The following is a 56762-nucleotide window of genomic DNA, read 5'->3' on the forward strand; positions in this document are numbered from 1 at the left end:
CTTCCGCCGCTTGCCGGCCGCCCTCCTGGCCGCCCTCTCCCTGATCGCCGGCCCGGCCCTGGCCCAGGTGAGGATCGGCGTCATCGCCTCCTCCACCGGCGTCACCGCCCAGGTGGGCATTCCCCAGAAGAACAGCGTGGCCCTGCTGCCGGCGGAAATCGGTGGACAGAAGGTGGAATACATCGTCCTCGACGACGCCTCCGACCCCACCAATGCGGTCACCGCGGTGAAGAAGCTGATCGGCGAGCACAAGGTGGATGCCCTGATCGGCCCCACCACCAGCCCCGCCGCCCTGGCCATGCTCGATTTCGTCGCCGAGGCCAAGACGCCCCTGGTCACCACCGTGGGTTCCTCGGCCATCGTCCAGCCCATGGACGAGAAGAAGAAGTGGGTGTTCAAGACCACCCAGAACGACGACCTCATCGCCGAGGCGGTGATCGCCCACATGCAGGCCGGCGGCGTCAGGAGCGTGGGCTTCATCGGCTTCAACGACCCCTACGGTGAGAACTGGCACAAGGTCTTTGCCGCCCTGGCGGAGAAGGCGGGCATCCGCCTGGTGGCCAGCGAGCGCTTCGTGCGCACCGACCAGTCGGTGATCGGCCAGGCCTTGAAGCTCATCAGCGCCAAACCCGACGCCATTTTCATCGCCGCCACCGGCGGCCCCGCCGTGCTGCCCCAGGCCACCCTGCTGGAGAAGGGCTACAAGGGCCGTCTCTACCAGACCCACGGCGTCGCCACCAACGACTTCATCAAGCTGGGCGGCAAGGCCGTGGAAGGCACCCTGATGGCCGGCGGACCCCTGCTGGTGGCCGACGGCCTCAAGGACGGCAACCCGATCAAGGCCGTCGCCCAGGGCTACATCCGGGCCTACGAGGGCCGCTACGGCGCCGGCACCATGTCCACCTTCGGCGCCAATACCTACGATGCGGGCCTGCTGTTGCAGAAGGCCATTCCCCTGGCCCTGAAGAAGGGGCATCCGGGCACGGCGGAGTTCCGCACCGCCCTGCGCGACGCCCTGGAACAGTCGAAGGAAGTGGTGGGCGCCCAGGGGGTCTTCAACATGACCCCGGCCAACCATAACGGCATGGATCAGCGGGCCCGGCTAATGATGACGGTGAAGAACGGCCGCTGGATGCCCCTCCCCTGAAGATGCCGGGGGATTCCCGGGGCGCCGGGCTAAATGGGCCTACATGTGACGAAAGTCATATATTGCCCGGATAATCGGCGCTATAAACCCAGCATCGGGCCTGATCGGGCCAGCAACAGGGTGGAAGGGGCAATTCATGGCGAAAGCGAAGACTGGCGCGGCGTTTGGCGCCTCCTTTCGCCGTCTGGGAGCGGGCGGCTACGCCCTGCTGGCCACGGTGCTGCTGGTGGGCAGCATCCTGGCCCTGCTCCTCGGCCAGCTGGAGGTGGACCGCCGCACCAGCGAGGCCCGCACCCAGGCCACCGCCGAACTGGCCGCCGTGCGGGCCCGGCTGGAGGGCCAGATCATGGCCACCTTCAGCATCACCGAAGGCATCGTGCACCTGCTGCGCCACGACGGCAGCATCTCCCCCGAGCGCTTCGCCGGCATGGCCTCCCAGGCCATCGCCGCCGTACCCCACATCCGCAACATCGCCCTGGCACCGGATGACGTCATCCGCCAGGTCTATCCCCTGGCCGGCAACGAGCGGGCCCTGGGCTTCGCCTACAGCACCCGGCCGGAGCAGTTCGCCACGGTGCGCCGTGCCCGGGAACTGGGCGGCCCCCTCCTGGCCGGCCCGGTGGATCTGGTCCAGGGCGGCCGCGCCCTGATCCACCGGCGGCCGGTGTTCATCACCGACAAGGCCGGCGGCAGCCGCTATTGGGGCGTGGCCTCCATAGTGGCCGACGTGGATCGCCTGCTCAACGTCGGCGGCATCGGGCGGGAAGGCCCCCTCAACCTGGCCCTGCGCGGCCGGGACGGGGACGGCGCCGACGGCGGCATGATCTGGGGCGACAGTACGGTATTCGGCCAGCAGCCGGTGCTGATGAACGTCAGCGTGCCGGGCGGCACCTGGCAGCTGGCGGGCCTGCCCAAGGCGGGCTGGCCCAGCACCAATCTGCTGCACTCACCCCTGTTCCTGGTGGCCCTGACCAACACCCTGCTGCTGCTCTATTTCGTCGCCCAGCTGATGGGGCGCAACAGCTTCATCCGCGAGCGCAATGCGGAACTGTCCCGGGAAATCGCCGAGCGCAAGGAAATCCAGGCCTCCCTGGCCCAGAGCGAGGGGCGCTTCCGCACCCTCTTCGAACATTCCCCCGACCCCACCTGGATCGTCCGCCAGGGCTGCTTCTCCGAGGCCAATGCGGCGGCCCTGGAGATGTTCGGCTTCAAGGACTTTTCCCAGTTCCGGGGCATTTCCCCCATCGACCTGTCTCCGGCCCGGCAGCCCGACGGCCAGACCTCGGCGGAGAAGGCCAAGGCCATGATGGAAATCGCCGTGGCCCGGGGCCTGCACCGCTTCGAATGGACCCACCAGCGCTGCGACGGCAGCCTGTTCCCGGCGGAAGTGACCCTCAGCGCCATGCAGCTCAACGAGCTGCCGGTGCTCCATGCCGTGGTGCGCGACATTTCCGAGCGCAAGCAGGCCGAGGCGGAACTGGAGCGGCAGCGCAGCCTGCTCGGCGCCATCGTGGACCATGCCCCCTCCCTGATCTACATGTTCGACACGGAGGGCCGCCTGCGCCTGGGCAACCGCCTCTTCGAAAAGGTGGTCGGCCGCCCCCGCGCCTCCATGGAAGGGCTACTGCGGGAAAGCTTCATGTCCCCCGCCCTGGCTTTGCAGCACCGGCACAACGACGAACTGGTGATGCAGGCGGGCAAACCCATGCGCTTCGAGGAACAGGCCCTGGACGGCGGCGTGGCGCGCACCTACCTCACCACCAAATGCCCGCTGCCGGCACCGGACGGCAGCCTGCGCGGCGTCCTCGGCATTTCCACCGACATCACGGAAATCAAGCAGACCACGGAACAGCTGCGCCTGGCCGGAGTGGTCATGGAGAACACCGCCGACGGGGTCATGATCACCGACGCCCGGGGCGTCATCCTCTCGGTGAACAAAGCCTTCACCGACATCACCGGCTACACCGCCGCCGAAGCCCTGGGCCAGCTGCCCAGCCTGCTGCGTTCGGACCGCCAGGAACCGGAGTTCTACCGCCTGATGTGGGAGACCCTGGCCAGCACCGGCATCTGGCGCGGCGAGATCTGGAACCGGCGCAAGAACGGCGCCCTCTTCCCCGAGTGGCTGACCATCAATGCCGTGCTCGACCAGGAGGGCAAGCCGGTCAATTACGTCGGCGTCTTCTCCGACATTTCCGCCATCAAGCATTCCCAGGACGAACTGGAGCGGCTGGCCCATTTCGACCCCCTCACCGGCCTGCCCAACCGCACCCTCTTCCACGACCGCCTGCAGCACGCCCTGGAGCGGGCACAGCGCTACGGCCAGGAACTGGCGGTGCTGCTGCTGGACCTGGACGGCTTCAAGACGGTGAACGACAGCCTGGGCCACCCCACCGGCGACCTGCTGCTGCAGCAGGCGGCCCACCGCTTCAAGGAATGCGTGCGGGTGGAGGACACGGTGTCCCGCCTGGGAGGCGACGAGTTCGCCATCATCCTCAACAACCTGGCCCAGGGCACCGACGCCATCAGTGTGGTGAAGAAGCTGCTGCAGGCCCTGCAGGAACCCTTCGACCTGGACGGTACCGCCGCCCTGGTCACCACCAGCATCGGCATCGCCATCGCCCCCCTCGACGGCGACACGCCCGAAGCCCTGGTGCGCAATGCCGACACCGCCATGTACGGGGCCAAGGAAGGGGGCCGCAACAGCTACCGCTTCTACCAAGCCGACATGACCCGCCGCGCCCAGGAACGGCTGACCCAGGAACGCTCCCTGCGCCGGGCCCTGGAAGAGGGCGAGTTCGAGGTCTGGTACCAGCCCAAGCTGGAACTGGCCGACGGCAGCCTGTGCGGCGCCGAGGCCCTGCTGCGCTGGCGCGACCCGGCCCGGGGCCTGGTGTCGCCGGCCGAGTTCATCCCCCTGGCCGAACGCACCGGACTGATCGTGCCCATCGGCGAACTGGTGCTCGACCAGGTCTGCCGCCAGGCCCGCCAGTGGGCGGACCGGGGCCTGCTGGCCGGGCGCATCGCCGTCAATGTGGCGGCCCTGCAGATCGAGCGCAGCGACTATGCGGCGACCCTGCGCCAAGCCCTGGAAAAGCACGGTCTGCCGGCCACGGCCCTGGAGGTGGAAGTGACCGAAAGCCTGATCATGGAAAGCCCGAACCATGCCCGGCAGGTGCTGTGCGACATCCAGACCCTGGGGGTGACCACGGCGGTGGACGACTTCGGCACCGGCTATTCCTCCCTGGCCTATCTCAAGGTGCTGCCCATCAACCACCTGAAGATCGACCGGGCCTTCGTCGCCGACCTGCCCCACAACCTCAACGACGTGGCCATCGCCCGCGCCATCATCGCCCTCGGCCACTCCCTGGGATTCCACATCACCGCCGAAGGCATCGAGACCCAGGAGCAGTTGGAATTCCTGCGCGGCGCCGGCTGCGACCAGGGCCAGGGCTACCTCTTCGGCCGGCCCATGCCGGCGGCGGACTTCACCGCCTGGATGCAGCAACGCCGCGCCTGAAGGGGATTAGCGCACCAGGACGAAGCGCCCCTGCTGGATCTCGGTGAAAAAGGCCTGCCGCGTGGTATCGCCGAAGGCGTCGAAACTGATCTGCTGCTGCAGGCCCTGGTAGGGGCCGTACTTGAGCACCGCCGCCTTGACGCTGTCGCCCCGCTGGCGCCGGCTGAGGGCGGTGAACAGCACCGTCGCCGCATCGTAGGCCGCCACCGCGCTGTAGCCCGGCAGGCGCTGGAAGCGCTGGGTAAAGGCGTCGCGGAAGGCCACGTAGCGGGGGGATTCGTCATAGCGGTTGTAGTTCTGCAGGATCAGCAGCCCTTCCACCAGGGAGCCCCCCAGTTCGGTCAGCTGTTCCGACGCCGCCCATTCCGAGGCGGCAATGGGCAGCCGGGGCGCCTGCCGGCGCGACTGCTGGGCCAGGCGGGCCACATCGATGGCGCCGGCGATATAGAGCAGGCCGTCCGGGTCGTTCCTGAGCAGGCGCCGCACCACCTGGGCGAAATCCGTATCGGGCTGGGAGTCGTAGGCCGCTTCGGCGACGATGGCGCCGCCACCGCTAGTGAAGGCGCGGCGGAACTCCTCCAGCCAGGATTCGGAAAAGACCCGGTTGCGGGTGTCGTAGGCCACGGCGACGCGGCGCTGGCCCCGCTGGTAAAGCATGCGGGCGTAGTCGCCGGCATTGTCCCGGGTGCTGCGGTTGATGCGCACCAGGTTGTCGTCCTTGGCGTAAAAGGCCATGGCGCTGAGGGTCGGGCTGATCAGCAGGGTGTCGCTGCGGGCCAGCACCGGCACGGCCGCCGCCGCCATGGCCGAGGTGAAGGGGCCGATCACCGCCTCCACCCGCGCCTGGCCCAGCTCCGCCGCCGCCCGGGCAGCGGTCTCGGCCTTCTGGGCATCGTCCCGGGCGATCAGCTCGATGGGGCGGCCCTGGATGCCGCCTTCCCGGTTCCACTGCTCGACCGCCAGGATGACGCCGTTGCGCCCGGCATCCCCCACATCCGTGTTGCGGTCGGAAAGACCACCGAGAAAGCCGATGCGCACCGGCTCCGGTTCGCCGCAAGCGGCCAGCAGCAGGGTACCGAGGAGGATCAGGGCAGCCAGGGGCTTGCGCATGGGAAAGCTCCGCTTTGGTGGTTGGGACCATGCACTAATTCCACGCATGGTCGCCGAAAGATTCTGATAATACTAAGATAATAGACGGCAGATCATTCACCTAACCCCGGCGGCCGCCCGGCCGTCGCCCCGGTGCCCAACATGGCCTTGCACCCACACATCCTTTCCCGCTGGCAGCGGGCCTGGCGCCGCTCCCTGCACATCCGCCTGGTGGTGCTGGGCCTGGTGCCCATGCTCGTCACCCTGCCGGTGATCATGGCCGTGCTGGTGGTGGGTGGCCAGCGTTTCGACGAACTGCTGGAGGCCAATGCCCACGCCCATCTGATCAGTACCCGCAACTATCTGGAGCAGATCCGCAACCGCTCCGGCCAGCAGGTGCTGCAGCAGGCACTCTCCGAACGCCTGCCCCAGTTGCTCAAGGCCCACCGCGGCAACGACCCGACCCTGGGCAAGGTGCTCGACGTGTGGGCCGAATCGGCGGGCCTGGACTATCTCATCGTCGCCACCGAGGACGGCCAGATCATCGCCGCCAGCACCGACGCCGTGCCCGGCACCCGCCTGCCCCGCTCCTTTGTCGTGCGCCAGGTGCTGACCGGACTGCCGGTATCGGCCTACGAGCGCTTCGATGCGGAACAGCTGGCCCGCCTCGGCTCCCGCTTTCCCGCCCGGGCCCGGGTAGAGGTGGCGGGGGCGCCGAAGGGCGAGGCGGAGACCCGGGGCCTGCTCATCAACGCCGCCGCCCACCTGCCCCTCAGCGGCGATTACGGAGATGCCATCCTCTTCGGCGGCATCCTGCTCAACAACAACCTGGCCCTGATCGACAACATCCGGGAGGTGGTTTTCCCGGTGGGCACCCTGCCGGGCGGCGACAGCGGCACCGCCACCCTGTTCCTCGACGACATCCGCGTCGCCACCAACGTGCAGCTGGCCAACGGCCAGCGGGCCCTGGGCACCCGGGCCAGTGCCGAGGTCAATCAGGCGGTGCTGGAAGAAGGCGGCACCTGGGTGCGGCGGGCCCGGGTGGTGGACAGCTGGCAGATCGCCGGCTACCAGGCCCTGCTCGACGGCGAGGGGCGGCGCATCGGCATGATCTACTCCGGTTTTCCGGAAACCTACTACCAGAACGAGAAGCACCTGCTCCTGGGCGGCATTTCGCTGGTGCTGGGCCTGAGCATGCTGCTGCTCACCTATGTCTTCCTGAAGAAATCCCGCCGCCTCACCGACCGCCTGCAGCGCATCCGCGACGCCATGACCGACTTCGGCCAGGGCCGCACCCTGGCCCGGGTCGGGCGCATGGAGGAAGAGGACGAGATCGGCCAGCTGGCCGGCCATTTCGACGCCCTGCTCGATGCCCTGGATGCCAAGGAGAAGGCCCGGGCCCATACCGAATGGGTGCTGCGCAAACGCATGCAGGAACTGGCCTGCCTCTACGAAATATCCCGGGTCACGGAAGACCCGGCCCTGGGCCTGGGGGAAATCCTGGAACGGGTGGTGGGCCTCATTCCGCCGGGCTGGCGCTGGCCCCGGCAGACCTTCGCCTGCATCGAGTTCGGCGGTGTCCGTTACGCCACCCCGGGCCACCCGGCCGCAACGGGCGGCCACCGGGTCACCTTCCGCACCCCGGGAGGCGACCAGGGCACCCTGACGGTGCTGTGCCAGCCCGACGGCGAGCACGACACGGCCCTGCTGCCGGAGGAGCGGACCCTGCAGGAAAGCATCGCCCAGCGCCTCGGCGACGCCATCAGCCGCCTGCAGACCCGCAGCGCCCTGCGCGAGCGGGAGGACATCTTCAGCGCCATCGCCGCCCAGGCGCCGGAGAGCATCTGCCTGATCGACGCCGAGAGCGGCCGCTTCATCGAATTCAACGACATGACCTGCGCCAGCCTGGGCTACACCCGGGAGGAACTGGCCGGACTCTCCATCGCCGACCTGGAGGCGGAAATGGACCCGCAGCAGGTCCGCCAGGCCCTGGCCGCCGTCATCCGGGACGGCCAGCACAGCACGGAAACCCGCCTGCGGCGCAAGGACGGCCAGGTGCGGGACTTCTGGGTCAGCAACCGGCGGGTGGAAATGGACGGGCGCCTCGGCTGCGCCTCCGTCTGGCGCGACATCACCGAACGCAAGGAGCAGGCCCGGGCCATGGCCAGCGAGGTTTCCATGCGCCGGGCCCTGTTCGAGCACAGCCGGGACGGCCTGGTGCTGCTCACCGAGGACGGCGCCGTGGCCGAAGCCAATCCGGCCATGGCGGCCATGCTCGGCTACACGCCGGAGGAAATGGAACGGCTCCACGTGTGGGACTGGGACGCGGCGATTCCCCGGGAACAGATCACCGCCATGCTGCGGGCCCTGAGCAAGGGCGGCGAGTTCTTCCAGACCGTGCACCGCCACAAGGACGGCCGCACCTTCAACGTGGAAGTGAGCGCCAGCCGTGTCGAGTGGGAAGGCCAGGCCTATGTGCTGTGCCTGCACCGGGACATCACCTTCCGCCTGCGCCTGGAACAGGAACTGGAACAGCACCGCCACCACCTGGAGGAGCTGGTGCACGCCCGCACCATGGAGCTGGCCGAAGCCCGGGACGAGGCGGAGAGCGCCAGCCGGGCCAAGAGCGCCTTCCTGGCCAACATGAGCCACGAGATCCGCACCCCCATGAACGCCATCCTCGGCCTCTCCCACCTGCTGGGGCGGGAGGTGGGCGACGCCCGGGCCCGGGAGCGGGTGGACAAGATCCACGGTGCCGCCACCCATCTGCTCAACATCATCAACGACATCCTGGACCTGTCCAAGATCGAGGCCGAAAAGCTGCATCTGGACGTGCAGGACTTCCCCCTGGCGCGCCTCTTCGACAATGCGGAAAACCTGCTGCGGCCCCAGCTGGAAGCCAAGGGCCTGCGCCTGGAGCGGCACCTCGACCCGGCCCTGCCCCCCGTCCTGCGGGGCGACGCCATGCGCCTGCAGCAGATCCTGGTGAACTTCCTCAGCAATGCGGTGAAGTTCTCCGACCAGGGCCACATCACCCTGGGCGCCCGCCTGCTCAGCCGCAGCCAGAGCCAGGTGGAGCTGCGCCTGGAGGTGGCGGACCAGGGCATCGGCATCGCCCCTGAGCAGCAGGCCGCCCTGTTCCAGGCCTTCGAGCAGGCCGACAACTCCACCACCCGCAAGTACGGCGGCACGGGCCTGGGCCTGGCCATCAGCAAGCGCCTCATCCGGCTCATGGGCGGTGACATCGGGGTGGACAGCAAGCCGGGCCAGGGCAGCGTCTTCTGGATCAGCCTGCGCCTGGAGGTGGCGGACACCGCGGCCGGCACCACCGCCGCAACTGCGGAGCAGGAACTGCCGGCCCGCCTGCGCGCCCGCCACGGCGGCTGCCGCATACTCCTGGCGGAAGACAACGCCCTCAACCAGGAGGTGGCCCAGGACCTGCTGCACGATGCCGGCCTGGCCGTCAGCGTGGCCGAGGACGGGCACCAGGCGGTGAGCCTGGCCCAGTCCGGCGGCTTCGACCTGGTGCTGATGGATGTGAACATGCCCCACCTGGACGGCCTGCAGGCCACCCGGGCCATCCGGGAGCTGCCCGGCTGCGCCGACCTGCCCATCCTGGCCATGACTGCCGGCGCCTTCGCCGAAGACCGGGCGCGTTGCCTGGAAGCCGGCATGAACGACTTCGTGGCCAAGCCGGTGGTCCCCGAGGTGCTCTACCAGGCCCTGCTGCGCTGGCTGCCGGCCCGCACCCCGGCAATAGTGCCGACGCCCGGCAACGGCGCCAACGGGGAACAGGCCCAGCTGCTCAACCGGCTGCACACGCTGCTGGCCGGCGACGACATGCAGGCCAGCCTGCTCTGGCAGCAGTCCGCACACCTGCTGCTGCCCCTGCTCGGCGCCTGGGGCCCCCAGATCGACCAGGCCATCGAGTACTTCGATTTCGACCGGGCCCTGAGCCTGCTCGAGGCGGCCACCCGGGAGGCGGTCCAGCCGGCCGGCGCAGGCTAGGCGGCCCCGGCGCCAAAACATGTAAAGGAAGTTGTCGCAACGCCCCGAAACGGCCCGGATGATCTAAGATTCTGCCTTCGGCAACCGTTTCAGCAACCGTCTTTCCCGGCACCAGAACCCCATGCGTTTTTCTTTCCGCCCCCTTGTCTTACTCACCCTGAGCGGATTGCTGCTGGCGGGCTGCGCCTCCCGCCCCACGCCGGCCTACAAGCACGAGTCCTTCGACAGCAATTCCCCCTTCGAATACTGGAGTACCCGGGTTCCCGCCAACGCCTGCGAACTGGGGCGCCGGGCCCTGCTCAGCCAGGGCTACCAGGTGGAGGAAACCAAGCCGGAGAGCATCCGCGGCGAAAAGCTGTTCCAGCCCGAGGCCGATTACGGCATGCGCCTTTCCATCAGCCTGGTGTGCCTGCCCAGCAACGTCGGCACCGTCATCTACGCCAACGCCCGCCAGACCCGCTTCGCCCTCAAGGCCGGCAGCAGCAGCGCCGGCCTCAGCGTCACCGGCATCGGCTCCATCTCCCTGCCCTGGGTGGCGGACAAGGATTCCCTGGTCAAGGTGGGCGAGGAAACCATCGCCGACCCGGACTTCTACAAGCGCCTCTTCGCCCTCATCGACAGCCTGGACGGCGGCAGCAACAACAACTGAACGCGCCGCGCCAAAAACAAAGGCCAGCCTCCCGGGCTGGCCTTTTTGCTTTGCGGCGGCGCCTCAGGCCGGCTGGGCCGCGGGCTGCACCGGCTTTTCCCGGATCGGCAGGTTCACCAGGGCGGCGGCCGCCGCCAGGGCGATGTCGGCGTACCACATCCAGCCGTAATCGCCGAAGCGGGTCAGGGTCAGGCCCCCCAGGTAGGCGCCGAGAAAGCCGCCGATCTGGTGCGAGAGCAGGGTCAGGCCGAACAGGGTGCCCAGGTAGCGCACGCCGAAAAGCTTGCCGACGATGGCCGCCGTCGGCGGCACCGTGGCCAGCCAGGTGAAGCCGAGGCCGGCGGCAAACAGGTAGTAGGTCCATTCCGTGCGCGGCATCATCAGATACCAGATGATGAGCAGGGCGCGGGAGGCGTACATGGCCGCCAGGATGTACTTGCTGCGGTAGCGGGCCACACAGGAGCCGGCGTAGAGGCTGCCGAAGATGTTGGCCAGGCCGATGATGGCCAGGGACCAGCTGGCCACCGAGGGCGGCAGTCCGCACAGGTTCACCTCACCGGGCAGGTGGGTGACGAGGAAGGCGATGTGGAAGCCGCAGGTGAAAAAGCCGGCATGCAGCAGCAGGTAGCTGCGGTCGCCCATGGCCTCCTTCACCGCCTGGCCAAGACCGCCGCCAGTGGCCGCTGTCGGGGCATGGGCCGGCGGAGCCCCCGCCAGACGGCCCACCAGGGGCAGGGCCGCCAGGGTGGCAATGGCCATGGCCCACAGGGCGCCCATCCAGCCGATGCTCTGGATCAGGCGCTGCAGGATGGGGGCGAAGACGAACTGTCCGAAGGAGCCGCCGGCGTTGATGACCCCGGAAGCAGCGCCCCGGGCCTCCACCGGCAGGCGCTGGGCGGCGGCGCCGATGAGCACGGAAAAGCTGCCGGCACCGGCCCCCATGGCCGACAGCAGGCCGATGGAAAAGATCAGGCCCAGGCCCGAATCCATGAAGGGCGTCAGGGCGCTGCCGACCGCGAGCACCAGCAGGCCGCCGATGAGCACCGCCCGGGCGCCGTAGCGGTCGGCCACGGCCCCCGCCACGGGCTGGATGGCGCCCCAGGTGAACTGGCCCACCGCCATGGCCAGGCTGATGCTGGCGATGCCCAGGCCGGTGTGGGTATTGAGGGGTGCGACGAAGAGGCCGAGGGACTGCCGGGCACCCATGGTCACCATGAGAATACCGGCCGCCGCCAGGGTGGTCACCAGCACTTCCGGCCGGCTCAGGGTACGAAACATGGCAATCCTTCCCGGCCCGTACGGACCAAATCAATCGGATTCCACTCTAGTCAGCAAATCGGCGACGAAACAGCCCATAATCCCCGCATCAACGTCAACGGATCATTGACATCATGGCCTGGCTTCCCAGTTGGCACAGTTTCCTCAAGGTCGTCGAAAGCGGCAGCATGGCCGCCGCCGCCCGGCAGCTGGACTGCACCCGCGCCCAGGTCAGCAAGCAGATCGGCGACCTGGAACGATCCCTCGGCCAGCGCCTGTTCGAACGGGCCACCCGCCGCCTCAGCCTGACCCCCGCCGGCGAAGTCTTCCTCCAGCACGCCCGCCGCGCCCTGGAAGCGGTGGACAGCGCCGAACTGGCCCTGCGCCACCTGGGCGAAACGCCCCAGGGCGTGCTGCGCATCAGCGCCACCCTGGCCTTCGGCCGCCGCTACATCGCCCCCCTGCTGCCATCCATGGTCGAGAAATACCCGGGCCTGGAATGTGAGCTGGTACTCACCGACCAGCTGGTGGACCTGGTGGCCGACCGCATCGACCTCGCCCTGCGCCTGACCAAGGCCCCGCCCGAAGACGCCGTGGCCCGCCCCCTGCTGCAACTGGAACGCCACCTCTGCGCCGCCCCCGCCTACCTGGCCGCCCACGGCACGCCCCAGACGCCCCAGGACCTGCCCCTGCACCGCTGCTTCAGCTACCTGTTCACCGACGACGGCCACTGGCGCCTGACCGACCGGGAAGGAGCCGAGATCCGGGTGCCCATCCACAGCCCCCTGCGCTACAACAATCTGGAATGCCTGGAAGACGCCATCCTCGCCGGCCAGGGCATCGGCATCCTGCCCGACTTCCTGTGCGCCCCGGCCCTGGCCGACGGCCGTCTGATCCGGGTCCTGCCCAACCACGAACCCCAGGTCCGCTTCGGCCGCCACCTCTACGCCTGCTACACCCCCAGCCGCATCCGCCTGCCCAAGGTCAAGGTCTTCCTGGCAGAACTGGAAGCAGCCCTGACGCCAGTGCCGCCGTGGCGGCAGGGGCGGAAATGAAAAAGGCCAGTCGCGGAGGACTGGCCTTTTGAGTATCCGGTGGAGCGGGCGATGGGAATCGAACCCACGGCTCTAGCTTGGGAAGCTAGGGTATTACCATTATACGACGCCCGCTCGGGCTGATTTGGCGGCTCCGGGAGCGGAACCGAGGTGGCATTCTACGCCGCCGCCTGCCGCAGGGGCAACCGGCGGGGTACGAAACTCAGTCGGCCAGGCGGCGGTAGCGGCCGCCCTGGAAGACGAGGGGGGGCTGGGCCGGGTCCTGGGTGAAGCGTTCGACCTGGCCGATGAAGATGAGGTGGTCGCCGCCGGCATGGCGGACGACGTTGGCGCATTCGAAGCTGGCGCAGGTGCCGGCCAGCACCGGGGCGCCGCCCAGGCCGGGCTGCCAGGCAACGCCGTCGAACTTGTCTTCGAGGCGGGAGGCGAAGCGGTTGGAGACTTCTTCCTGGTTCGCTGCCAGCACGTTCACGGCAAAGTGGGAGGCGCTCTCGAAAATGCCCAGGCTGGGGGAGTTGGCGGAGAGGCTCCACAGCACCAGGGGCGGCTCCAGGGAGACGGAATTGAAGGAGCTGACGGTGAGGCCCACCGGGGTGCCGTCGGCGGCCATGGCGGTGACCACGGTGACGCCGGTGGCGAAGCCGCCCAGGGCGTTGCGGAAGGCGCGGCAGTCGAAGGGGGCCGGGGTGGCGGCGGCGTCGCTGTCGCAGGTGTTGCAGGGCAGGTCGAGGGCGGAGTTTTGGCTGGAAGTCATGAAGTCGTCGGAGGCGGGCTGCGTGCTAACATGCGCGGACTTTTTGCCGTCCGGGGTGGCGCCGCTGTGGCGGTCTGCCCCTGCAATGCCCTTATTTTCAAGGAAGTGATGCTATGAGAATCGGAACGCCCCTCTCCCCTTCGGCCACCAAGGTGATGCTGCTGGGGGCGGGAGAACTGGGCAAGGAGGTGATTATCGCCTTGCAGCGCCTGGGTGTCGAGGTCATCGCCGTGGACCGCTACGCCGATGCGCCGGGCATGCAGGTGGCCCACCGTTCCCACGTCATTTCCATGACCGACGGGGCCGCCCTGCGCCGCCTCATCGAGCTGGAGAAGCCCCATCTGGTGGTGCCGGAGATCGAGGCCATCGCCACCGACACCCTGGTGGAGATCGAGGCCGAGGGCCTGGCCCAGGTCATTCCCACGGCCCGGGCCGCCAAGCTGACCATGAACCGGGAAGGCATCCGCCGCCTGGCCGCCGAGGAACTGGGCCTGCCCACCTCGCCCTACCGCTTCGCCGATTCCCTGGCCGAGCTGCAGGCCGCCATCGACGGCACGGGGGAGGAGAAGGGCATCGGCTACCCCTGTGTGGTCAAGCCGGTGATGTCCTCCTCCGGCAAGGGCCAGTCCCTGCTGAAGGGCCCCGCCGACGTGGAGAAGGCCTGGAACCATGCCCAGGCCGGCGGCCGGGTGCAGCAGTCCCGGGTCATCGTCGAGGGCTTCGTCAAGTTCGACTACGAGATCACCCAGCTTACCGTGCGCGCCGTGGGCAGCTCGGGCCAGGTGGAAACCTTCTTCTGCGAACCCATCGGCCACATCCAGGTGGACGGCGACTACGTGGAATCCTGGCAGCCCCAGCCCATGAGCGAGGCGGCCCGGGAGAAGTCCCGGGAGATCGCCGAAAAGGTCACCAGCAACCTGGGCGGCCGCGGCATCTTCGGCGTCGAGCTGTTCATCAAGGGCGACCAGGTGTGGTTCTCCGAAGTCAGCCCGCGCCCCCACGACACGGGCCTGGTGACCCTGACCAGCCAGCGCCTCTCCGAATTCGAACTGCACGCCCGGGCCATCCTGGGCCTGCCGGTGGATGCCAGCCTGCGCACTCCCGGCGCCTCCGCCGTCATCTACGGCGGCCTGGAGGAACAGGGCGTGGCCTACGAAGGCGTGGCCGAGGCACTGCAGGTGCCCACCGCCGACCTGCGCCTCTTCGGCAAGCCCGAGAGCTTCAAGAAGCGCCGCATGGGCGTGGCCCTGGCCACCGGCGGCAGCATCGAACAGGCCCGGCAGCGGGCCAGCCTGGCCGCCAGCCGGGTGACGCCGGTTTCCGGCAAGCCCGCCACCAAAAAATAAGCGGGCCGCAACCCAATGGATACGGGCCAGTGGCTGCTCCCTGCCCTGGGGGCCGCACTGGCCCTTCTTCTTGGCCGTGCCGGCCTGCACTGGGCCATCCGGCGCGGTCTGCAGGCACCCATGGTCCCGGAGCTAGGCAGTCCGGGCGACCTGGGCCTGCCCTTTCGTGAGTGCGCCATCGCCGGGCCCCGGGGCAAGCGCCTCTTCGCCTGGATGATTCCCGCCGCCACTGCCGCCGCCCCCACGGTGGCGGTGCTGCACGGCTGGGGCGGCAACGCGGAAATGATGCTGCCCCTGGCGGCGCCCCTGCACCGGGCCGGCTACGCCGTGCTGCTGCTCGACGCCCGCAGCCACGGCCGCAGCGAGGCCGACACTTTCGCCTCCCTGCCCCGCTTCGCTGAAGACCTGGAAGCGGCCCTGGACTGGCTGCCCGGCCAGCCGGAGGTGGATGGCCGGCGCCTGGCGGTGCTCGGCCATTCCGTCGGTGCCGGCGCCGCCCTGCTGGTGGCCTCCCGCCGCGACGGCCTGGCCGCCGCCGTCAGCGTCGCCGCCTTCGCCCACCCGGCGGCCATGATGCGGCGCTGGCTGCAGGCCCTGCACATCCCCTATCTGCCCCTGGGCTGGTACATCCTGCGTTATGTGGAGCGGACCATCGGTCACCGCTTCGACGCCATCGCCCCCATGCGCAGCATCGCCCGGGCCCGCTGCCCGGTGCTGCTGGTCCATGGCGACGTCGACGACACCGTGCCCCTGGCCGAAGCCCGGGCCATCCTCGCCGCCCGGGGCGACACCGCAGCCGAGCTGCTGGTGGTGCCCGGCAGCCACGACAGCTACGGCGAGGTGGAGGAGCAGATGCCCCGGCTGCTGGAATTCCTGGCCGCCCATCTCCATCCGGGCGAATCGGGGCCGGCGGCTCCCGGCGCCAGTTAGTCCGTCAGCGCCCGGAAGATGCGCCGGTAGGCCTGGCGCATGGCTGCCAGGGCCTGGGGCCGGGGCTCCCGGCCGCTGTAGCTGACGATGTCGAAATAGCCCGTCAGTACATGCAGGTCCTCGGCCAGATCCGGGTAGCGGCGGTGCAGCTGGCGCCCGTATTCCCGGGGACCCTGGGCGGCGGCCCGGGGTTCGCCGTAGTAGGCGAAGAGCCGTTCGGCGGCATGGAAGTACTGGCGGATGCCGCGCCCCCCTGCCCCGTGGCGCCCGCCCAGGCCCAGGCGCAGATAATCGAGGCGGGTGCGCAGCCAGGCCAGCGGCCCCGTCTCCCGCGCCAGCAGCCAATAGGCCAGCACCAGGGCCAACAGCAGCAGCGCCAGCAGGGTCTGGACCACTTCCTGCAGGTGCTCCTGCATCCATTGCTTGAAGCGCTCCCACCAGTCTTCCACCGCCTCGCAGGCCGGGGCCGTGGCCTGCGTCAGCTGCTCCAGCCAATCCGCCAGATGGTTGATGGCGCTGGCCTGCCACTCGGGCATGCCGGGCCGGCGGGCGGCCAGGCGCATTTCTCCGGGACCGGGCCAGGCGGAACGGAGCGGACCGGCCTCCCCGGCGCCGCCCCCGCCACTGCCGCCGGCTGCCCCATGGCCACCGCTGCTGCCACCGGCGCCGCCGCCGGCCGGACTCTCGCCCAATTGCACCCCGCCGGGCAGACCGTGCTTCCAGGAGAGGTCGGCCCAGGAGACCTGGGGCGTGATGGCATAGAACAGGCCCGCCAGCCCCAGGATCACCAGGGCGGCGGTCACCGCCGCCAGCCCCTGGCCGGCAACGCGGCCGTCACCCAGGGCCAGGGCCAGGGCCTGGACCTGGCGGGAGCGGCGATCCACCTGCTCCGCCACCAGGCTCAGCACCACCGCCAGCACATAGGGCAGCAGATAGAAGAGCATGGTCCAGTCGGCCCGGTAGTGGGCGGCGGCGAACAGCACCAGCACCGCCGACACCAGCAGGCCCATGTAGAAATGGCGGCGGCTGACGCTGATGCAGTTCTGCGCCGCCTGCATGCCGCACAGCAGGTAGAGGCCGCCCCGGGGCATGCCCCAGACGGGCAGGAGAATGAGGAAGAAGAGCACGCCGGCCATGACCAGCACCGCCTTCTGCCAGCCCCGCCCCAGCTCGCTGGCCACGCCCTGCTGGCGCCAGCCGAGGAACAGGGTCAGGCCGAACAGCAGGGCCCACAGCGTCACCTCAAAGCCGAAATGGCCGTACTGGATGTCGAGGAAACAGTTGCACATGACCCCCAGGGTCAGACAGGCGTACAGCCCCAGGTAGGCGGGGCCGTAGGTGAGGGGCGAGGGGGCGGCGGCAGGACGGGTCATGGATTGAACAGGGCCAGCAGATCATCGCCCCGGCGCACCGGCAGCACCCGGGCGCCCAGTTCCATGAGGCCGCCGGTCAGGCCGTCGCTGCCCCAGGCGGTGGCGCCGGTGAAGCTTTCGGGGACGAAGCGCAGGGCCAGCAGATGGGCGCCCCGCTGCCGCAGCTGGGCCAGGGCCCCCAGCGTCGCCTGGCCGCCCCCGGGCACGGCCGGCTCGTTGTGGAAGCTGATCACGGTCTCCCCCGGCGTCAGGGCTGCGGCGGCCTGCTCCAGCACCTGGGCGTAGGGCGTGTCGCCGTCCGCCGCCACCACGGCGAGGGCATCCAGCATTTCCTGGAAGTGCAGTTCGCCGCAGCCGGCGCCGATCTCCAGGGGCTGCCGGCCGGCGCCCAGGAGCCGCACCGGCAGGCCGTTGCCGGTGGCGTAGCGGGCCAGGGAGGCGGCGATGCGCACCGCCACCTCGAAGCTGGAATCCCGGCCCCGGCCCAGTTCCGCGCCGGCCTGGCAATCCAGCACCAGGCACAGGCTGGCGGAGGCCAGGGGCTCAAATTCCCGCACCATCAGTTCGGCATTGCGGGCGCTGCTGGGCCAGTGGATGTGGCGCGGGTTGTCGCCCCGGCGGTATTCCCGCAGGCCGCAGAACTCGCTGCTGCCGGCCCCCTCCGGCAACTGCAGGGCGCCCCGGTGGATCAGGGTGGGTGTGCCGCGCAGGGGCAGGGCGACGATGGGGAAGATCCGGGGATAGATGACCAGGGAGGTGAGCCCGGCGTTGCGCCCCTGGCGGGCCTCGGCCAGCCCCAGGGGAAAGCTGGAGGCCAGGCCCACCGGGCCGAGCTGGTAGAGGCCCCGCTTTTCCGCCTGCAGGGTGACGCTGAACTGGCGCGTGCCGCCCCCCGGCACCCAGGCCACCTGGCCCAGCACCACCTCGGCCAGGGGCGCGCCGGCCGCCGCGCCGACGAAGGGCAGGCGGTCCACCAGCTCCACCATGAAGCGGGGCAGCAGGCCCCGGTTGTGCACCGTCACCGTCAGTTGCAACGGCTCGCCCTCGGCGGCCCGCACCGGGCCGCCGCGCTCCGCCGCCAGACGGCGCACCAGCCAGTGGGGCCAGACCACGCCGGCCGCCAGGGTGGCGAGGAACAGGGCGGCCACCGCCCACAGCAGGGCCTGCACCCGGTTGAGGGCGGCCGTGTAGGCCACCAGGGTGAGACCGGCCAGGATCAGGGCGCGCCGGTGCCGCCCCAGCCAGCCGGCCAGGGGCCGGCCGTCGAACGCCAGGGGCAGGGGCGTCTCCGGCGCCCGGGAGTCGCTCATACGGGGGCCGGCACCTGGTTCAGGATGTCCGCCAGCACCGCTTCCGCATGGCGTCCCTGGGCAGCGGCCTGGGGCCGCAGGATGAGGCGGTGGGCCAGCACCGGCCGGGCCACCGTCTTCACCAGCTCCGGGCTGACATAGTCGCGACCCTGCAACAGGGCCAGACCCTGGGCCGCCCGGCACAGGGCCAGGGTACCCCGGGGACTGGCGCCCAGGCGCAGGTCCGGATGGACCCGGGTGGCCGCCACCAGGCGGGCCACGTAGTCGGCCAGGGAATCTTCCACATGCACCTCGCTCACCGCCTGGCGCGCCGCCAGCAGTTCCGCCTCGCCGAGCACGGCCTGCAGCCGCTCGATGGGATGACCATGGGCCTGGGCGCGCAGGATGCGGGCTTCCTCCGCCGCACTGGGATAGCCGGTGGACAGGCGCATGAAGAAACGGTCCAGCTGGGCCTCGGGCAGCACGTAGGTGCCGGCCATCTCGATGGGGTTCTGGGTGGCCAGGACCATGAAAACCGGCGGCAGGGGGTAGGTGTGGCCGTCCACGCTGACGTGGAATTCCTCCATGCACTCCAGCAGGGCCGACTGGGCCCGGGGCGTGGCCCGGTTGATTTCGTCGGCCAGGAGGATGTTGGTGAACACCGGACCGGGGCGGAACTCGAATTCCGTGGTCTTCTGGTTGAACACCGGCACCCCGGTGACATCGGAGGGCAGCAGGTCCGGCGTGCATTGCAGGCGCTTGCAGTCGAGGGCCACGGACTTGGCCAGGGCCCGGGCCAGCATGGTCTTGCCGGTGCCCGGCACGTCCTCCAGCAGCAGGTGGCCGCGGCAGAGCAGGGCGACCACGGCCAGTTCGATCACCGGGCGCTTGCCGATGATCACTTGTTCCACGTTGTCGATGAGGGTCTGGATGGTCTGCATGGAGGCGGCAGCGTTCATGTCGTTGGAATGGGCCGCAGTGTAGCCCGCCGGCATGGCCCCGGGCAATCCGGCGGCGGGCGGTAGAATGGCGCCCTTGAACGCTTTCCCATCAGTCCCGAGCAGCCCGTGCCCAAGACCGCCCCCGATCCCGTCGCCGAATTCGCCCCCCGCCTGATCGCCTGGCAGAAGCGCCACGGCCGCCACCACCTGCCCTGGCAGCAGACCCGGGACGCCTATCCCATCTGGCTCTCGGAAATCATGCTGCAGCAGACCCAGGTGACCACGGTGATGCCCTACTACGCCCGCTTCCTGGCCGAGTTCCCGACCCTGGCGGACCTGGCGGCGGCGCCCGTGGAGCGGGTGCTGGAGCTGTGGGCCGGCCTGGGCTACTACGCCCGGGCGCGCAACCTGCACGCCTGCGCCGTGCGGGTGATGGCGGAACACGGCGGCCGCTTCCCCCGGGAGCCGGAGCGCATCGCCGAACTGCCGGGCATCGGCCGCTCCACGGCGGCGGCCATCGCCGCCTTCGCCTACGGGGTGCGGGGCGCCATCCTGGACGGCAACGTCAAGCGGGTGCTGTGCCGCTGTTTCGGCGTCAGCGGCTTTCCCGGCACCCCCAAGGTGGAGAAGGGCCTGTGGCAGCTGGCCGAGTCCCTGCTGCCCCACGGCCCGGGCGAGATCGAGATCTACACCCAGGGCATCATGGACCTGGGGGCCAGCCTGTGCAGCCGGGGCAAGCCCACCTGCGCCATCTGCCCCATGCAGGAAATCTGCGTCGCCCGCCGCGAGGGGCGCCAGGAGGAACTGCCGGAGGCCCGGCCGGGCAAGGTCATCCCGGAGCGCCGGGTGACGGCGGTGATCTTCAGCGACGGCCCGCGCCTGCTGCTGCAGCGCCGCCCCCCCAGCGGCATCTGGGGCGGCCTGCTGGCCCTGCCCGAGCTGGCGCCGGGGGAAAGCGCGGCCAGCCTGGCCCTCGGCCTGGGCCTGCAACTGCAGGCGGAGCAGGCCCTGCCGCCGATCCGCCACACCTTCACCCACTTCCGCCTGGAACTGACGCCCCTGCTGTGCCAGGTGGCACCGGTAACCACGGCTGGGGAGCCGGGCTGGGAATGGCTGCCCTGGCAGGACATGGCCACGGCGGCCCTGCCGACGCCCCTGCGCAAGCTGCTGCAAGCACCGCTGTTCTAGTCTGGGCGCCGCTTCCTGGCCAGCTCCCGGTCAGCTTTCGTCAGTTCAATCTATTAACTAGTGCATAACGGCGGGGCCTGGGGGCGTGTTAAAAAGCGCCCGGCTTCGCGGTGCAGGGAGGTGTTCATCCGCGAGGCTTTCCAATAACAAACAAGAAGCATCGCCGAGCCTTTCATGAAAAATTTCCCGTTATCCAGGCAGATCCTGGTGGCAGCCGCCATTGCCGTGGCCGTGATGGTTGCCGTATTGAGCAGCGTCGTCACCTACCTGGCCCGCGAGGCCGCCATCAAGCAGACCGAGCAGTCCCTGCAGGAGCAGACTGCCCTCATCGTCACCACCCTGGAATTCGCCCAGGAGACCCTGAAACTGCGGGCCCTGGACAACCTGCGGGTGTTCGAGCGCTCCCTGGACGGACACATCCGGGCCAGCGGCCGCAGCATCGCCACCGGCAGGGAGCAGCTGCCGGAACTGCTGCTGGGCAATACGCCCATCAACGGCAACACCCCCCTGCTGGAGGCCTACCGCAAGGCCAACCCGGGCCGGGAGCCGTCCTTCGTCATCCGCAGCGGCGAGCGCTACTACCGGGGCGCCACCCTGCTCAAGAACGCGGCCGGCGAATCCCGCAACGGCGAGGCCCTCTCCGACAAGGAGGAATACGTGGCCTACCTCAACCGGGGCGAGCCCTACGCCGGCACCATCCAGCGCAACGGCAAGATGTACGCCCTGGCCGCCATGCCGATCAAGGACGACAGCGGCAAGGTCCTGGGGGGCATCACCCTGCGCCTGGACGCGGAGGACAACATTGCCCTGCTGAAGAAGAAGCTCTTGGGCCTGACGGTGGGCAAGAGCGGCTACCCCTACATCATTTCCCAGCCCTACGGCGACCAGACGGAGAGCGTCTACATCATCCACCCCACCCTGGAAGGCAAGAAGACCGGCGAGGCCGGCCCCATGGCCAAGCACGTCACCGACCTGCTCAACGCCAAGCGCAACGGGGTGGTGGAATACAAGTGGAAGGACAAGGAGGGCCGGGAGCGGGACAAGATCGTGGTGGTCAAGGAACTGCCCGAGCTGCACTGGATCGCCGCCATCGGCTCCTGGACCGACGAATTCACCGAAGACACCCTGGCCCTGCGCAACCAGGTGCTGGCCCTGGCCCTGGTACTCGGCATCGCCCTCATGCTGGCCATCGCCCTCCTCGCCCAGCAGCGCCTGAAGCCGGTCACCGCCGTGGTGGAAGCCGCCAACCGCCTGGGCGACGGCGACCTGTCGGTGCAGCTCCGGGGCGCCGAGGCCAGCCGCAACGAGGTGGATGTGCTGTCCCGCGCCCTGGGCCAGGCGATCACCGCCATCCGTGGCCTGATCGCCAATCTGCAGAGCACCAGCCAGACCCTGAACGGCACCGCCGCCGAAATCTCCGACGCCTCGGGCGAACTCAACGGCGCCACCGCCAGCCAGAGCGAAGCGGCCGCCTCCATGTCGGCTTCCGCCGAGGAGCTTTCCGCCAGCATCCACCTGGTGGCCGAGAGCGCCCAGGCGGCCCTGGCCCTCACCGAAGAGGCACGCCAGGTGGCCGACTCCAGCCTGGGCACGGTCAGCCAGGCGATCAGCGCCATGGGCCAGACCGCCGATGCCGTGCGGTATTCGGCAGAGCAGGTAGGCGAGTTGGGGCGTCGTTCCCAGGAAATCGAGCACGCCCTCTCCGCCATCAAGGGCATCGCCGAACAGACCAACCTGCTGGCCCTCAACGCCGCCATCGAGGCGGCCCGGGCCGGCGAAGCGGGCCGCGGCTTCGCCGTGGTAGCCGACGAGGTGCGCAAGCTGGCGGAGCAGTCCGGCCATACCGCCCAGGAAATCTCCAGCATCCTCTCCCAAGTGGGCGTGGGCGTGAACACGGTGCAGGACACCATCGCCCAGGCCGTGACCCGGGCTGCCGACTCGGTCCAGGCCTCCCGCCAGCTGGAAGAGGCCCTGACCCGGGTTTCCCAGCGCTCGGCCCAGGTCAGCAACGCCATCCAGGACATTGCCGGCGCCACCCGGGAACAGTCCGGTGCAGCCCAAAGCATCGCCCGGGAAATCGAGCAGGTGGCCAGCATGGCCGAAGAGACCGGCTATGCCGCCCAGGCCAATCTGGAGCGGGCCGCCAAGCTGGTGGCGGCCGCCGACAATCTGCAACGGGACACCCAGCGCTTCAGCCTCTGAGGCATGTCTGTGCTCCCGACCAAGCCCGGCTCCGGCCGGGCTTTTTTGTACCGGTCCCGGGAACGGCGGCCAACCGGCGGCGCCTGCAACGGCCCCGCCCGGCAAGGCCTGCATTGGTGCGGGATGCCGGTCATTCTTGACAAATCCCAATAGAATCAATATAGTGCGCACATCGCCGCTTCGCGGCGTTATTTTTTTCAGTCGGTCCCTTACCCGCCTCCCCTCTGCTGAGGCGACTGCCCTTCCCTCCAACCGGGCCGACTGCGGAGGCGCTTCTGCCGCCTCCCGATTTCTTGAACCCCACTGTCACCGTATTCGCGTCCCGAGGTTGTCGACGCGGTGGCCACAGGAAAGGAGAGAGAGCGCATGTCTTCCACCTTCTCGCTCAAGTACATGTCCCGGCGCGTCAGTTGCGCCTTCAACCTGCTGCAGGTCTGTCTGGTGGTGGCCGTCCTGGCCCTGCTGGTGACGGCCAGCCCCTTGTTCGCCGAAAACGCACTGAACGGCGCCGAAAACACGGCCGAAGCCGAAACCGAGGCCGGCGTCGCCGCCGCCGAGGTGATCCAGGCCCCGGCCCTGGCCGCCATCGCTCCCGCCCCCGCTGCCGACGAGCCCCTCAGCCCCCGCATGCGGGCGGCCCTGGGCTATGTGGCCCAGCGTTACCGGGTTTCCGCCGATGCCCTGCGTCCCATTTTCCACGCCGTGCAGAGCACCAGCCAGGAACTGAGCCTGGACCCCCTGCTGATCGTCGCCGTCATCGGCGTCGAATCCCGTTTCAATCCCTTCTCCCAGAGTGTCATGGGTGCCCAGGGCCTGATGCAGGTGATCCCCCGCTTCCACAAGGACAAGCTGCCGGCCAACGCCGGCAAGGCGCCCCTGCTGGACCCGGTAACCAATGTGCGGGTCGGTTCCCTGGCCCTGGAAGAGGCCATCCGCCGCAACGGCGGCCTCATGGAAGGCCTGCAGCAGTTTGCCGGCGCCACCCGGGACGAGGACCAGACCTACGCCACCAAGGTCCTCTCCGAAAAGCAGCGCCTCGAGGATGCGGCCAACCGCCGCCTCGGCCGCGGCTAAGGCCACGCCGTCCCCACCCCATCGGGCCTGACCTTGCGTCAGGCCTTTTGCATTGGGGCGTGCCTTTCTTCAGGCTCAGGTCGCCGCCGGCCCCTTTTTATCCACCAGGCCGATGCTGAGCCGGGCCAGGCCGATGCCCAGGGCCAGGGTGACGAAGCCGGCGCTCCAGCCGCCGACCCCGTGCCGGCCGAAGGCGTCCAGGGCCATGCCGAAGGCCACCGGGCCGACGAAGCCGCCGGCGAAGCCGATGCAGGCGTAGAGGGCCAGGGCCTTGCCGCGCCGGTCCGGCGGCGTTTCGGTGAGCAGGCCGGCGGTCATGGCGGCCGAATCCAGGTTCATGGTGGCGGCGTAGGCCAGCAGCAGCACCATGGCCCACCAGCCGTGGCCGCCCACATTGCCCATCAGCGCCACCAGCAGGGCCATGGCGGCGGACAGGTTCATCACCCGGCGCAGCCAGACGGTGCGGCCCCAGCGATGGGCGCCCTCGTTGCCCAGGATGCTGGCCGGCACGGCGAGGAAGGTGGCCAGGGCGGCGACGATGCCCGGAGCCGCCGTCAGGGCCGAGGGCGTCTGCAGGTGGGACCAGGTGAGGTAAGCCACCAGCCAGGAACGGAAGCCGAACAGCTCCCAGTTGTGGCCGCAGTAGGCGCCGCAGAAGGCCAGGATGCGCCGGTCCCGCAGCACGCTGCGCCAACCGCCGTCGCCGCTGCCGGCGGCAGTGACAGGCAGCTTGGGCGGCAGGGCGAAGGCGATCAGGGCCACGGCGGCGGCCACCGCCGCTGCCGCCAGGGCAAACAGCAGGGGCCAGGGCAGCAGGCGGCCCAGGCCTTCCAGCAGCAGGTAGGAAAGGCCGGCGCCGGTGCCGAAGGAAGCGGTGTAGAAGGCCGTGCCCCGGGACTGGAAAGCCACCGGCAGGCGGTCGGTGAGGGCCCGCAGGCCCGGCATGTAAGTGCCGGCCAGGCCGAAGCCGGCCACCAGCCAGCACAGCAGGCCGGGCACGAAGCCCCGGGCGAAAAGGGCGAAGGCGGCCAGGGCCAGGGCGGAGAGGCTGGCCGCCAGGAGGTAGATGCGACGGGCATCGTAGCGGTCGGTGAGGCTCACCAGCAGGGGCACGGCGGTGATGTAGCCGAGGAAGAAGACACCACCGAGCCAGCCGCCCTCGGTGGCGGAGAGCCCCCATTCGGCGGTGAAGGTGGGCAGCAGGGTCGGCACCAGGGCGAAACCCAGCATGGTGAGGATCTCGGCACCGCAGCAGAGCAGCACCAGGCGCCAGGGGAAAGCGGCAGGAACGGTCACGGCGACGACGGGGGCGGCCTAGGACACCAGGCCCTTGGGCGCCAGGTACTTGTAGAGGATTTCCAGGCGGGACACCGGGTCTTCCAGTTCCAGCAGCTTCTGCTGGGCCAGGGGCTGCACCGGCATGACCTCGGACAGGCGGTAGCCGACCCAGCTGGCGTCGTCGAAGGCGTGGGGCGGGGGCAGGCGCTCCGGCCCCAGGTCGGCGGCGATCTGTTCCAGCAGGGGCACCAGGGGCGCCAGCCCTTCCGGCACCGGAGTGAAGGGCGCCTCCTCCAGCACTTCCACCCGGGCCCGCAGCAGGCCGTCGGCCTGGGTTTCACGTTCCAGGATGCGGAAGCGGTGGTCGCCGGCCACGGTGAGATGCAGGATGCCCAGCTGGGGCATGTCCCACTGGCGGATGAAGGCCAGGGTGCCGACCCCGTGGGGCGCCGCCGGGGCGCCCACTTCCTTGCCCTCGGCGATGAGGCAGACGCCGAAGGGCCGCTTGTTCTTCATGCAGTCGCTAGCCATGTCCAGGTAGCGCTGCTCGAACACCTTGAGGGGCAGCACGCCGCCGGGAAACAGCACCGTGTGCAGGGGAAAGAGGGGGATTTCCAGCACCTCGGGGGCCGCCTGGCCGGCGGGCTCCTTGCCCAGCAGTCGTTCCAGCCAGCCCATCAGCCCTCCTCCCCGGCTTCGCCCCAGCGGGCCATGAGCCGGTGCGGCACCGCCAGCTGGTCGAGGATGCGGGCGACGACGAAATCCACGATCTCCTGCACGCTCTGGGGGTGATGGTAGAAGCCCGGATTGGGCGGCAGGATCACCGCCCCGGCCCGGGACAGGCGCAGCATGTTCTCCAGGTGGATGGCGGAAAAGGGCGTCTCCCGGGGCACCAGCACCAGGAGGCGGCGCTCCTTCAGCACCACGTCGGCGGCCCGCTCGATGAGGTTGTCCGAGAGGCCCTGGGCGATGGCCGCCAGGGTGCCCATGGAACAGGGGCAGACCACCATGGCGTCCGGCGGATTGGAGCCGGAGGCCACCGGGGCGAACCATTCCTCCCGCCCGTACACCTCCAGGCGCCCCGGCAGGTCGGCATGGCGCTGGCGGAAATAGGCCGCCACCTCCTGGGCCCGGGAGGGCAGCTCCAGGTCCATCTCCTGTTTGGCGACGATCTGGGCAGCCTGGGAGTAAAGCAGCTGGACGCGGCAGCCGGCGGCAAGCAGGCATTCCAGCAGGCGCACCCCGTAGGGCAGGCCGGAGGCGCCGGTGAAGGCGAGGCAGACGGTCTTAGACATGGGCGGGCTCCGCGGGGGCCGCTTCGGCCGCCAGGGGGGTGGAGAGAAAACGGGCGGCGACGAGGCCATTCACCGTGCCGAAGAAAAGGGCGGCGCAGGCAAACAGGGGCGCCAGGAGAAAGACTCCGTCATGGGGGATGAGCCAGGCCCGGGCCAGGAGGATCTGCCCGGCCATGTGGGCGAAGGCGGCAATCACCGACAGGCTGACCGGGCCGAACCAGCGCCCCGGCAGGTGCCGCGCCGCCCCCAGGGCCAGCAGGCTGAACAGGGCGCCGGTGGCGGAAAGGAAGAAGCCGGGAGCCAGGAACTGCCCCAGCAGCAGGCTGCCGGCCAGCACCCGCAGGCCCGTCACCCAGGCAGCAGCCCGCCAGCCGCAGCGGGCCAGGACGATGAGGGTGACGATGTTGGCCAGCCCCGGCTTGACCCCGGGCAGGGGCGTGGGAATGGCGGCGTCGATGAGGGAGAGGCCGATGGCCGCCGCCGCCAGGCGGGCGATGCGGTGGTCCTCGGCGCTGAGGGGAATGCGCAGCACCCGGCGGCAGCCCGCGTCAGTAGCTGAGGGAGTCATAGGCGGAAGTGCGGCCGGCAATCTGCAGGCTGACGTGGTTGGGGGCGCAGATGGCGATCTCGCCGGGACGGGCCAGCCAGCCCTGGCGCACGCAGTACTGGCGCGGCCCGGGGTCGGCGGCGACGCGGGCCCGGCCGGGCTCCACGGCAATGACGGTACGGCCCAGGGGGCCGGGCACTTCCAGGGTGCGGCGCTGTTTCAAATCCACTTCGGCAAAGACCTGGCCGCCGCTGCGCACCACCGCCTTTTCCGCCGCCCCGCCCTGCCAGGCCAGGGGAAAGAGGCCGGCGCAGAGCATGGCCCCCAGGCCCAGGGTAAGCCAGTCGCCGGGACGCAGCAGGTGGCGCCATTCCTGCCAGCGCTGGCCCAGGGAGGGAGCGGCCGCCGCCGCCGGCTCACTTGGCGGCATCGGACAACTGCCGGTGACGCAGCAACACCCGCAGGCCGTCGTTGCCGCCCTCGTCTTCGCCGTCGCGGAACTGACGGGCCAGCCACTCGGCCAGGTACACGGAGCGGTGCTGGCCACCGGTGCAGCCCACGGCCACCGTCAGATAGCTGCGGCTGTCGCGCACATAGCTGGGCAGCCACTGGGAAACGAAATGGAAGATGTCCGCCGCCATGCGGCCCACGTCCTCCTGGGCTTCCAGGTAGTCGATCACAGGCTGGTCGCGGCCGGTGAGGGGGCGCAGGTCCGGGTCGTAATGGGGATTGGGCAGGCAGCGCACGTCGAAGACCAGGTCCGCGTCCAGGGGAATGCCGTGCTTGAAGCCGAAGGACTGGAACAGCAGGGTCAGGCCGTGGCTGGCGTCGGCGGCGATGAACTGGCGCACCCAGTCGCGCAGGGTGGCGGCCTTGAGGTCGCTGGTGTCGATGTGGTGGCCGAGCAGGGCGATCTCTTCCAGCAGTTCCCGCTCCTCCCGGATGGCCTCCACCAGGGTGCGGGACTCGGTGGCCAGGGGATGGCGGCGGCGGGTCTCGGAGAAGCGCTTGAGCAGGGTCTCGTCCTTGGCGTCGAGGAAGAGGAAGCGCAGCTCCACCTTGGCCTTGAGGCTATCCAGGAGCCGCGGCAGCTCCCGGATGCCGGCGCCGCCGCGCACGTCCATGGCCACCCCGACCTTGCTGTAGCCCTGGGCGGAAAGGGAGTCGATGAGCTGGGGCAGCAGCTCCGAGGGCAGGTTGTCCACGCAGTAGTAGCCGCCGTCTTCGAGGACGTTGAGGGCGATGGACTTGCCGGAGCCGGAGAGGCCGGAGATGAGGACCAGATGCATGGGGGCGGAGAGCAATCGGAAGGCGGAGGTATAAAGGGCGGGCCGGTGTGGGCCCGGTCCCCGGAGCATAGCGGCGGGGGCTTTCGCGATCAAGCCGGAGCGGCATACACTGTCGGGCCCCGGTTCGATCACCGACCGTCACGCAAGTTCATCGCCATGCACCTGCTCAGCATTCCCTTCCTGCCCGAACTGACCGCCCTGCGCCGGGACATCCACGCCCATCCGGAACTGGCTTTCGACGAGAGCCGCACCGCCGACATCGTGGCCCGGGAGCTGGAACGCTACGGCATCGAGGTGCACCGGGGTATCGCCAGAACCGGTGTGGTCGGCGTCCTCAGGAATGGCAGCTCCAAGCGCGCCATCGGCCTGCGCGCCGACATGGACGCCCTGCCCCTGGAGGAGAAAAACGAATTCCCCCACCGCTCCCGCCATGAAGGAAAGATGCACGCCTGCGGCCACGACGGCCACACCGCCCTGCTGCTGGGGGCGGCCCGCTGGCTGGCGGAGCAGCGCAACTTCGACGGCACCGTGGTCTTCATCTTCCAGCCCGCCGAGGAGTCGGAAGGCGGCGCCGCCGTCATGATCGAGGACGGCCTGTTCGAGAAATTCCCAGTGGATGCGGTGTACGGCCTGCACAACTGGCCCGGCATTCTCCTGGGGGAGATGGCCATCATGCCCGGCCCGGTGATGGCCGGCACCTGCGCCTTCGAGATCGCCATCCGCGGCCACGGCTGCCACGCCGCCATGCCCCACCAGGGGGTGGACCCCATCGTCGCCGGCAGCCAGCTGGTGCAGGCCCTGCAGACCGTGGTCAGCCGCACCCTGCATCCCTGTGAATCGGCGGTGGTCTCGGTCACCCAGTTCCACGCCGGCTCGGCCTGGAACATCATTCCCGACGACGCCATCCTGCGCGGCACCATCCGCACCTTCAAGCCGGAAGTGCAGGAAACCGTGGAGCGGGCCATCGAGCGCCTGGTCAGCGGCGTCGCCGCCGCCACCGGGGCCCAGATCGGCGTCACCTTCGACCACCGCTATCCGCCCACGGTCAATTCCGGCCCCGAAACCGAAGTCTGCCGCCACGCAGCCCGGGCCGTGCTGGGCCACGAGCGGGTCATCACCGACGCCCTGCCCTCCATGGGCGCCGAAGACTTCGCCTACATGCTGCGGGAAAAGCCCGGCTGCTACGTCTGGCTGGGCAACGGCCCGGGCACCGGCGGCTGCACCCTGCACAACCCCCACTACGACTTCAACGACGAGGCCCTGGCGGTGGGCATTTCCTACTGGGTCAGCCTGGCCGAGACCGCCCTCAAGCCGGCCTAGGCCGCTGCCCCTTCCTGGCTGGCGCGGAAGGCCACGTAACGGTCGCTGATGAACTGCTCGAGGGCCCGGGTCAGATCATTGCCGGACAGGCCGGATGCCAGTTCCCGGGCCCGGGCGACAAACTCATCCTGAGCGATGCCGGCCCCCTCGGCCAGTTGCAGCCACAGGGAACGCTGGGGCGTCGCCGCCTCCGTCACTTCGGGCATTTCCAATCCTTCCTGCTGCCAGCGGGTCTTCCAGCCAGCCATGGGGTCCCAGCCCCGGGGCGTGTCGTCCCCGGCCGCCGGCTCCGCTTGCGGCTGATCCGCCATCAAGACACCCGTGGCCCGGGAAATGTCCAGTTCGCGCTGGGCGTCGGCTTCGGTCATGGGCGCCTTCCAACCATCGATCTGGACCTTCATCGACAGATTGAGCAGGCGGTTGAAGCGGGCCTGCTTTTCCGGGTCCGGATTGTTGTGCCCGATTTCCTTCATCTCCTGGCGGAACTGCTGCAACAGGGCCTCGTTCTCCGGCAGCAGGGGCAGGTTGGCGACGCTGTCCGGCAGATAACCACCGCCGGGGACCGGCTGGCGCTGCTCCAGCCGGCCCCGGGCTTCGGCCATGATGTCCTCGGGAAAGTCCCGGCTCATCCAGTACTCCGCATCCGGCAGCTTCAGGCCCTGGCCGGTGTCATTTCTTGCCGCCTCCCGGGCGGCGCTGGAAATGGTCACGCTGGCACTGGGCGCCGCTGCCGCCGGGGTGGAGGCGGCCTCTGCGGTATCCCGCTGGCGGCCCAGGGCTGCGGCGGAAATGCGGCTAATGCTGGCATAGCCGCTGACTGCGGCAAGGGCAGAGGTGGTGCTCATCAATCGTCTCCTGGCGGCGCGGCAAAGTCTGCCGCGGGTGGCTCATGCCCGACTTCCATGCAGAAGTCATGCCAGAAACGTAAAGCCAGGTTAACGCGCCACCAGCCAGCCCTCTTCTTCCTGCAGCACGCCGGCCCGCAGCAGGTCGGCGGTGAGCCATTCCGCCGTTTCCTCCTCGTCCATGGCCAGGTAGCGGGCGGCCACGGAGCGGGGGAAGCTGAGGCTGGCGATGAGACCCGGCAGTTCGCGGCGCTGTACCCGGCGCTTTTCCAGCAGGTAGAAGACCAGCATCACCTTGAGGGCGTGACGGGCCAGGCGTTCGATGGAACTCTCGAAGCCGGCCAGGCGGGAATAGGCCCGCTCGAAGCTTTCGCCGATGTCGGCAAAGGGGGCGCCGTGGCCGGGAATGACCGCCCGGATGGGCAGGGCGGCCAGCATGTCCAGGGTCTGGCGGGTGGTGCGCAGGCCGTCGCCTCCCAGCAATTCGGCGAAGATGACGCCGAAGCCGTCCTGCCACAGGGCGTCGCCGGAGATGAGGATGCCCTGGTCGGCATTGAAATAGGCCAGGGCGTCCATGTCGTGGCCGGGCACGGCCAGGGCCTGCCATTCCAGGCCGCCCAGGGTCAGCCGGTCGCCGGCGGCCAGGGTGGCGTCGTGCTGGAAGCGGGCCGCCTGCTGTCCCAGGGGCGAGAGCAGCAGGGCCTCCTCGTCCCACTCGGCGATGGTCGCCGCCATGCCGGCGGGCACCAGCACCCGGCAGCCGGTGGCGTGCTTCAAGGCGGCATTGCCGCCGATGTGGTCGGAGTGGGAGTGGGTGTTGATGAGACGGGTCAGGCGGCGACCGTCCAGGGCCTTTTCCACCAGGGCCAGGGTCTGGGCGGCGTGGGTGACGTAGCCGCTGTCCACCAGGGCCGCTTCTTCATCCTCGATGCAGAGGACGTTGTTGGAGGAGAGCCAGCCCCGCTCCAGCACCAGCAGGGAATCGGGCAGCCGGGGCGGCGGCGCCACGGATCGGGAGGATGCCATCAGTCGCTGCCTGGGCCGAGTTCGGCCTGCACATTGGCCGGCAGGGGCGCCTCCGGCTCAGCCGGCGGCAACGGCTGGGGGACCGGCACCGGATCCCCGTCGCCGAAAATCTCGGCCTCGCTGCGGCCGCAGCCGATGCAGTAGCCGTCCTCCATGGTGCAGATACCGATGCAGGGATTGTCCTGTTCGCTCATGGCAGACTCACTGATGGCTGCTGCCGGCGGCAGCAGCTGGGGATTCCTGGGCCTGCCGGCGCGCTTCCACCGCAGCCAGCACGGCCAGGCGCGCTTCGTCCGCAGCGCCGGCCCAGGCGGCGATTTCCTCCAGGGTGCGCAGGCAGCCCCGGCACAGGCCGGAGGCGGCGTCCATCTGGCAGATGTTGATGCAGGGTGAGGCAACGGCCATGACAGTCTCGTCCGACAAAAAAGGGGCCGGGGTAGACCCGGCCCGCTACGGGGGGTTCCGTTTCAGCCGGCGCACTTGGCCAGCAGGGCCCGGGCGGCCTTGGAGGCGGACTCCCGCCCCAGGTGGGCGGAAATGAAGGCGCCGGCTTCCACCAGCCGCTGCAGGTCGATGCCGGTGCTGATGCCCAGGCCCTCAAGCAGATAGACCACGTCTTCCGTGGCCACGTTCCCCGAGGCGCCCTTGGCGTAGGGGCAGCCGCCCAGGCCGGCGACGGAGGCGTCGAACACCGCCAGGCCCAGCTGCAGGGAAGCGTAGATATTGGCCACGGCCATGCCGTAGGTGTCGTGGTAGTGGCCGGCGAGCTTGGCCATGGGCACGTGGCGGGCGCAGGCCTCCAGCAGGCGGGAAACGCTGGCCGGATTGCCGACGCCGATGGTGTCGCCCAGGGAGACTTCGTAGCAGCCCATGTCGTAGAGGATCTTCGCCACTTCGGCGGCCTTCTCCGGTGCCACGGCGCCCTCGTAGGGACAGCCGACGACACAGGAGACGTAGCCCCGCACCTTGATCTCCAGGGCCGAGGCGGCGGCAACGATGGGCTCGAAGCGCTTCAGGCTTTCGGCGATGGAGCAGTTGATGTTCTTCTGGGAAAAAGCCTCGGAGGCGGCACCGAAGATGGCCACCTCGGTGGCCCCGGCCTCCACCGCCGAGTCGAAGCCCTTCAGGTTGGGCGTCAGCACCGGGTAGGCGACCCCGGGCTGTTGGCGGATGCCGCGCAGCACCTCGCTGTTGTCCCCCATCTGGGGCACCCACTTGGGGGAGACGAAGGAGGTGGCCTCCACCGCCGGCAGGCCGGCGGCGGCCAGGCGTTCGATCAGTTCGATCTTCACCGCCGTGGGCACCACCTGCTTTTCATTCTGCAGGCCGTCCCGGGGGCCGACCTCGACGATCTTGACGTGGGTGGGTAGGGGCATGGTCAGTCTCCGCTAGGGTCAGGCCGGCTGGGGCGACATGAGGGCCTCGCCGGGGGCGGGCCCCGGCTGCCGCTCCAGCAGGCCGCCGGCGGTGGTGGCCGGCAGGGGACGGTGGAAGTAATAGCCCTGGTAGGCGGTACAGCCCAGGGCGGTGAGGAAGTCGAGCTGCTCCCGGGTCTCCACCCCTTCGGCCACGGTGGCGCAGCCCAGCACCCGGGACAGGGACAGGATGGATTTGACGATCAGGGCCTTCTTCTCCTGGCCGGGCAGGTCGGCGATGAAGGAGCGGTCGATCTTGATGGCGGAGACGGGGAATTCGTTGAGCTTGGAAAGGGAGGAATAGCCGGTGCCGAAGTCGTCGATGAGCAGGGCGAAGCCCCGCTCCCGCAGGGCCTGGGCATTCTCCACCGCCAGCCGTTCGTCGCGGATGAGGCCGGTCTCGGTGATCTCGATCTCCACCAGGGCCGGCGGAATGTGGTGCCGGGCCAGGGTCTCCCCCAGGCGGTGCACGATGTCGGGACGGACGATGTCCAGGGCCGACAGGTTGATGGCCACCGGCAGCAGGCGGCAGCCTTCGCCCTGCCAGCGCTGCAGCTGGCGGCACACCTGCTCCAGGACGAAATCGGTGAGGCGGTGCATGAGGCCGGTGCGCTCCGCCAGGGGAATGAACTCCGCCGGGCTCACCGCCCCCAGGCGCGGATGCTGCCAGCGCAGCAGGGCCTCGAAGCCCAGCACCTTGCCGTCGGCCAGGCACTTGGGCTGGTACACCAGCTCCAGGCCGCTGTCGTCCAGTTCCCGCAGGGCTAGTTCCAGGTCCAGCTGGCGGTGGTGGCGCTGCTCCATTTCCTGATCCAGCACCGCGACGCTGCCTTCGGGCAGGTTGCGCGCCAGCTCCAGGGCCGTCTGCACCCGCTGCAGGGCCTCGTCCGCCCCCTCATCCAGCCGCGCCGCGGTGACGCCCACGGCCACCGGCACCGGCACCGCCAGGCCGCTGTCGGGCAGGGCCAGCTCCCGGGGCAGTTGCTGCAGCAGGCCCCGGGCCCGGGCTTCGGGCGCCTCCCCCGGCTCCAGGGGCAGCAGCAGGGCGAAGGTCACCCCGGCGGTGCGGGCCAGGAAGGCGTCGGCCGGCAGGTGCTCCGCCAGGGCCTGGCCGTAGGCCCGCAGCAGGGCGTCGCCGATGGCCGGACCGAGGCGGTCGTTCACCGCCCGCAGATTGGTCAGGCGCAGGTTGAGCAGGGCCCAGGCCCGCTCCTCCCCCGCCTGGCCCAGTTCCTCGAAACGCTGGCGCAGGTACTGCCGGTTGGGCAGGCCGGTGAGGGTGTCATGCAGTTCCAGGTAGGAGGCGTTGGCGGCGCTGCGGGCCAGGGCCAGCTTGGCTTCCCGCAGGGGGGTGTCGTCCCGCAGGATGACCAGGAAATTGCCGTCGTGCTCCAGGCGCCGGGGCTGCACCGTGACCCAGCGCAGCTGGCCGTCGGGGCGCCGCACCTGGCGCTCGCCCCCCAGCTCTTCCGGCTTGCGGCCCCAGATGCCCAGGTAGCGCTGCATGTTCTGCCCCTCTTCCAGCTGCTCGCTGCTCACCCCCAGGAGCTGGGCCGCCTGGGTGTTGGCCTTGATGATGTGGCCGCCGCGGCCGCAGATGAGCAGGGCCATGCCGGAGTGGTCGAACATGTCGCGGAAGACGCTGTTGCTGCGGGACAGCCGCTGATTGCTCACCGCCAGCTGCACGCCGCGGAATTCCAGGGCCTGGAGGGCGCGGAAGACGGCCAGGGGCACGCACAGGTTGAAGAAGAGGAAGACCAGGGTCTGGATGTAGGCGTGGCTCTCGGGCAGGGTGATGGAGTACTGGGGCCCCAGGGGATTGAGCAGGGGCTGGTTGCGCAGCAGCACCGCGAAGAGCAGGGTGTTGAGCAGCATCATGAGCACGGCCGAGCGCATGCCGAAGAACAGGCGGGCCACCAGGGGCGCGCTGTAGGCGAAGATGATGCCGAGCTTGGCTATCTCGAAGACGTCGACGAAGAAGAGGATGTGCAGGCTGGCGGCGTAGATGGTGAGCAGCAGGAAGCCGGCACCCAGGCGCACGTTGCGCAGGGCGGCATAGATGGCCGCGGCCAGCAGCAGGTAGAAGCCGGTGACGATGACGGGGATGTGGTACAGCCCGAGGCCGATGGCCTGCCAGGAACTGTGGGCCGCCACCAGAAACTCGAGGCAGATGCCGGAGATGAGGATGATGCGCAGCGCACTCTGTCGCCACACCGGCTCGCCCAGTTCGGGCGCTTCCGGCTCGTGGAGGAGGAACAGTCTGGCAAGTTTTTTCAGCATGGTGGCGGCATACCTGAGGAAACCTGAACGGCTCAAGGGGCGGGCGGACCAGGGCCCCGTTCCTGGGGTGCAAAACCGGCGAAGACTATCCGCCATCATAGCAGCCCCGGGACGCGCGCCAAGCCTTATTGTTGCGGCACCATCCCCGGAGAATGGCTACTGTCGCCGATCTCCGGGGTATGCTCCGTTCAGGCCGCCGCTTCCGGCGCGAAATCCACCAACTCGGCCCCGTCGGCCACCTGCTCGCCAACGGCATAGCGGAAGCCCTTGAGATTGCCCTGCTTCGGCGCCGTGATGGTGTGCTCCATTTTCATGGCCTCCAGGATCAGCAGGGGCGTTCCCTTTGCCACCGGCCCCGGCTGGGCCAGCAGGGCCACCACCTTGCCCGGCATGGGGGCGGTGAGGCCGCCGCCCTGGGCGCCGCCGGCTTCCACCAGGTGCAGGGGATCGTGGCGCTCGATGACGTAGGTGCCGCTGTTGAGGAAGACGTGGCGTTTCTCACCCACCGCCACCACGCTGGCCATCAGGCGCCGGTCTTCCAGCTCCACCGCCAGCCGGTCGTGGGCCAGCAGGCGGCCCCGGGCCAGCAGCGTGTCGTTGCGCAGGATCAGCTGCCAGTCCTCGCCGGCATAGGCCACGCCCACGTCCACCTGGGTCTCGCCGACCCGGAAGCTGACGGTGCGGCGGGCGGCAATGTTCATGCGCCAGCCGTCGCGCCGGTTCCACGGCGACCAGGGATCGCCGCTGCGCCGGCCCTGCTGGGCCGCCTGTTCCCGCTCCCGCAGCAGCTCGGCCACGGTGGCGGTGAGGATGACGTCCCGCGGCACTTCCGGGCTCTCGGGAAAGAGGAAGTCCTGCTGCCGCTCGATCAGGCCCGTGTCCAGGTCGGCGCCGGCGAAGGCGGGGCAGGACACCAGGCGGGAGAGGAAGTCGATGTTGGTGGTGACGCCCACCACCCGGTAGTCGGCCAGGGCCTGGCGCATGCGGGCCAGGGCGGCCTCCCGGTCCTCGTCCCAGACGATCAGCTTGGCGATCATGGGGTCGTAGTGGGGCGTGATCTCGTCGCCCTCCTCGACGCCGGTGTCCACCCGCACATTGAGGCCCTCGGCCGGCGGTACCAGGTGCAGCAGGCGGCCGGTGGAGGGGAGGAAGCCCTTGCCCGCGTCCTCGGCGTAGATGCGGGCCTCCAGGGCATGGCCGCGGATCTGCAGCTGCTCCTGGCGCAGCGGCAGGGCTTCGCCGGCGGCGACCCGCAGCTGCCATTCCACCAGGTCCTGGCCGGTGATCATTTCGGTGACGGGGTGCTCCACCTGGAGGCGGGTGTTCATCTCCATGAAGTAGAAAGAGCCGTCCTGGTTGGCGATGAATTCCACGGTGCCGGCACCGACGTAGCCGACGGCCTTGGCGGCGGCCACGGCGGCCTCGCCCATCTGGCGGCGGCGCTCCGGCGTCATGCCCGGCGCCGGGGCCTCTTCCAGCACCTTCTGGTGGCGGCGCTGCACCGAGCAGTCCCGCTCGAAGAGATAGACGCAGTTGCCCCGGCTGTCGCCGAAGACCTGGATTTCGATGTGGCGCGGCCGGGTGATGTACTTCTCCACCAGCACCTGGTCGTTGCCGAAGGAGGAACGGGCCTCCCGCCGGCAGGAGGCCAGGGCGGCGATGAAGTCCTCGCCCTTGTCCACCAGGCGCATGCCCTTGCCGCCACCGCCGGCGGCAGCCTTGATCAGCACCGGGTAGCCGATGGCGTCGGCCTGCTGCTTGAGGAATTCCGGCTCCTGGTTGTCGCCGTGGTAGCCCGGGGTGAGGGGCACGGCGGCTTTTTCCATGAGGGCCTTGGCGGCGCTCTTGGAGCCCATGGCGCGGATGGCGGAGGCGGGCGGGCCGATGAAGACGACGCCGGCGGCGGCGCAGGCCTCGGCAAAATCGGCGTTCTCGGAGAGGAAGCCGTATCCCGGGTGGATGGCCTGGGCGCCGGTGCGCCGGGCGGCGTCGAGAATCTTCTCGGCCACCAGATAGGATTCCCGCGCCGCAGCCGGGCCCAGCAGCACCGCCTCGTCGGCCAGGCGCACATGGCGGGCGTTGGCATCGGCCTCGGAATAGACGGCCACGGTGCGGATGCCCAGACGGCGGGCGGTCTTGATGACGCGGCAAGCGATCTCGCCGCGGTTGGCAATCAGGATCTTGCTGAACATCTTGTCTCCTCCGGGCCCCCGTCTAGGCGCGGGGGCTTGGGCATGTTGGGGTGGGGTGCGGCTTCAGTCGGTGATCCAGTGGGGCTTGCGCTTCTCCAGGAAGGCGGCGATGCCTTCCCGGCCTTCCGCCGAGGCCCGCATGGCGGTGATGCGCCGGGTGGTGTCGGCGATCACGGCATCGTCGATGGGCTGGTTGGCCACGGCCCGGATCAGCTCCTTGCTCGCGGCCTGGGCGGCGGGGCCGTTCTTCAGCAGCTTGTCCACGATCTCGCCCACGGCCTCGTCCAGCTGCTCCTCGCTCGGCACGATCTCGTGCAGCAGCCCCAGGCGGTAGCCTTCGGCGGCAGAAAAACGCTCGGCGGTGAGAAAGTAGCGGCGGCACTGGCGCTCGCCCAGGGCGGCGATGACGTAGGGGCTGATGACGGCGGGAATGAGGCCCAGCTTCACTTCCGTCAGGGCGAACATGGCGTCGTAGCTGGCCACCGCCACGTCGCAGGCGGCCACCAGGCCGACCCCGCCGCCGTAGGCGGGGCCCTGGACCCGGGCCACGGTGGGCTTGGCCAGGGTGTTGAGGGTGCGCAGCAGTTCCGCCAGATTGCCGGCGTCGGCCAGGTTCTGCTCCGGGGTGTAGCCGGCGGCCCGCTTCATCCAGTTGAGGTCGGCCCCGGCGCAGAAGCTCTTGCCGGTGGCGGAGAGCACCACCACCCGCACCGCCGGGTCGGCTTCCAGCTGCTTCAAGCCGGCGGTGATTTCCGCCATCAGGGTCTCGTCGAAGGCGTTGTGGCGGTCCGGCTTGTTGAGGGTGAGGATGCCGACGGGGCCGTCCACTTCGATGAGGATGGAGCTGAAGGTCATGGTCTTGTTCTCCCTGTGCGTTACATGCGGAATACGCCGAACCGGGTCTCTTCCGCCGGCGCATTCATGGCCGCCGAGAGCCCCAGGCCCAGCACCCGGCGGGTGTCCGCCGGATCGATGATTCCATCATCCCACAGGCGGGCGCTGGCGTAGTAGGGGTGGCCCTGGGTTTCGTACTGCTCGCGGATGGGGCGGCGGAATTCCTCCTCCTCCTCCGCGCTCCACTGCTTGCCTGCCGCTTCCAGGCCGTCCCGCTTCACCGTGGCCAGCACGCTGGAAGCCTGCTCGCCGCCCATCACCGAAATGCGGGCATTGGGCCACATCCAGAGGAAGCGGGGCGAGTAGGCCCGGCCGCACATGCCGTAGTTGCCGGCACCGAAGGAGCCGCCGATGACCACGGTGAACTTGGGCACTTTGGCGGTGGCCACGGCGGTCACCATCTTGGCCCCGTCCCGGGCGATGCCGCCGTTCTCGTACTTGCGCCCCACCATGAAGCCGGTGATGTTCTGCAGGAACACCAGGGGGATGTTGCGCTGGGCGCACAGCTCGATGAAGTGGGCGGCCTTCAAGGCCGATTCGGAAAAGAGGATGCCGTTGTTGGCGACGATCCCCACCGGGTAGCCCCAGATGCGGGCGAAGCCGCAGACGATGGTGGTGCCGTAGCGGGCCTTGAATTCGTCGAAGTCGGAACCGTCCACGATGCGGGCGATGATCTCGCGCACATCGAAGGGCTTCTTGGTGTCGGTGGGGATGACGCCGTACAGCTCCTCGGCGGCATAGAGGGGCTCCACCGGCTCGCTGAGGCTGACCGAGGGCTGCTTCTGCCAGTTGAGGTTCTTGACGATGCGCCGGGCGATGGCCAGGGCGTGCTGATCGTTCTCGGCGTAATGGTCGGCAACGCCGGAGACGCGGGTATGCACGTCGGCCCCGCCCAGGTCCTCCGCCGTCACCACCTCGCCAGTGGCGGCCTTCACCAGGGGCGGGCCGCCGAGGAAGATGGTGCCCTGCTCCTTGACGATGATGGACTCGTCGGACATGGCCGGCACGTAGGCGCCGCCGGCGGTGCAGGAGCCCATCACGGCGGCGATCTGGGGAATGCCCTGGGCCGAGAGATTGGCCTGGTTGAAGAAGATGCGGCCGAAGTGCTCCTTGTCCGGGAAGACCTCGTCCTGCATGGGCAGGAAGGCTCCGCCCGAATCCACCAGGTAGATGCAGGGCAGGCGGTTCTCCAGGGCGATCTCCTGGGCCCGCAGGTGCTTCTTCACGGTCATGGGGTAGTAGGTGCCGCCCTTCACCGTGGCGTCGTTGGCGACGATCATGCACTCCACGCCATTGACCCGGCCGATGCCGGCGATCACCGAGGCAGCCGGCACGTCGCCGCCGTACATGCCGTGGGCCGCCAGCTGGCCGATCTCCAGGAAGGGAGTGCCCGGGTCCAGCAGGGCGCTGACCCGCTCCCGGGGCAGCAGCTTGCCCCGGGCGATGTGCTTCTGCCGCGCCGCCTCCGGCCCGCCCAGGGCGATGCGGGCCATCTGCTGGCGCAGGTCCGCCACCAGCCCCGCCATGGCATCGGCGTTGTGCTGGAAGTCCTCGGACCGGGGATTGAGTTGGGTTTTTAGTATGCTCATGTCTCCTCGCTTCTTATAGTTCGGGGTGGATGCGGACAAGTTGCAGCCCCGGCCAGGAGACAGCCACCGCTCCATTTCGGCACGGCCCCGACAAGGCGGCCGGCAGGGAAAGGGCGCGGAGCAGGCTCATGGCTAGAGCTGACCTTCCTTTTCCACCCACTTGATGACGCTGGGGGGTTCATAGGCGGCCATGCGCTTGAGCAGGGCGGCGGGATCGGTATCGGCCAGCAGCAGGTTGCGATGCACTTCCCGCACGAAACCCTCGTCCCGGGCCCGGTCGCACAGGGCCAGCAGCGGCGCGTAATAACCCGCAACGTCGAGGATGGCGGCGGGCTTGCCGTGGAAGCCGAGCTGGGCCCAGGTGAGGATTTCGCACAACTCCTCGAAAGTGCCGAAGCCGCCGGGCAGGGCGATGAAGCCGTCGGCCAGTTCGGCCATGCGGGCCTTGCGGGTGTGCATGGAATCCACCACCTCCAGGCGCGTCAGCCCCGGATGGCCGACCTCCTTGTCCATCAGGGACTGGGGAATGACGCCGGTGACGCTGCCACCGGCGGCCATGCAGGCATCGGCCACGACGCCCATGAGACCGACGTTGCCGCCGCCGTAGACCAGTTCAATACCCTCCCGGGCCAGCAGGGTGCCAAGGCCTTCGGCGGCCTGGCGGTATTCGGGACGGTTGCCGAAGCTGGAACCGCAGAAGACGCAAATTCGTTTCATGTACTTTCCACCTTGGATGAAGCCAAAGCGGACAAGCATAGCGCGAGGCGGCAGGGGGGGGCCATGGCGGATGCAGCTGCCCGGGGGTGGAAAGTCATGACGGACACGACAAATGCTCAGAAGGCGCCGTGGGCCAGCCAGCGTTCGATCTGGGGCAGGCGGTCGGCGCCCCAGAAGGGCTCGCCGTCGATGAAGATGAAGGGGGCGCCGAAGACGCCGCGGGCGATGGCGGCATCGCACTCCTGGCGCAGCCGGGCCTTCATTTCCTCGCTCTGGATGGCGGCAGCCAGGGCCGCCGGATCGGCGCCGGCCTGCACGGCCAGCTCGGTCACCACGGCCGTATCGGAGATGTCCCGTCCGTGCACGAAGAGGGCGCGGAAGACGGCATGGGCAAAGGCCCGGGCCTGGGCGCAGTCCTGCTGGTGCAGCCAGTAGTAGGCCCGCGCCGCGGCCTGGGTAGGCAGGGGGAACTTGCTGGGAAAGCGGAAAGGCAGGCCGAGGTAGCGGGCCGAGCGGTCGAAGTCCCGCCGGGAATAGTCGCCCTTGAGGGGAATCTCGGTCAGGGGGGCGCTGCCGGTGGCCTTGAAGACCACGCCGAGCAGGATGGGCCGCCATTTGACCTGGCGCCCGTACCGGGCGGCGAGGGCGTCGATCTGCTCGCTGGCCAGGTAGGCGTAGGGAGAGGAGAAGTCGAAGTAGAACTCCAAAGGCTCGGCCATGGCCATGCTCCTGTTGTTGCTCCGCGGGGTTGGGGTGCGGGGCGCCGTCGTTATTGTAGGGTGGCGCCCCGGTGTTGCCGGTACTGCTTACTCCTGGGCGATGCTGCGGCCGATCACCAGACGCTGGATGTCGTTGGCGCCTTCGTAGATCTGGCTGATGCGCACGTCGCGGTAGATGCGCTCCACCGGGAAGTCGCTGGTGTAGCCGACGCCGCCGTGGATCTGGATGGCGTCGGAAGCGATCTTCTCGGCAGCCTCGGAGGCGAACATCTTGGCCATGGAGGCTTCCTTGAGGCAGGGCTTGCCCGCATCCTTCAACGCAGCGGCGCGCCACACCATGAGGCGGGCGGCGTCGAGCAGGGTGTTCATGTCGGCCAGGCGGAAATTGACGGCCTGGTGCTCGATGATGGGCTGGCCGAAGGTGACCCGCTCCTTGGCGTAGCGCACGGCGGCCTCGAAGGCGGCGCGGGCCATGCCGATGCTCTGGGCGGCGATGCCGATACGGCCGGCTTCGAGGTTGGAGAGGGCAATCTTGTAGCCTTCGCCTTCCTTGCCGAGCAGGGCGGAGGCGGGTACGCGGCAATCCTCGAAAATGATCTGCACGGTGTCGGAGGCATGCTGGCCCATCTTCTCCTCGGTGCGGCCGACGATGAAGCCCTTGGTGTCGGTGGGCACCAGGAAGCAGGAGATGCCCTTCTTGCCGGCGGCCTTGTCGGTGACGGCGAAAACGATGGCCATGTGGGCATGCTTGCCGGTGGTGATGAACTGCTTGACGCCGTTCAGCACGAAATGGTCGCCGTCCCGGTCGGCCCGGGTGGTGATGGCGGCCGCATCGGAGCCGGTGTGGGGTTCGGTCAGGCAGAAGCAGCCCAGCTTCTCGCCCCGGGCCAGGGGCTTGAGCCATTCTTCCTTCTGCTGGTCGGTGCCGTACTTCTGGGTGATACCGCAGGCCAGGGAGTTCTGCACCGAGACGATGGTGGAGGTGGCGCCGTCGCCGGCGGCGATTTCTTCCAGGGTCAGCACCAGGCTCATGTAGTCCATGCCGGCACCGCCCCACTCTTCGGGCACGCACATGCCCATGGCACCCAGCTCGCCCAGTTCCTTCAGGGCTTCGGCGGGGAAGGTGTGGTTCTTGTCCCATTCGGCGGCGAAGGGGGCCAGACGCTCCTGCGCGAAGGCGCGCATGGAGTCGCGGATCATTTCCTGTTCCTGCGTCAGAATCATTTGCTACTACTCCGTCTTGTCGTTTTCGGCGCGGCGCCCGTCCGGGGCGCCGCGGTTTGCATCAATGGGACAGGCAGGGCCCGTCTCAGAACATTTCCACGCCAACGGCCACGGCTTCGCCGCCGCCGATGCACAGGGAGGCGACGCCCTTCTTCTTGCCGTACTGCTTCAGGGCGCCGATCAGGGTCACCAGGATGCGGGCGCCGGAAGCACCGATGGGGTGGCCCAGGGCGCAGGCGCCGCCGTGCACGTTCACCTTGGCCGGGTCCAGCTTGAGGTCCTTGATGGCGGCCATGGTGACCACGGCGAAGGCTTCGTTGATTTCCCACAGGTCCACGTCGGCCACGTTCCAGCCGGTCTTCTGCATCAGCTTTTCCATGGCGAAGACGGGGGCGGTGGTGAACAGGTTGGGTTCCTGGGCGTGGGTGGTGTGACCGACGATCTTGGCGATGGGGCAAAGGCCCAGGGCCTTGGCCTTGGATTCCTTCATCAGCACCAGGGCGGCAGCGCCGTCGGAGATGGAGGAGGAGTTGGCGGCGGTGACGGTGCCATCCTTCTTGAAGGCGGGCTTCAGGGCGGGGATCTTTTCGATCTGGGCCTTCAGGGGCTGCTCGTCCTGGTCCACCACCACATCGCCCTTCTTGCCGGCGATGGTGACGGGAGCGATTTCCCACTTGAACAGACCTTCCTTGATGGCCTTCTGGGCGCGCACGGTGGACTGGATGGCCCACTCGTCCTGGGCTTCGCGGGTGAAGCCGTAGGACTCGGCGCATTCCTCGGCGAAGGTGCCCATCAGGCGGCCCTTCTGGTAGGCATCCTCGAGGCCGTCGAAGAACATGTGGTCCAGCAGCTGGCCGTGGCCCAGGCGATAGCCGCCGCGGGCCTTGGGCAACAGGTAGGGGGCATTGGACATGGATTCCTGGCCGCCGGCGACGCCGATCTCGTAGGAGCCGGCCAGCAGGCTGTCGTGCACCATCATCACGGACTTGAGGGCAGAGCCGCACACCTTGTGGATGGTGGTGCAGCCGGCGGAGAGGGGCAGACCGGCGCCCAGGGCGGCCTGGCGGGCCGGGGCCTGGCCGACGCCGGCTTGCAGCACGTTGCCGAACACCACCTCTTCCACCTGTTCCGGCTTGATGCCGGCCCGTTCGACGGCGGCCTTGATGGCCGTGGCGCCGAGCTGGGGTGCGGTCAGGCTGTTGAAGTCGCCCTGGAAGCCACCCATGGGGGTGCGGGCAACGGAAACGATGACGATGGGGTCAGACATAGTGCTCTCCTAGGTTAAAGAATCTCCGGCCGCCCGCCTGGCACCGCCAGGCCGACGGCCGAATTCAGTTTCATGCCGTTTCGGCAAATAGCTCCCGGCCGATCAGCATACGGCGGATTTCGCTGGTGCCGGCGCCGATCTCGTAGAGCTTGGCGTCGCGCCACAGGCGGCCGGTGGGGTATTCGTTGGTGTAGCCGACGCCGCCCAGGGTCTGGATGGCCTCGCCGGCCATCCAGGTGGCCTTTTCGGCGGAATAGAGGATGGCGCCGGCGGCGTCCTTGCGCAGGCTGCGGGCATGGTCGGCCCGGTCGCAGGCCTGGCCCACGGCATAGACGTAGGCCCGGGTGGCCTGCCAGGTGGAATACATGTCGGCCAGCTTGCCCTGCATCAGCTGGAATTCGCCGATGGGAGTGCCGAACTGTTCCCGCTCATGCAGGTAGGGCAGCACCACGTCCATGCAGGCCGCCATGATGCCCAGCGGACCGCCGCAGAGCACGGCCCGCTCGTAGTCGAGGCCGCTCATCAGCACCTTGGCGCCGTTGCCGACGCCGCCGAGAACGTTCTCCTCCGGCACCTCGCAGTCGTCGAAGAACAGGGGGAAGGTGTTGGAGCCGCGCATGCCCAGCTTGTCCAGGTGGGTGCCGTGGCTGAAGCCCTTGAAGCCCTTTTCCACGATGAAGGCGGTCATGCCCTTGGCGCCGGCGTTGAGGTCGGTCTTGGCGTACACCACCAGGGTGTCGGCATCGCCGCCGTTGGTGATCCACATCTTGGAACCGTTGAGGACGTAGCGGTCGCCCTTCTTCTCCGCCTTGAGCTTCATGGAGACCACGTCGGAACCGGCATTGGGCTCGGACATGGCGAGGGCCCCGACCTGCGTGCCAGAGATCAGGCCAGGCAGGTACTTGGCCTTCTGGGCCGCAGTGCCGTTGCGGCGGATCTGGTTCACGCAGAGGTTGGAGTGGGCGCCGTAGGAGAGGCCCACGGAGGCGGAGGCCCGGGAGATTTCCTCCATGGCCACGATGTGGGCCAGGTAGCCCATGGCAGTGCCGCCGTATTCCTCCTCGGCGGTCATGCCGAGCAGGCCCAGGTCGCCGAATTTCTGCCACAGGTCGGCGGGGAACTCGTTGTCCCTGTCGATCTGGGCCGCCCGGGGGGCGATTTCCTTGGCTGCGAAGGCGCGCACGGTGTCGCGCAGCATCTCGATGGTTTCACCGTGACCGAAGTCCAGGCTGGGAATGTGCATTTGTCTCGCTCCTTTGGATTTTTTCCTTTTCCAGACCACCCGTGGCTTTGTCGCCTTCGCCTCGCCGTGCTGTTCGCACTGTCTTCGGCTTGGCTTCGCGCCACGAGCGGCCTGGAAAAGGAATTGTTTTGTGATGCCGCTTGTTACGGCTTATTCCTTGTGGCTTGTCTCATGTTTTTCTTTTTTACCGTGCATGGTCATGATGGTCTGCTGCATGACCGCGCACAGGGTCTTCTTGCCGTCTTTCACTGCAAACACCTCGCCCCGGGTCACGGTCAGGGTGCGGCCGTATTTCAGCACCGTGCCCTGGGCTATGAGCAGTTCCCCGTCGGCCGGGGCCAGCAGGTTCATCTTGTATTCCACCGTCAGCACGCTGGCGTCGGCGGGCGTCAGGGTGTTGGCGGCATAGCCGGCGGCGGAATCGGCAATCATGCCGACCACGCCGCCGTGGATGAAGCCGTGCTGCTGGGTCACCTCCGGCTTGTGGGGCAGGTGGATCTCCGTGTAGCCCGCCTCCACCACCGGCATGGTGGCCCCGATCAGGGCCATGGCCTGCTGGCGGTGGAAGCTGTCCCGCACACGGGCGGCGAAATCCGGATCGCTGGGGTGGTGCATCTGGTCTCCTCCGGCGCATTGTTGCGCTCTCTGGGATGCTATTGAATGTTACGTTGACGTAAACGTCAACTACCGCTGAAAACCTTCAGCCGGCCGCCTTGCCGGCGCTGGCCGCTCCTTGGCTGCGGCCGGCCTTTTCCAGGGCTTCGGCCTCCACCAGATGCTCGCGGCAGACGGCTTCGATGGTCTCGATCTCGGCCAGAACGGCCTCGATGTCCTCCCGCTGCTGCTCCAGGGCGGCCCGCCGTTCCGACAGCACGTCGAGCAGGCGGGTCAGCTGGTCGGTCTCGTCCCGGGCCACGTCGTACATGTCGATCAGGTCCCGGATCTCGGCCAGGGACAGGCCCAGGCGCTTGCCCCGCAGGGCCAGCTTGAGGCGGGTGCGGTCGCGCTTGGTGTAGACCCGGTTGCGCCCTTCCCGGTTGGGCGCGAGCAAGCCCTGGTCCTCCCAGAAGCGGATGGTGCGGGGCGTGATGTTGAACTCCCGGGCCAGGTCCGAAATGGTAAAGGTCGGGGTGGCGGCAGCAGGCTCGGCCGCTTCGCTAACGGTGCTCACGTCGGCGCATCTCCGGAGAAAGTGGGGCGGGTTGGGAAAAGTGACGGGAGAGTTAAACAGATGCCCCGCCATTTTTCAATCGATACGACGGATAGCCGCCGCCAAAGGCCGGCCGGGATCGCCCCGGGACCAGCCGCCTGTCATGTTGGCGTAAGGGAACTGGGCTTCAATGGTCCTTGTCCCGGGGTATAGTTAAAAACTCCAATAACGCCCCTGCCACCCCACTCCTGTCCATGAAACCATCGCTGCACCTGCCCTTTTCCGAGCCCCCGGCCCCCGGCACCACCCTGGAAGTGGCGCCCGGCATCCTCTGGCTGCGCATGCCCCTGCCCTTCGTCCTCAACCACATCAACCTGTGGCTGCTGCGGGACGGCGACGGTTGGGTGGTGGTGGACACCGGCTTCGGCCTGCCCGACATCCAGGCCATCTGGGAAACGGTCCTGGCCGGCCTCGACGGCCCCATCACCGGCATCGTCGTCACCCATTTCCACCCGGACCACCTGGGCCTGGCCACCTGGCTGCAGGAGCGCTCCGGCGCCCCGCTGTACATGACCGCCGGCGAATACCTGACCGGCCACGCCGTCTGGCACGAAATCGGCGGCCACGGCACCGCCCCCATGCTGGCCCAGTTCCGCGTGCACGGCCTCGACGCGGAGCGCTGCGCCGCCCTGGAGCAGCGGGGCAACGGCTATCGCAAGGGAGTGCCGGCCATGCCCCAGACCTACCACCGCCTGTTCGACGGCGACACCCTGGAGATCGGTGGCCGGCGCTGGCAGGTCATCGTCGGCCACGGCCATTCGCCCGAGCACATGTCCCTTTACTGTGCTGATTCCAACGTGTTAATTTCAGGTGACATGCTGTTGCCGAAAATTTCCACCAACATCAGCGTTTATGCGGTCACCCCCCGGGACAACGCCCTGGAGCATTACCTGGATTCCCTGACCCGCTTCGCCCGGGAATGCTCAGACGAATCCCTGGTGCTGCCCTCCCACGGCCTGCCCTTCAAGGGCATCCGCCAGCGGGTGGACGACCTGCACGGGCACCACGACGAACGCCTGGCCGTGCTGGAGGAGAACTGCAGCGAACCCCGTAGCGCCGCCGAGCTGCTCGCCGCCCTGTTCCCGCGGGCCCTCGACACCCACCAGACCATGTTCGCCATGGGCGAGGCCATCGCCCACCTGAATTACCTGGAGCAATCCGGCCGCCTCACCTGCCAGCAGGGCGCGGACGGCATTCTCCGGTATGTCCGGAAACAAACCACGCATTGACCAAGAAGGGGATTCACGATGTCGCAGCAGACCCAACAGGAAGACCACAACCTCCCCAACCCGGCCGAGCTGGCCAAGTCCTACGCCGAAGTGGCCCAGCGCGCCTCCCGCCTGCTGACCCAGTTCATGGAAAAGAAGGCCGCCGAGGGCATCAATCCGCCCAGTGACGAGATGGGCATCGCCAAGGCCTTCATGGACCTGTCCTCGCGCCTGCTGGCCAATCCCTACAAGCTGGCCCAGACCCAGATGAACATGATGTGGGACTACTTCTCCCTGTGGCAGGGCTCCATGCTCAAGATGATGGGCATGCCGATCCAGCCCATCGCCGCACCGGCCAAGGGCGACAAGCGCTTCCACGACGAGGACTGGGAACAGCATTTCCTCTTCGACTACATCAAGCAGTCCTACCTGATCGCCTCCCGCCACATCCACGACACCGTGTGCTGCGTCGAGGGCCTGCCGGACGAAGCCCAGAAGAAGGTGGCCTTCTACACCCGCCAGTATGTGGACGCCCTGTCCCCCTCCAACTTCGCCTTCACCAACCCGGAAGTGTTCCGCGAGACGGTGAAGAGCCACGGCCAGAACCTGGTCAAGGGCCTCAACAACCTGCTGCAGGACATCGAAGCCGGCGACGGCCAGCTGCGCATCCGCATGACCGACACCAGCGCCTTCGAGCTGGGCAAGAACGTGGCCACCACCCCGGGCAAGGTCGTCTTCCAGAACGACCTGTTCCAGCTGGTGCAGTACGAGCCCACCACCAAGGAGCAGTACAAGAAGCCCCTGCTGATCGTGCCGCCCTGGATCAACAAGTTCTACATCCTGGACCTGCGCGAGAAAAACTCCCTGGTGAAATGGGCCACCGACCAGGGCCACACCACCTACATCATCTCCTGGGTCAATCCGGACGCCCACCTGGCCCAGAAGACCTTCGAGGACTACGTCACCGAGGGCACCCTGGCGGCCATCGCCGCCGTGGAAAAGGATACCGGCGAGAAGCAGATCGACGTGGCCGCCTACTGCATCGGCGGAACCCTGCTGGCCACCACCCTGGCCTACATGGCGGCGAAGAAGGACAACCGAGTAGCCTCCGCCACCTTCTTCACCACCATGATCGACTTCTCCAATCCGGGCGAGCTGGGCGTCTTCATCGACGAGCAGCAGGTCTCCAGCCTGGAGCACAAGATGGCCGAGCGGGGCTATCTGGAAGGCAGCGAGATGGCCATGACCTTCAACCTGCTGAAGGCCAACGACCTGATCTGGTCCTTCGTGGTGAACAACTACCTGCTGGGCAAGGACCCCTTCCCCTTCGACCTGCTCTACTGGAACAGCGACTCCACCCGCATGCCCTACGCCATGCACAGCTTCTACCTGCGCAACATGTACATGGCCAACAAGCTGAAGGAGCCGGGCGGCATCAGCATCGCCGGGGTGCCCATCGACATTTCCAAGATCAAGGTGCCCGCCTACTTCATCTCCACCGTGGAAGACCACATCGCCCCGTGGAAGAGCACCTACCTGGGGGCCAAGCTGTTCTCCGGCCCGGTGCGCTTCGTTCTCGGCGGCTCCGGTCACATCGCCGGCATCGTCAATCCGCCAGCCGCCAACAAGTACGGCTTCTGGATCAATGACGCCGCCAAGCTGCCCGCCACCGCCGACGACTTCCTGGCCGGCTCCACCCAGCATCCGGGTTCCTGGTGGACCGACTGGAACGAATGGGTCACCAGCCTGGACGGCGGCAAGAAGGTGGCGGCGCGCAAGCCCGGCTCCGGCAGCCTCAAGGTGCTCGAGGAGGCCCCCGGCTCCTACGTCAAGTTCCGGCTCGACACCCAGAAGAAGGAATCGGCCTGATCCTGGCAGGCCGCAAAAGCAAAGGGCGCCGACGGCGCCCTTTTTTTTCAGCCGGCGTGCCGGCCGGCTCCGCCTACATCTGGGCCACCTGGTTGCGGCCGTGGCGCTTGGCCTGATAGAGAGCGCTGTCGGCCCGGGCCAGCACCGCATCGAAATTCGGATCGCCGGCCCGGAAGCCGGTGACACCGATGCTGACCGTGTAGGCGATGGAGAGGCCGTTGCAGTGGGCCGGCTGGCCGGCAATGGCCTGGCACAGGCGCTGGCCCAGGGCGAGGCCGCCGTCCTGGTCGGTATCGGGGGAAAGGATGCAGAATTCCTCGCCGCCGATACGGCCGAAGAGGTCCACCTGGCGCAGCAGGATGCCGGTGCGGCGAGCAAAGTCCCGCAGCACCGCATCGCCGACGCCATGGCCGTAGGTGTCGTTGATGTGCTTGAAGTAGTCCAGGTCCAGCATCAGCACCGAGGCCGGATTGCCGGCCCGGTTGAAGCGGGCCATCTCCTGCTCGGCCAGGCGCAGGAAGCTCTGCCGGTTGCATAGCCCGGTGAGAGCGTCGGTGGTGGCCAGCTGGCGCAGTTCGTCCTCCAGCTGCTTGGCCTGGGTGATGTCCAGCATGAAGCCGCTCCACACCGCCGACTGGCCCGGCTCGATGACGTTGGGGCGAGACGAGAGGCGCAGCCACTTCTGCCGCCCCGAGGGGGTGAGGATGCGGATCTCGCTGCTGAACTGGCTGGCACTGAGGTTGGCGGCCTGCTCCTCCTGGCGCAGGCGGGGCAGGTCCTCCGGATGCACCAGCTGCCAGAAACACTCCATGTTGGCCATCAGCACCTCGGCCGGCACTTCGAAAATCTCCTCGCAGCGGGAGTTGAGGTAGAGGAAACGGCTGTCGCCGTCGCCGTGCAGGATGTAGTCGTAGAGCACGCAGGGGACGGTGCGGGCAAGGCGCTCGAAGCGCTCCTGGCTGGCGGCCAGCTCCCATTCGGTGCGCTTGCGCTGGTCGATGTCGGCAATGTTGCCCACCAGGCCGGTGGTACGGCCGTTGGCGTCCACCAGGGCCTTGCCGGTGAGGTTGCCCCAGAACTCGCTGCCGTCCCGGCGCCGGTAGAGGCGCTCCACGTCCACATGGCCGACGCCCCGGGCCATGGTGTTGAGCATGTTCTGCCGCCCCGCCTCCCGTTCCAGGGGATGGATCAGGCTCACATACTCGCTGCCCATCAGCTCCTCCAGGGTGTAGCGGAAGAGGTCGGCCATGCGCCGGTTGGCGTGGACGATGCGCCCGCTCATGTCGAGCAGGAAGATGCCGACGCTGGAACTGTCGTAGATCGCCTGCAGCAGCGAAGTGTCGTCAGCGATACGCTTCTTCATCTGTGGGGCCCCCCATTTTTGCGGCTGCCTTTCTTTGCCGAGGCGGCAGCCTGAGGACATGGTATTCCTCCTCTCCGGTTTCTGCACGGCCGGCGCCGCCGTGCTAGCCTGAAAGGAAACGGCAGCACGGAAACACACATGTACCTTCCCGATTACGACGGCGGCAGCATCGCCAACCTCATGGCCTCCCTGGCCCGGGCCTGCGGCAGCTCGGCCAGCCCCTGCCCGCCCCTGGCCGAACTGCCCCCGGCCCGCCTGGCCGCCGTCAGCAACCTGGTGCTGCTGGTGGTGGACGGCCTCGGCTACGACCTGCTGGCGGAGCGTCCCGGGCCCCTGGCCCCCTATCTGCGCGGCCATCTCACCTCGGTCTTTCCCAGCACCACCGCCGCCGCCATTCCCACCTTCATGACCGGCCTGCCTCCCAGCCGGCACGGCCTTACCGGCTGGCACATGTGGCTGCGGGAAGTGGGCGCCCTGCTCGCCATCCTGCCCCTCAGCGCCCGTCCCGGCGCGCCCCTGGCGGGGCCACTGCCGCCCCGGGCCGAGCTGCCCCAACGTCTGTTCCGGCACGACACCCTGTACCAGTCCATGGACCGCACCAGCTACGTGGTGTCGCCCCATTTCATCGCCGACAGCCCCTTCAACCGCTACCACAGCCGGGGCGCCGTGAAGCAGCCCTACCACGGGCTCGACGGCCTCTTCGCTGCCCTCGGGCAGCTCACCGCCAAGGCCGGCCGCAAGTTCGTCTACGGCTACTGGCCCGACTACGACAGCGCCGCCCACGAACACGGCTGCCGCAGCCCCCAGGCCCTGGCCGCCGTGGATGCCTTCGCCGCAGCCTTCTGCGCCTGGCTGGAGCAGATCCGAGGCAGCGACACCCTGGTCCTGGTCACCGCCGACCACGGCTTCATCGACTGCCCGCCGGAACGGCAGATCGCCCTGGCCGACCATCCCCTGCTGGCCGAATGCCTGGCCCTGCCCCTGTGCGGCGAACGGCGAGCCGCCTGGTGCTACCTGAAGCCGGGCAAGGCCCCCGTCTTCGAGGCCTACGTGCGTCAGCACCTGGCCCATGCGGCCCGGGCCATGCCTCGGGAACAGCTGCTGGCCGAAGGCTGGTTCGGGCCCGGCCCCTATCACCCCGAGCTGGCGGCCCGCATCGGCGACTACGCCCTGCTCATGGCCGACGACTGGGTCATCCACGATACCCTGCCCGGGGAAGCGCCCTACACCCTGGTGGGCCACCACGGTGGCCTCAGCCCGGCGGAAATGCGGGTGCCCCTGCTGGTGGCCCGGCCCTAGGCATGCGCCCATGCACGCGTGGAACCTGAGCCCGGCCCAGGCCCGGGTGCTGCAGCTGGAACTGGCTGCCCGGGTGGAACGGCAGGACCGGCTCGGCCCCCTGCGACGGGTGGCCGGGGTGGACGTGGGCTTCGAGGACGGCGGCGCCGTCACCCGGGCCGCCGTGGCGGTGCTCGACTTCCCCGCCCTGACGCCGGCGGCCCAGGCGGTGGCCCGGGTGCCCACCACCTTTCCCTATGTGCCCGGTCTGCTCTCCTTCCGCGAAGGGCCGGGGGTGCTGGCGGCCCTGGGGCAGCTGGAGGCCCTGCCGGACCTCCTCCTGTGCGACGGTCAGGGCATCGCCCACCCGCGCCGGCTGGGCATCGCCAGCCACCTGGGAGTGCTGCTTGATGTGCCCAGCATCGGCGTCGGCAAAAGCCGGCTCACCGGCTGGCACGAGGCCGTGGGACCGGAGAAGGGGGACTGGGTGCCCCTGTGGGACCGGCGGGGCGGCAGCGAAGTGATCGGCGCCGTGCTGCGCAGCCGTCGCGGCTGCCTGCCCCTGTACATCTCCATCGGCCACCGGGTCAGCCTGGCCACCGCCATCGAGCTGGTGCTGGCCTGCACGCCCCGCTACCAGCTGCCGGAAACGACGCGCCAGGCCCACCGCCTGGCCTCGGGCTGAGGCCGGCACCGCATCGCTACAAGGAGAAAGTGAAAGGGAACCGGCGCCGGGCGGCTAGTCCCGGGCCGGCTGCTCGGCATCGTTGAGTTCGTAGGCGTCGGCCACGTAGCCGTGGCCCTTCATCAGGACCACGATGATGCAGGCGATGGCCAGGGTGAACACCAGGGTCCAGTGCAGGACGACGACGCTGATGGCCAGAATGTCGGCCGTCTGCAACTGCTTTTCCACCTGGGCCATGGAGCCTTCCAGGGGCACCAGGCGCATGGCCAGGGCGGCCAGGGCCGGCAGCAGGGTGCCGATGAGGGCGATGCGGGGCAGCTTGCGCAGCAGGGTCCATTCGAAGCCCGAGGCTTCCCGCCGGCTGCCCGGCAGACGATGCAACATGCCCATGATGCCCTCCCGCAGAAACGGTGCCGCCGGCCGGCGGCACCTGTTCCTAAGAATAGCAAAAGGGGCCGGGGGTTCCCCGCGACCCGTTGCCGCAAGCCTCAGTCGGTGACCAGCCCGGCCACCGAGTCGGTCAGGCCCACGGCCAGGGTGCCCAGCTCGGCCACGGCCTGGCTGGAGGCGCGGATGGCGGCATGGTTCTCCTCGGCCATGTCGGCGATCTCCTGGATGTTGCGGGCGATCTCGGTGCTGGCGTCGCGCTGGCCGGCGGTGGCATCCACGATGTCGCGCACGTGTTCGGCGGAACGGCCCACGGCGTGGCGGATTTCCGCCAGGCTGCGGGACAGCTCCTCCACCCGGCGGGTGCTGCCGTCCACCCGGGCGCTGTTGTCGTCCATGCCGGCCACGGCCTGGTGGATGTCCTGCTGGATGGCGCTGATGGTGCTGCCGATCTCCCGGGTCGAGACGCCGGTGCGGTCGGCCAGCTTGCGCACCTCGTCGGCCACCACGGAAAAGCCGCGGCCGTGCTCGCCGGCCCGGGCCGCCTCGATGGCGGCGTTGAGGGCCAGCAGGTTGGTCTGGTCGGCGATCTCCTGGATGGTCTGCACCACCTTGCCGATTTCCCGGCTGCGCTCCTCCAGGCTCTGGATCAGCTGCACGCTCTCGCGCACGCCGCTGACCACGCCGGCCATGTCGGCGGCGGCGGCCTCGGCCTGGACGGCGCCACGGCCGGCGGCGGCGTCCGCCTCCTCGGTCATGCGCGCCGTCTCCCGGGCGTGTTCCGCCACTTCGGCGACGCTGACGCTCATCTGCTGCACCGCCGCCGCGGTGCGGGCGGCGGCCTCGCTCTGGCGGCCGGAGGCGTGTTCCACCTGCTGGCTGGCCCGGGCCAGGTTGTCGCTGGCCTCCACCACGGCGCGGGCCGCCTGGCCGTTGCCGCGGATGAGGCCGGCGAAGGTTTCCGCCATGTGGTTGAAGCTGTGTCCGGCCTCGGCCACCTCGTCGCCGGAGACCAGCTCCACCCGGGCCCGCAGGTCGCCGCCGGCCATTACGGCGGCGGCGCCGCGCAGGCTGTGGATGCCGCGCATGATGGAGATGTAGGCGCCGGTAAAGCCGTAGACGATCACCAGCAGCAGCAGGGCGAGCCCCCCCAGCACCAGGTTGCGCACCAGCAGCAGCCTGCCCTGGCGCTCCGCCAGGAGGCCGTCGATGGCCGGGGTCAGGGCCCGGGCCAGGTCCAGCACGGCGGCCATGGCCACGTCGCCCCGGGCGGCGTATTCGGCGGCGCCGATGTCGAAGTCGGTGGTGTCGATGACCTTGGTGGTGAGCACTTCCTGCAGGCCCAGGGAGGCGGTGCCGACGTTGCCCGCCGGGCCTTCCAGGCCGGCCTTCAGCCCGGGCCGCAGCTGGGCGGCCTTGTCCACGTTCTCCAGGGTCCAGCCGATGAGGGGCTCCAGGCCGCCGCGCACCACCGTCAGCCGGTTGCGCAGGCCCGACTTGAGGCGCTTGCGCGCCACCGCGCCGAGGCCCGCATCCCGGGCCAGGCCCAGGCTTTCCACCAGCAGCGGCAGCTTCACCGAGAGGGTGTCCACCAGGGCGGCGGCGGCCACGTCGCCGTCCCGGCGCAGGCGGCTGCCGTCGGAGATCTGGCCGAGCCACTGGCGGCTCAGCTGGGACAGTTCCAGATAGGCCTCGAGGCCGCTGTCCGCCTCGTCCTCCGGACGCAGGGCGGCCACCGCCTGCCAGCGGCCCTGCAGTTCGCCCCAGGCCGGGGCGGGACCGAGGGCGCCGGCCTGTTCCTGAGCCAGCTTGCCGACCCGGGCCAGGGCCTGTTCCATGGCGGCCCGGCGCTGGGGCAGGCGCTGCTGGAAATCCGCCTCGCCGGCGGCGGCGCCCTGGAAGGCGCCGTGCAGGTCATGCAGCGCCAGCATCAGTTCCAGGGCCGGCAACTGCAGGGCCAGCCCGGCCCGCTCCTGCTCCAGCTCGGCCAGGGCGCTCTGGCGGTCCGCCAGCAGCAGGCCGCCGAGGAGGATCAGGGGCAGGGCGAACAGGGCGCCGGTGGCCAGGAGCTTCTGGCGGTAGGAGAGGCGGCCAACCAGCCAGGCGGCAGGGGCGAAGAGCGCTTTCATGGAGTCCGGTCCGAAAAAGTGTGACTTTTTTCAGGTTAACGGCCCAATGTGTCACGCCGATGAAATGCGTTTGTAATGATGTTAACGACAATGCCCGTCTGCCAATAAGGCGGGACGGGCATCTTGGGATTGCCTAGGCCAGGAGCGGCGTCAATCATCGCTCCTGGACATGGCAGGCTGAAGGTTCAAGCGTGGCGGCTTCTGCCGGGCAGGGTGGCCACCAGGGCGGAGAGGCGCTCCAGGCCGGGAATGCGGCCGACGCTGGGGGGCCACTCGATGGCGTCGAGCATGTTCTTCACCACCAGGCCCAGTTCGGTGTCGCCTTCGATGGAGAGCTGGCGATTGAAGAACAGGGTGTCCGGGTCCTCCTGGCGGCTGACCAGCTGCAGGTAGGCGGAGAGGTCGGCGCGGAAGGTCAGGTCGGGCTCGCCGGCGGCGCCGAAGACGGGACGGAACCAGCCGTTGGCGTAGGTGAAGCGGGCTTCGCCGCCGGTGTCGTTCACCGCCACCAGGAAGGTCTTGCCCGCCAGGCTCTGCAGGCTGTCTTCCGGCAACAGCTTCAGCTTGGCCGCGGTGTTGAGGCCGGAGACCAAGGCCAGGGCGTGGGGCCACTGGGGCAGGCGGGCACCGATCTTGGCGACGAACTCGGGCAGCTTGAAGGTGGGAATGGTGAAGTGGCTCATGTCAGGCTCCTGCATGCAGTTCGGTGGTGGCCGCCGCTGCCAGATCGATGCCGGCGCGGCCGAACCAGTAGCCGTCGCACAGGCCGTGCTCGGCCCACTGGGGCTGTTCCGCCACCTCTTCGCCGCGGCGGGCGCGCTCGAAGGCGGCGACGATGGCGGCAGTATGCGCCGGTTGGGGGCTGATGCGCACGGCGTCGATGCCCATCTGCGACAGTTCGGGCATCAGGTGCAGCAGGCTGTAGGTCTGGGCCGACATGGTCTGGATGCCGTTGATGACCAGGAAGGGCTGCTTTTCCCGGGTCAGCAGGGTCAGGCCCTCGCTGTGGTCCAGGCACTTGAACTGGCAGTCGTCCTTGTTCAGGTTGTAGTGCCGGGCGGTGAAGCAGCGGGCGGAGAAGGCCAGGGGAATCTTGCCGAAGGCGAAGACCTCCGTCTCCATGCCTGCCGGCCGCGCCTGGTGCAGGGTCTGCACCAGTTCCCGGGTCGCCTCCAGGGGCGGTACCCAGCGCTTGGCGCCGAGGCCGGCGAAGTAGGCCAGGGCCGATTCGTTGTAGATGTTGAGGTGGGGGCCGCAGACGAAGGGCAGCTGCTTTTCCCGGGCCAGGCTGACGGCGCCCAGGTCGTTGGCCTCGAGGGAGCAGTTGCCCTCCTCCACCAGACGGCGCAGGGCCTTCAGGTCGCTTTCCGATTCCAGCAGGGCCTGGGCCGAAATCACCACCTCCTTGCCCGATTCGGCCAGGTCCCTGGCCAGGCCGATCCAGTCGCTGGTGCGCAGCTGCTGGCGGCGGGAGCACACCACTTCACCCAGGTAGATGCGGTCCAGGGGCGTCTCCAGCATGGAGGCGTAGAAATTCATCACTTCCTGCTTGGGCCAGAACCACAGCAGGGGGCCGAGGGAGAGTTTCATGGTCATGTTCGTGCTTTCCTCTCTCAGCGCCAGGGCCGGTTGTAGGCGCCCAGGGTGGCCTGGTGGCCCTCGGAAACCTTGGTC

The 56762-nt window shown here is 68.9% G+C and carries 49 protein-coding genes and 1 tRNA gene (1 of these 50 running past the window's edge); 15 read left to right on the forward strand and 35 right to left on the reverse strand.

The genetic code is table 11. The features are described from left to right. Positions 1-10 precede the first annotated feature (10 nt). Positions 11-1147 carry an ABC transporter substrate-binding protein gene (locus AC1RTA_RS06425; protein ID WP_492784311.1) on the forward strand — a complete coding sequence of 379 codons (1137 nt, stop codon included), beginning with the start codon at positions 11-13 and terminating at the stop codon, positions 1145-1147. A gap of 136 nt (positions 1148-1283) precedes the next feature. Further along, complete coding sequence (locus AC1RTA_RS06430; protein ID WP_492784280.1) at positions 1284-4664, forward strand: bifunctional diguanylate cyclase/phosphodiesterase; 3381 nt, start codon at positions 1284-1286, stop codon at positions 4662-4664. 6 nt (positions 4665-4670) lie between these two features. On the opposite strand, the gene AC1RTA_RS06435 is transcribed toward AC1RTA_RS06430, so the two are convergent. Further along, on the reverse strand, positions 4671-5774 hold the full coding sequence (locus AC1RTA_RS06435; RefSeq protein WP_492784281.1) for an ABC transporter substrate-binding protein: 1104 nt from the start codon (positions 5772-5774) through the stop codon (positions 4671-4673). A gap of 141 nt (positions 5775-5915) precedes the next feature. Here AC1RTA_RS06435 and AC1RTA_RS06440 point away from each other — a divergent pair, with 141 nt between their 5' ends. Together AC1RTA_RS06440 and AC1RTA_RS06445 are read left to right on the forward strand one after the other, a co-directional pair. Beyond that, entirely contained in the window at positions 5916-9761 is a 3846-nt protein-coding gene (locus AC1RTA_RS06440) for a PAS domain S-box protein (RefSeq protein ID WP_492784282.1), read from the forward strand. Between the two features lie 121 nt (positions 9762-9882). Beyond that, the gene (locus AC1RTA_RS06445; protein ID WP_014236113.1) at positions 9883-10410 is read left to right on the forward strand and encodes a DUF2242 domain-containing protein; all 528 of its coding nucleotides are present in this window, start codon (positions 9883-9885) and stop codon (positions 10408-10410) included. A 63-nt stretch (positions 10411-10473) separates the two neighbouring features. Here AC1RTA_RS06445 and AC1RTA_RS06450 read toward each other — a convergent pair whose 3' ends face one another. Further along, positions 10474-11688: an MFS transporter gene (locus AC1RTA_RS06450; RefSeq protein ID WP_492784283.1), complete on the reverse strand. Its 1215-nt coding sequence runs from the start codon at positions 11686-11688 to the stop codon at positions 10474-10476. 113 nt (positions 11689-11801) lie between these two features. Between AC1RTA_RS06450 and AC1RTA_RS06455 the strand changes: the two genes are divergently transcribed. Next, entirely contained in the window at positions 11802-12722 is a 921-nt protein-coding gene (locus AC1RTA_RS06455) for a LysR family transcriptional regulator (protein WP_492784284.1), read from the forward strand. A gap of 40 nt (positions 12723-12762) precedes the next feature. Here the strand turns inward: AC1RTA_RS06455 and AC1RTA_RS06460 are convergent. Beyond that, positions 12763-12836, reverse strand: a tRNA-Gly gene (locus tag AC1RTA_RS06460). 88 nt (positions 12837-12924) lie between these two features. Continuing rightward, complete coding sequence (locus AC1RTA_RS06465) at positions 12925-13476, reverse strand: flavin reductase family protein (protein WP_492784285.1); 552 nt, start codon at positions 13474-13476, stop codon at positions 12925-12927. Between the two features lie 113 nt (positions 13477-13589). Here AC1RTA_RS06465 and purT point away from each other — a divergent pair, with 113 nt between their 5' ends. Further along, positions 13590-14822: a formate-dependent phosphoribosylglycinamide formyltransferase gene (gene purT, locus AC1RTA_RS06470; protein ID WP_205230646.1), complete on the forward strand. Its 1233-nt coding sequence runs from the start codon at positions 13590-13592 to the stop codon at positions 14820-14822. 120 nt (positions 14823-14942) lie between these two features. Then, complete coding sequence (locus tag AC1RTA_RS06475; protein ID WP_492784286.1) at positions 14943-15752, forward strand: alpha/beta hydrolase; 810 nt, start codon at positions 14943-14945, stop codon at positions 15750-15752. Here AC1RTA_RS06475 and AC1RTA_RS06480 read toward each other — a convergent pair. Genes AC1RTA_RS06480 through AC1RTA_RS06490 form a run of 3 tightly spaced genes read right to left on the reverse strand, consistent with a single transcriptional unit; the run spans position 15749 to position 19409 of the window. Next, on the reverse strand, positions 15749-17125 hold the full coding sequence (locus tag AC1RTA_RS06480; protein ID WP_492784287.1) for a DUF4129 domain-containing protein: 1377 nt from the start codon (positions 17123-17125) through the stop codon (positions 15749-15751). The genes AC1RTA_RS06475 and AC1RTA_RS06480 overlap by 4 nt on opposite strands. Beyond that, the gene (locus AC1RTA_RS06485; RefSeq protein WP_492784288.1) at positions 17122-18435 is read right to left on the reverse strand and encodes a DUF58 domain-containing protein; all 1314 of its coding nucleotides are present in this window, start codon (positions 18433-18435) and stop codon (positions 17122-17124) included. Before AC1RTA_RS06485 ends, AC1RTA_RS06480 begins: the two co-directional genes overlap by 4 nt. Next, a complete protein-coding gene (locus tag AC1RTA_RS06490) occupies positions 18432-19409 on the reverse strand; it encodes an AAA family ATPase (protein ID WP_287874516.1) in 978 nt (325 codons plus the stop codon). The genes AC1RTA_RS06485 and AC1RTA_RS06490 overlap by 4 nt, the downstream gene beginning before the upstream one ends. A gap of 72 nt (positions 19410-19481) precedes the next feature. On the opposite strand from AC1RTA_RS06490, the gene mutY reads away from it, so the two are divergent. From mutY to AC1RTA_RS06505, 3 genes are all read left to right on the forward strand, one after another. Further along, complete coding sequence (gene mutY, locus AC1RTA_RS06495; protein WP_492784289.1) at positions 19482-20543, forward strand: A/G-specific adenine glycosylase; 1062 nt, start codon at positions 19482-19484, stop codon at positions 20541-20543. Positions 20544-20750: 207 nt separating this feature from the next. Continuing rightward, on the forward strand, positions 20751-22745 hold the full coding sequence (locus tag AC1RTA_RS06500) for a methyl-accepting chemotaxis protein (protein WP_492784290.1): 1995 nt from the start codon (positions 20751-20753) through the stop codon (positions 22743-22745). 366 nt (positions 22746-23111) lie between these two features. Next, positions 23112-23819, forward strand: coding sequence for a transglycosylase SLT domain-containing protein (locus AC1RTA_RS06505; RefSeq protein ID WP_130459518.1), 708 nt, complete (start codon positions 23112-23114; stop codon positions 23817-23819). A 75-nt stretch (positions 23820-23894) separates the two neighbouring features. On the opposite strand, the gene AC1RTA_RS06510 is transcribed toward AC1RTA_RS06505, so the two are convergent. Genes AC1RTA_RS06510 through rapZ form a run of 6 tightly spaced genes read right to left on the reverse strand, consistent with a single transcriptional unit; the run spans position 23895 to position 28228 of the window. After that, positions 23895-25115, reverse strand: coding sequence for an MFS transporter (locus AC1RTA_RS06510; protein WP_152090280.1), 1221 nt, complete (start codon positions 25113-25115; stop codon positions 23895-23897). Positions 25116-25133: 18 nt separating this feature from the next. Next, on the reverse strand, positions 25134-25775 hold the full coding sequence (locus AC1RTA_RS06515) for an LON peptidase substrate-binding domain-containing protein (RefSeq protein ID WP_130459520.1): 642 nt from the start codon (positions 25773-25775) through the stop codon (positions 25134-25136). After that, positions 25775-26392: a flavin prenyltransferase UbiX gene (locus tag AC1RTA_RS06520; RefSeq protein WP_492784291.1), complete on the reverse strand. Its 618-nt coding sequence runs from the start codon at positions 26390-26392 to the stop codon at positions 25775-25777. The genes AC1RTA_RS06515 and AC1RTA_RS06520 overlap by 1 nt, the downstream gene beginning before the upstream one ends. Then, entirely contained in the window at positions 26385-26960 is a 576-nt protein-coding gene (locus AC1RTA_RS06525) for a Gx transporter family protein (RefSeq protein WP_492784292.1), read from the reverse strand. Before AC1RTA_RS06525 ends, AC1RTA_RS06520 begins: the two co-directional genes overlap by 8 nt. Continuing rightward, entirely contained in the window at positions 26941-27369 is a 429-nt protein-coding gene (locus tag AC1RTA_RS06530) for a NusG domain II-containing protein (RefSeq protein ID WP_416243357.1), read from the reverse strand. The genes AC1RTA_RS06525 and AC1RTA_RS06530 overlap by 20 nt, the downstream gene beginning before the upstream one ends. After that, positions 27356-28228, reverse strand: coding sequence for an RNase adapter RapZ (gene rapZ / locus AC1RTA_RS06535; protein ID WP_014236096.1), 873 nt, complete (start codon positions 28226-28228; stop codon positions 27356-27358). The genes AC1RTA_RS06530 and rapZ overlap by 14 nt, the downstream gene beginning before the upstream one ends. A gap of 156 nt (positions 28229-28384) precedes the next feature. On the opposite strand from rapZ, the gene AC1RTA_RS06540 reads away from it, so the two are divergent. Continuing rightward, entirely contained in the window at positions 28385-29548 is a 1164-nt protein-coding gene (locus AC1RTA_RS06540; RefSeq protein WP_492784293.1) for a M20 aminoacylase family protein, read from the forward strand. Here the strand turns inward: AC1RTA_RS06540 and AC1RTA_RS06545 are convergent. From AC1RTA_RS06545 to AC1RTA_RS06620, 16 genes are all read right to left on the reverse strand, one after another. Next, positions 29545-30393, reverse strand: a complete 849-nt coding sequence (locus AC1RTA_RS06545; RefSeq protein WP_492784294.1) for a hypothetical protein — start codon at positions 30391-30393, stop codon at positions 29545-29547. The two genes, AC1RTA_RS06540 and AC1RTA_RS06545, sit on opposite strands and share 4 nt — an antisense overlap. 90 nt (positions 30394-30483) lie before the next feature. Then, positions 30484-31419 carry an MBL fold metallo-hydrolase gene (locus AC1RTA_RS06550; protein ID WP_492784295.1) on the reverse strand — a complete coding sequence of 312 codons (936 nt, stop codon included), beginning with the start codon at positions 31417-31419 and terminating at the stop codon, positions 30484-30486. Beyond that, entirely contained in the window at positions 31419-31613 is a 195-nt protein-coding gene (locus AC1RTA_RS06555; protein WP_492784296.1) for a DUF1289 domain-containing protein, read from the reverse strand. Before AC1RTA_RS06555 ends, AC1RTA_RS06550 begins: the two co-directional genes overlap by 1 nt. Positions 31614-31620: 7 nt before the next feature. After that, positions 31621-31824, reverse strand: a complete 204-nt coding sequence (locus AC1RTA_RS06560) for a DUF1289 domain-containing protein (protein ID WP_492784297.1) — start codon at positions 31822-31824, stop codon at positions 31621-31623. Between the two features lie 62 nt (positions 31825-31886). Continuing rightward, entirely contained in the window at positions 31887-32795 is a 909-nt protein-coding gene (locus AC1RTA_RS06565; RefSeq protein ID WP_205230633.1) for a hydroxymethylglutaryl-CoA lyase, read from the reverse strand. A gap of 18 nt (positions 32796-32813) precedes the next feature. Further along, on the reverse strand, positions 32814-35114 hold the full coding sequence (locus AC1RTA_RS06570) for a putative bifunctional diguanylate cyclase/phosphodiesterase (protein WP_492784298.1): 2301 nt from the start codon (positions 35112-35114) through the stop codon (positions 32814-32816). A gap of 188 nt (positions 35115-35302) precedes the next feature. Beyond that, positions 35303-37306 carry an acetyl/propionyl/methylcrotonyl-CoA carboxylase subunit alpha gene (locus tag AC1RTA_RS06575; RefSeq protein WP_492784299.1) on the reverse strand — a complete coding sequence of 668 codons (2004 nt, stop codon included), beginning with the start codon at positions 37304-37306 and terminating at the stop codon, positions 35303-35305. Between the two features lie 63 nt (positions 37307-37369). Further along, positions 37370-38161 carry an enoyl-CoA hydratase/isomerase family protein gene (locus AC1RTA_RS06580; RefSeq protein WP_130459530.1) on the reverse strand — a complete coding sequence of 264 codons (792 nt, stop codon included), beginning with the start codon at positions 38159-38161 and terminating at the stop codon, positions 37370-37372. A gap of 20 nt (positions 38162-38181) precedes the next feature. Next, the gene (locus AC1RTA_RS06585) at positions 38182-39789 is read right to left on the reverse strand and encodes a carboxyl transferase domain-containing protein (RefSeq protein ID WP_492784300.1); all 1608 of its coding nucleotides are present in this window, start codon (positions 39787-39789) and stop codon (positions 38182-38184) included. Between the two features lie 132 nt (positions 39790-39921). After that, positions 39922-40506, reverse strand: a complete 585-nt coding sequence (locus tag AC1RTA_RS06590; protein WP_492784301.1) for an LOG family protein — start codon at positions 40504-40506, stop codon at positions 39922-39924. A gap of 116 nt (positions 40507-40622) precedes the next feature. Then, on the reverse strand, positions 40623-41225 hold the full coding sequence (locus tag AC1RTA_RS06595) for a 2-hydroxychromene-2-carboxylate isomerase (RefSeq protein ID WP_492784302.1): 603 nt from the start codon (positions 41223-41225) through the stop codon (positions 40623-40625). An 87-nt stretch (positions 41226-41312) separates the two neighbouring features. Beyond that, a complete protein-coding gene (locus tag AC1RTA_RS06600) occupies positions 41313-42449 on the reverse strand; it encodes an acyl-CoA dehydrogenase (protein WP_014236083.1) in 1137 nt (378 codons plus the stop codon). Positions 42450-42534: 85 nt separating this feature from the next. Beyond that, positions 42535-43716, reverse strand: coding sequence for an acetyl-CoA C-acetyltransferase (locus tag AC1RTA_RS06605; protein WP_492784303.1), 1182 nt, complete (start codon positions 43714-43716; stop codon positions 42535-42537). A gap of 70 nt (positions 43717-43786) precedes the next feature. Then, positions 43787-44959: an isovaleryl-CoA dehydrogenase gene (locus tag AC1RTA_RS06610; protein WP_130459535.1), complete on the reverse strand. Its 1173-nt coding sequence runs from the start codon at positions 44957-44959 to the stop codon at positions 43787-43789. Positions 44960-45109: 150 nt separating this feature from the next. Further along, on the reverse strand, positions 45110-45574 hold the full coding sequence (locus AC1RTA_RS06615; RefSeq protein ID WP_205230625.1) for a PaaI family thioesterase: 465 nt from the start codon (positions 45572-45574) through the stop codon (positions 45110-45112). Positions 45575-45659: 85 nt separating this feature from the next. Continuing rightward, positions 45660-46130: a MerR family transcriptional regulator gene (locus AC1RTA_RS06620; RefSeq protein WP_014236079.1), complete on the reverse strand. Its 471-nt coding sequence runs from the start codon at positions 46128-46130 to the stop codon at positions 45660-45662. Between the two features lie 233 nt (positions 46131-46363). Between AC1RTA_RS06620 and AC1RTA_RS06625 the strand changes: the two genes are divergently transcribed. Then, entirely contained in the window at positions 46364-47398 is a 1035-nt protein-coding gene (locus AC1RTA_RS06625) for an MBL fold metallo-hydrolase (protein WP_152090263.1), read from the forward strand. Positions 47399-47416: 18 nt separating this feature from the next. Further along, positions 47417-49246 (forward strand): PHA/PHB synthase family protein, encoded by a 1830-nt coding sequence (locus tag AC1RTA_RS06630; RefSeq protein ID WP_492784304.1) that lies wholly within the window; start codon positions 47417-47419, stop codon positions 49244-49246. Positions 49247-49319: 73 nt separating this feature from the next. Here AC1RTA_RS06630 and AC1RTA_RS06635 read toward each other — a convergent pair whose 3' ends face one another. Then, positions 49320-50609 carry a sensor domain-containing diguanylate cyclase gene (locus AC1RTA_RS06635; RefSeq protein ID WP_172974760.1) on the reverse strand — a complete coding sequence of 430 codons (1290 nt, stop codon included), beginning with the start codon at positions 50607-50609 and terminating at the stop codon, positions 49320-49322. A 138-nt stretch (positions 50610-50747) separates the two neighbouring features. Here AC1RTA_RS06635 and AC1RTA_RS06640 point away from each other — a divergent pair, with 138 nt between their 5' ends. Then, entirely contained in the window at positions 50748-51908 is a 1161-nt protein-coding gene (locus AC1RTA_RS06640) for an alkaline phosphatase family protein (RefSeq protein ID WP_492784305.1), read from the forward strand. A 10-nt stretch (positions 51909-51918) separates the two neighbouring features. Then, positions 51919-52572 (forward strand): deoxyribonuclease V, encoded by a 654-nt coding sequence (gene nfi / locus AC1RTA_RS06645; protein ID WP_492784306.1) that lies wholly within the window; start codon positions 51919-51921, stop codon positions 52570-52572. A gap of 54 nt (positions 52573-52626) precedes the next feature. On the opposite strand, the gene AC1RTA_RS06650 is transcribed toward nfi, so the two are convergent. The 5 genes from AC1RTA_RS06650 to ubiU form a co-directional block, all read right to left on the reverse strand. After that, positions 52627-52962: a hypothetical protein gene (locus AC1RTA_RS06650; RefSeq protein WP_492784307.1), complete on the reverse strand. Its 336-nt coding sequence runs from the start codon at positions 52960-52962 to the stop codon at positions 52627-52629. Between the two features lie 98 nt (positions 52963-53060). Then, positions 53061-55088: a methyl-accepting chemotaxis protein gene (locus AC1RTA_RS06655; protein ID WP_492784308.1), complete on the reverse strand. Its 2028-nt coding sequence runs from the start codon at positions 55086-55088 to the stop codon at positions 53061-53063. Between the two features lie 185 nt (positions 55089-55273). Then, on the reverse strand, positions 55274-55771 hold the full coding sequence (ubiT, locus tag AC1RTA_RS06660; RefSeq protein WP_205230618.1) for a ubiquinone anaerobic biosynthesis accessory factor UbiT: 498 nt from the start codon (positions 55769-55771) through the stop codon (positions 55274-55276). Between the two features lies 1 nt (position 55772). Continuing rightward, entirely contained in the window at positions 55773-56684 is a 912-nt protein-coding gene (locus AC1RTA_RS06665; RefSeq protein WP_014236069.1) for a U32 family peptidase, read from the reverse strand. A gap of 17 nt (positions 56685-56701) precedes the next feature. Further along, positions 56702-56762, reverse strand: the 3' end of a protein-coding gene (gene ubiU, locus AC1RTA_RS06670; protein WP_130459545.1) for a ubiquinone anaerobic biosynthesis protein UbiU. 953 nt of this gene lie beyond the right edge of the window; the window shows 61 of its 1014 coding nt (coding positions 954-1014); its start codon lies off the right edge, out of view — the gene reads right to left on this strand; it ends in the stop codon at positions 56702-56704.

Source organism: Azospira sp. MPR-E4 (genome assembly GCF_058809645.1).

Coding starts and splice junctions, on each gene's coding strand:
- AC1RTA_RS06640 (WP_492784305.1), top strand. CDS start 50,748: ATGTACCTTCCCGATTACGACGGCGGCAGCATCGCCAACCTCATGGCC.
- AC1RTA_RS06635 (WP_172974760.1), bottom strand. CDS start 50,609: ATGAAGAAGCGTATCGCTGACGACACTTCGCTGCTGCAGGCGATCTAC.
- AC1RTA_RS06530 (WP_416243357.1), bottom strand. CDS start 27,369: ATGCCGCCAAGTGAGCCGGCGGCGGCGGCCGCTCCCTCCCTGGGCCAG.
- AC1RTA_RS06630 (WP_492784304.1), top strand. CDS start 47,417: ATGTCGCAGCAGACCCAACAGGAAGACCACAACCTCCCCAACCCGGCC.
- AC1RTA_RS06550 (WP_492784295.1), bottom strand. CDS start 31,419: ATGGCATCCTCCCGATCCGTGGCGCCGCCGCCCCGGCTGCCCGATTCC.
- AC1RTA_RS06565 (WP_205230633.1), bottom strand. CDS start 32,795: ATGCCCCTACCCACCCACGTCAAGATCGTCGAGGTCGGCCCCCGGGAC.
- ubiT (WP_205230618.1), bottom strand. CDS start 55,771: ATGAGCCACTTCACCATTCCCACCTTCAAGCTGCCCGAGTTCGTCGCC.
- AC1RTA_RS06650 (WP_492784307.1), bottom strand. CDS start 52,962: ATGGGCATGTTGCATCGTCTGCCGGGCAGCCGGCGGGAAGCCTCGGGC.
- AC1RTA_RS06570 (WP_492784298.1), bottom strand. CDS start 35,114: ATGCTGAAAAAACTTGCCAGACTGTTCCTCCTCCACGAGCCGGAAGCG.
- AC1RTA_RS06490 (WP_287874516.1), bottom strand. CDS start 19,409: ATGCCGGCGGGCTACACTGCGGCCCATTCCAACGACATGAACGCTGCC.
- AC1RTA_RS06450 (WP_492784283.1), bottom strand. CDS start 11,688: ATGTTTCGTACCCTGAGCCGGCCGGAAGTGCTGGTGACCACCCTGGCG.
- AC1RTA_RS06445 (WP_014236113.1), top strand. CDS start 9,883: ATGCGTTTTTCTTTCCGCCCCCTTGTCTTACTCACCCTGAGCGGATTG.
- AC1RTA_RS06580 (WP_130459530.1), bottom strand. CDS start 38,161: ATGACCTTCAGCTCCATCCTCATCGAAGTGGACGGCCCCGTCGGCATC.
- AC1RTA_RS06545 (WP_492784294.1), bottom strand. CDS start 30,393: ATGAGCACCACCTCTGCCCTTGCCGCAGTCAGCGGCTATGCCAGCATT.
- AC1RTA_RS06485 (WP_492784288.1), bottom strand. CDS start 18,435: ATGAGCGACTCCCGGGCGCCGGAGACGCCCCTGCCCCTGGCGTTCGAC.
- nfi (WP_492784306.1), top strand. CDS start 51,919: ATGCACGCGTGGAACCTGAGCCCGGCCCAGGCCCGGGTGCTGCAGCTG.
- AC1RTA_RS06515 (WP_130459520.1), bottom strand. CDS start 25,775: ATGGGCTGGCTGGAACGACTGCTGGGCAAGGAGCCCGCCGGCCAGGCG.
- purT (WP_205230646.1), top strand. CDS start 13,590: ATGAGAATCGGAACGCCCCTCTCCCCTTCGGCCACCAAGGTGATGCTG.
- AC1RTA_RS06665 (WP_014236069.1), bottom strand. CDS start 56,684: ATGACCATGAAACTCTCCCTCGGCCCCCTGCTGTGGTTCTGGCCCAAG.
- rapZ (WP_014236096.1), bottom strand. CDS start 28,228: ATGCATCTGGTCCTCATCTCCGGCCTCTCCGGCTCCGGCAAGTCCATC.
- AC1RTA_RS06455 (WP_492784284.1), top strand. CDS start 11,802: ATGGCCTGGCTTCCCAGTTGGCACAGTTTCCTCAAGGTCGTCGAAAGC.
- AC1RTA_RS06555 (WP_492784296.1), bottom strand. CDS start 31,613: ATGAGCGAACAGGACAATCCCTGCATCGGTATCTGCACCATGGAGGAC.
- AC1RTA_RS06520 (WP_492784291.1), bottom strand. CDS start 26,392: ATGTCTAAGACCGTCTGCCTCGCCTTCACCGGCGCCTCCGGCCTGCCC.
- AC1RTA_RS06505 (WP_130459518.1), top strand. CDS start 23,112: ATGTCTTCCACCTTCTCGCTCAAGTACATGTCCCGGCGCGTCAGTTGC.
- AC1RTA_RS06605 (WP_492784303.1), bottom strand. CDS start 43,716: ATGTCTGACCCCATCGTCATCGTTTCCGTTGCCCGCACCCCCATGGGT.
- AC1RTA_RS06480 (WP_492784287.1), bottom strand. CDS start 17,125: ATGACCCGTCCTGCCGCCGCCCCCTCGCCCCTCACCTACGGCCCCGCC.
- AC1RTA_RS06595 (WP_492784302.1), bottom strand. CDS start 41,225: ATGGCCGAGCCTTTGGAGTTCTACTTCGACTTCTCCTCTCCCTACGCC.
- AC1RTA_RS06600 (WP_014236083.1), bottom strand. CDS start 42,449: ATGATTCTGACGCAGGAACAGGAAATGATCCGCGACTCCATGCGCGCC.
- AC1RTA_RS06655 (WP_492784308.1), bottom strand. CDS start 55,088: ATGAAAGCGCTCTTCGCCCCTGCCGCCTGGCTGGTTGGCCGCCTCTCC.
- AC1RTA_RS06430 (WP_492784280.1), top strand. CDS start 1,284: ATGGCGAAAGCGAAGACTGGCGCGGCGTTTGGCGCCTCCTTTCGCCGT.
- AC1RTA_RS06625 (WP_152090263.1), top strand. CDS start 46,364: ATGAAACCATCGCTGCACCTGCCCTTTTCCGAGCCCCCGGCCCCCGGC.
- AC1RTA_RS06440 (WP_492784282.1), top strand. CDS start 5,916: ATGGCCTTGCACCCACACATCCTTTCCCGCTGGCAGCGGGCCTGGCGC.
- AC1RTA_RS06585 (WP_492784300.1), bottom strand. CDS start 39,789: ATGAGCATACTAAAAACCCAACTCAATCCCCGGTCCGAGGACTTCCAG.
- AC1RTA_RS06590 (WP_492784301.1), bottom strand. CDS start 40,506: ATGAAACGAATTTGCGTCTTCTGCGGTTCCAGCTTCGGCAACCGTCCC.
- AC1RTA_RS06525 (WP_492784292.1), bottom strand. CDS start 26,960: ATGACTCCCTCAGCTACTGACGCGGGCTGCCGCCGGGTGCTGCGCATT.
- AC1RTA_RS06560 (WP_492784297.1), bottom strand. CDS start 31,824: ATGGCCGTTGCCTCACCCTGCATCAACATCTGCCAGATGGACGCCGCC.
- AC1RTA_RS06615 (WP_205230625.1), bottom strand. CDS start 45,574: ATGCACCACCCCAGCGATCCGGATTTCGCCGCCCGTGTGCGGGACAGC.
- AC1RTA_RS06465 (WP_492784285.1), bottom strand. CDS start 13,476: ATGACTTCCAGCCAAAACTCCGCCCTCGACCTGCCCTGCAACACCTGC.
- AC1RTA_RS06610 (WP_130459535.1), bottom strand. CDS start 44,959: ATGCACATTCCCAGCCTGGACTTCGGTCACGGTGAAACCATCGAGATG.
- AC1RTA_RS06575 (WP_492784299.1), bottom strand. CDS start 37,306: ATGTTCAGCAAGATCCTGATTGCCAACCGCGGCGAGATCGCTTGCCGC.
- AC1RTA_RS06475 (WP_492784286.1), top strand. CDS start 14,943: ATGGTCCCGGAGCTAGGCAGTCCGGGCGACCTGGGCCTGCCCTTTCGT.
- AC1RTA_RS06540 (WP_492784293.1), top strand. CDS start 28,385: ATGCACCTGCTCAGCATTCCCTTCCTGCCCGAACTGACCGCCCTGCGC.
- AC1RTA_RS06435 (WP_492784281.1), bottom strand. CDS start 5,774: ATGCGCAAGCCCCTGGCTGCCCTGATCCTCCTCGGTACCCTGCTGCTG.